Below are 53,789 nucleotides of genomic sequence, written 5' to 3'. Positions count from 1 at the left end.
GTCCAGGCCAGCCCGCGCCAGACACCGCTCTCCATCGGCGGGCCGAAACGGCATCGGCATGTTGTCAAGGTCACGGGCGCACCGATCAACTTTAATCCGCCCGACCGCGTGGAGATCGAGAATCCCGCCTTCTCCTATTCTTTCGCCGGGCGCGCGCCAGAGGACGGTCAGCTTGAGATGGAGTGGGTGTTTGAAACCCGCGACCGTCTCATCGCGCCCGGAGCCGTGGCGGAGGTGATCCGCGATGCCGCCCGGATCCGCGACTCTGTAGGCTTCAGCTGGGATCTGGCGCCGGAGTAAGACGCGGACAGGACAAAGGACCAGCCGACTCGGTTGAAGAGGGTCAGCGTGACACTCCGACAGCGATGGAGTGACATTTTACTCGCCGTCGTCGCGCGTGTCGCCACACACGGCGCAACGCCATCAGCCCCCATTTGAGAAGCCGTCTCTTGCGCCGGACCCGTCTGAAGACGTCAATCCGACGCATGATGATCTCGCGTTCGCTGAGTGGACGCACCGAGAATTCCTCATCCAACGCGCCTGAGCGAGGGCGTAGTACACAGGGGGTAGTTATAAGCTGACATTTCATGATCGAAACGGTGTTCTATAATTTAGCCTCAGCTATCCATTTTCCTTGAGGACGTTTTCGAGATGCGATCTTCGATAATCGAACGAAAACTCTCCCTCGACGACTATGCTCTCTTCATCTCCATCGCCGATGCCGGGGGCTGGCGGGGGCTGCTCGCGCGACCGGGGTCAGCGTGCCGACGCTGAGCCGGCGCATGACGGATTTTGAACGCCGCCTCGGACAGAGACTTATCGCCCGGAGCGCGCGCGGCTACGCGTTGACGTCCCAAGGTCGCGCGCTTCTGGAACAGGCGGAGGGCCTGCGCGCCATCTCGGCGCGGCTTGCCGCATTTGCAAGGACCGGGGAGCGGGTGCGCTTGACCGCCTGCATTGGACCTCACAGTTTCTGGCGCGTCACGTGACTCGTTTCTGGTCGGTGGATATGGGCTGGATTCCGGAGTTTCTGGCCTCCAACTCGCCAGTCGGCATCGCCCGCCGCGAGGCCGATATCGGCATTCGCAACAGGCGCCCAGAGCAGAGCTGGCTGAGGGGGCGGTGCACCGGCCATATCGATTACGCGCCATTTGCAGTGTCACCGGATGTGACAGGCACGTTGCCATGCCCGAGGGCGCCGCGAACACCCCGTCCGAACGGTGGCTGAGAGAGAGACATGGCGATGAGATCGTCACAACGGCAAGCAATCCGAGGCTCGCGTTCGATCTGGCGCTTGCGGGCGTGGCGCGCATCGTCTTGCCTGCATGCGCTGCGGCGCATTATCCGCAGCTTCGTCGCGTCGGGCCATCCATCGAAGTGCTCGCGCACGATGAATGGCTCGTCTGCCATCACGAAGCCCGGCACGATAGTCCCACTCGCGAGGCCATCGAAGGCATCGGGCGACTCCTGTCAGATCGGGACCTGCGCGCAGCCGCGCGCTGACCGGAGCATGTGTGCAGCTTCACATGTCAGTCAGCGCCGGCCCTCTCGCAACCAGGCCGTAAGAACCAGAGCGGTGGCAAGAAGCACGAAAAGCCAGGCCGGCATCAGCGGCACGATGCGGATGTCGAGCGTCTTGTAGGCGTTGCGTGGCGTGATCCCGATCCATCCGCGCCCGATGGCGGGGCGCCCTTCGCGCACCGCGCGAATGTCCGGCAAGCCGTCTTCGAGGCGCAGCGCGCCGCCGCCGGTCGGCTCGGCGACCGCGCCGACAGCGTCGCTCGAGGCGATGGCGTTCTCGAATTCGCGCGGCGCGGCGGGGCCGAGAGCCATCACGCGGTCGAGCTCGCCGTCGGTCATCCGGTAAAGCCCGATATCGGGCGCCGCGATCCGCGCCTCGTAGCGCCCCGGCGCCGCCTCGGTCAGCTGCACGACGCTCTCCGTGCCGTCCGGCGCGGTCACCGTCACCTCGCGCGCGCCTTCCGAGAGCGAGCGACGGGTGATCGTCAGCTCGCCGCCGTTGGCGACCGCGGTCAGCGCCTCCTCCTCCAGTTCTGGCTCCTTCATCAGCCAGTGCGCCAGGCGTCTGAGAAGCTCGAGCTGCGGCCCGCCGCCCTCGAAGCCGCGGCTCCAGAGCCACGCCTGGTCGGAACCCACGAGCGCGACGCGCCCCTCGCCCACGCGCTTCAGCACCACGAGCGGCTGGTTGCCCGGCGCCTCCATGACGACCTCGCCATCGGGATCGGTCAGTTCCACGAAGCGCATCCAGCGGCCCCATTCCGGCGCGCCGATCCTGCCCGCGACGCCGCCTTCCGGGGCGAAGGTTTCCAGCCCCTCGGTCACCGGATGGCGCTGGCCAAGTTCCGAGACGAGCGGCTGGAAGCCGCCGTCGACGATGCGCGCGGTGGGCCGGGCGGGAAGGATGTCACCCAAGGGCGAGTGGTAGAGGCTTTCGACCGACGCGAAATCCGGCCCCGCCGAGACGAGAACCGCGCCCCCGCCCTCGACATAGTTGCGGATGTTCTCGAGATAGGCCGCGGGGAGAATGCCCCTCAGCCTGTAGCGGTCGAACACGATCAGGTCGAATTCCTCGATCTTCTCGACGAAGAGTTCCCGGGTCGGGAACGCGATCAGAGACAGTTCCGAAACCGGCACGCCGTCCTGTTTGTCGGGCGGGCGCAGGATCGTGAAATGCACGAGATCCACGGCGCTGTCCGACTTCAAGAGATTGCGCCAGGTGCGCTCGCCCGCATAGGGCTCGCCGGACACCAGAAGCACCCGCAGCCGGTCGCGCACGCCGTTGATCTGCAGGACCGCGACGTTGTTGCGGTCGGTCAGCTCGCCCTCCGCGGTCTCCAGCATCAGCTGGACCACGTTCTGCCCGCCGTGATCGAGCACCAGCGAGATGTCGAGATCGCGCCCGACCGGGACCGTGTGCGTCTCCGCCGGGCCGCCGTCTACGGCGATCGACAGCGTGACCGGCCGTCCGGCCTCGCGCGCGGGCAGCGCGCCCTGCTCCTCGACGTTGAGCGTGAGCTCGAGCGGCTCGCCGATAATGCCGAAGGCGGGCGCGGTGCGGACCAGAAGGCGGCGGTCCCAGTCGGCCGCGCGGCCCGTGAGCAGCAGGTTCAGCGGCGCCGGCAGGTCGGGCGTCAGCTCCAGATCGTGCACCTGTCCGTCGCTCACGAGGATCGCGCCCGCGACCCGCGCGCGTGGCTCTTCCGCCAGCGCCTGGGCGAGCGCCGTCATGGCGAGCGTGCCCGCGTCCTCCTCCCCGTCGCCGACCGTGACCGTGCGCAGTTCGGTCGCCGGCAGCGCCGCGACCTCCGCCTCGACGCGCGCCACGGCGTCAGCGGTCTGATCGGGACGTCCGGCGATCCCCTGGCTCGCGCTTTCGTCGACGACGAGGATCACGATGTCGCTCAGCGCGCGCCGCTCCTCGCGCTGGAGCGAGGGCTGGGCGATCGCGCCGAGGATCGCCAGGGCGGCGAGCGCGCGCAGCCACCAGCCCGACAGGCCCCGCCAGGCGGCGAAGGCGATCATGACCGCCGCAATCGCCGCACCCGCCCAGATCAGCGGCCAAGAGAGGAGCGGATCGAAGACGATCTGGCCGGTCATTGGCCGAGCCTTTCAAGCAGCGTCGGCACGTGGACCTGGTCGGATTTGTAGTTTCCGGTCAGCACATGCATGATCAGGTTCACGCCGAAGCGGTAGGCGATCTCGCGCTGGCGCTCACCCCCCAGACCACGTCCGACAGGCAGAAGGGCGCTGCCGTTCTCGTCGATGGCCCATGCGCCTGCCCAATCATTGCCGCCGATCACCACGGGCGTCACGCCGTCGTTGAGGTTGCGGAACGGCATCCCCTCCGCTTGCTCCGCGCCCGGCGGGGCTGCCTCGACCCAGATCGCCCGGCCGGCGTAGCGCCCGGGAAAGTCCTGCAGCAGGTAGAAGCTGCGCGTGAGCACATGGTCCGGCGGCATCGGCTCCAAGGGCGGAATGTCGAGCGGCGCGGCAAGCGCCTGCAACCGGCGCCCCTCGGTCGAGGCGGCGCCGTAGCCCGCGACGTCGGCATCGCGCGTGTCGAAGAGAATCATGCCGCCGGTGCGCAGATAGCGGTTGAGCTTGGCATAGGCGGCGGGCGACGGCGCGGCCTGCGTCGCGGTGACGGGCCAATAGAGGAAGGTGTAGACCGCGAGGTCCTCGGCCTCGAGATCGACGCCGCGCGGCTCCACCGGCTCGACCGAGGTGCGGGCAAAGAGGATCTCGGACAGGCCCCAGAGCCCCGCCTCGGCGACGCGGTCGACATCTGCATCGCCCGTCAGGACATGGGCGAGGACGACATTGCCTGCCGCCCGGATCAGGGCGGCTTCGTCCGGCTCCTGCGCGAACGACGGTCCCGGCATGCCCACGGCGAAACCCATCGCCAGCATGGTCGCGAGCGCGGTGCCCCGGCGCAGACCGCCCGTCGGCATCCGGCCCGACAGGGCGAGCGCGGCGATAAGATCGAGCAGCAGCAAGAGAAGCGCCGCGCCGAGGAAGGCGCCCTTGAGGCGCAGCTCACTCGCCACGACCAGACCCTCGACCGCGGCTCCGACGGGCCACTCGGCCGGGGCCAGAACCCGGTCGGGCGCAACCGTGTTGACCGCGAGCCGGCGCGATCCGGAGACGTAGAGCCCCGGCGGCAGGTCCGGGCCGATCACCGGCTCGGCCAGCGCCTCGCCGGGCACGCCGGGCAGGTCTTCGGCCGCCTCGAGCGCGCCGAACGCATCGAGCACGCGCTCGGCGACCCACGTCGTGCCCGCAAGGTCGCCCGCCTCGGGCCGCTGGGCGCGGCTCGACACCGCCAGGCGTTCGAGCATCTGCACGAAGAGCCCCGAGAGGGGCAGGCTCGACCATTCCGCGTTTGCCGAGACGTGGAACAGCACGACCTGGCCGTCGCCGATCGCCCTGCGCGTCACGAGCGGTGTGCCGTCGGCCAGCGTCGCGATCGTCGCCTGGGCAAGCTCGGGTCCCGGCTGCGCGAGGATCTGGGCGCTGACCGCCACGTCCTCGGGCGGCACGAGCCCGGCAAAGGGCGAACCCTCGGGAAACGGCGCGAGCGCCTTCGGCTCGCCCCAGCTCATCGAGCCGCCGACCGCGCGCCCGCCGAGCCGCAGCCGGACCGGCAGCAGCGGGTCGAGCGTGTCGCGGCCGATGTCGGACGCGGCGAGATGGGGCCCCGCGAAGCGCACGAGAAGCCCGCCCTGCTCGATCCACTCGACCAGTGCGTCGCTTTCCGCGATGCGGGCCACATCGGCCAGGATGATCACGTCGGGATTGGCCAAGAGCACGTCGCCGACCGTCCCCTCGATCAGGTCGGCGGTGGGCGCCAGCGCCTGGCGCAGGTAATGGTCCGGGGCGAGAAGCTCCAGCCCCTCGCGGTCCGCGGTGCCCGAGATGATGCCGACCTTGCGGCGCTTGAACGCGTCGTCGGTCAGCGCGACGGCGCCAGCCGTCGCCTCGCCGGCGATCTCGAATCTGGTGACGCGATTCCTGAGTTCCGGCGGCAGGTCGAAGCTGGCCTCCGCCTCCGCCTCACCCGATGCGAAATCCAGTGGCGCGCGCGCAAGCTCGCGCTCGATCCCTGCCGGATCGAGGCCATGCGCGACGACGTCGGCCAACGCCGCCGCATCGCTTCGGGCGCGCAGCACCGTGACGGCCAATCCACCCTCCGAGAGCCCCGCCCCGCTCAGCGCGCGCACGTCGCGCGGGCTTTCGACCGCCGTGACCGCGCCTTCCCCGAGCAGCGTTTCGGCGAGCGCCGCGCGACCTTCGCGTGACAACCCGTCCGAGAGCCACAGCGTGTCGAACCCGCCATCCGGCAAAGCCGCCGCAAAGGCCTCCATCGCCTCCGCCGCGGGCTCCCACGGGCGCGGCACGATCGAGGGCAGCCGCGTGGCGACGGCGTCGGCGGCGGCGAAGACCGGCCCGTCGGGCGGCGGATCGGTCAGCGAGACCAGTGCCACGGGGCGGCCCGCTCGGCCCGCCTCGGACAGGGCGGCCGCGATTCTCTCCTGCCGGCGCGGCCAGTCGCGGGCGTCGGCCCAGCTGCCGTCGACGAGGATCAGGAGCGGCCCGTCGCCCTCCGCCTCGACCTGCGGGTTCAGGACCGGTCCGGCGAAGCCCGCGATGATCAGCGCCACCGCGATCATGCGGATCAGCAGCAGCCACCACGGCGTCCGGTCGGCCTCCTGCTCCTCGTCCATGAGGCCCAGAAGCAGCGCCACGCCCGGAAACCGCCGCCGGATGGGGGCGGGCGGGATCGCGCGCAGGAGAAGCCAGAGAACCGGCAGAGCCACGAGACCCCAGAGAATCCAGGGCACCGTGAAACCGATCGGTCCCAGCACCAGCATCAATGATCCTTCCTCAGCGCGGCGTAGAGCCACAGGAGCGCGGCCTGCGCCGGATCGCCGGTATGATGCGTCGAGAAGAGCCAGCCCGCCTTGCGCGCAAGATCGGCGAGCCGCGCCTTCCGCTCGGCCAGCCGCGCCTGGTAGCGCGTCCTCAAATCGCCAGCCTTCCGCGTTTCATGGGTCAGCGTACCGGCCATGCTCTCGAAGATCGTCCTCCCATCGAAGGGAAAGGCCTCCTCCACCGGATCGAGAATTTGCAGAAGCACGCCAGTCACGCCCTTGTCCGCCGCGAGTCCGAGCGCGCGCTCGACCTCCTCGGGATCGCCCATGAAATCGGAAATGAAGATTGCGCGGGACCCGGCAAGGATCGCGCGGGCATCCGGCGCGCCGAAATCCGCGGCCCCCGCCTCCTGCGTGAACGCGTGGGCCAAGCGCAAGAGCTGCACCTCGCCCGACCGCGGCGGTGCGATCGGATCGGCAAGGCCCACGCGCTCGCCCGCGCGAATGAGAAGCACGCCGAGCGCCAGTGCCAGCAGCCGGGCGCGGTCCGCCTTGGACTGCCGTTTGCGATCGCCTGAGAATTCCATCGACCGGGCATCGTCGACCCAGAGATGGATCGACTGCGCCGCCTGCCATTCCTTCTCGCGCACGAACTGAGCGTCAGCCCTCGCGGACCGTCGCCAGTCGATCAGCCGCGCCTCGTCTCCCGCATGCGCCGGCCGGTACTGCCAGAACTCGTCCCCCATGCCGGAAAGTCGCCGCCCGTGCTCGCCAAGCTGAACCGTCGAGGCCAGATGCAGCGCATCGGCCATAAGCGGCGGTAGCGCCGAGGCCAGCCCCTCGGCGGCGCGGCGGAGACCGGCGGGTCGAGCGGAATGGGGAACGACCTCGCTCATGCGGCCTCGGCCCGCGTCACTTCGCGCGCGACACCGTCGATGATCTCGGCGAGGCTTTCTCCCCGCGCCCGCGCGGCGAAGGATAGTGCCATCCGGTGCGACAGGACCGGGCGCGCCAACGCCATCACATCATCCGCCGACGGCGCGAGCCGCCCGTTGAGCAGCGCGCGCGCACGAACGGTCAGCATCAGCGCCTGCGCCGCTCGCGGCCCCGGCCCCCAACTTACGCTTTCGCTCACCGCCTGTCCGGCTTCGGCCTCGCCCGGTCGGCAGGCGCGCACGAGATCAAGGATCAGTTCGACGATCTTCTCACCGACCGGCATCCGCCGAACGGTCGTCTGCGCGCTGGTCAATTCCTCGGCCGAGAAGATGCGTGGCGACTGCGCCGTCTCGACGCCGGTCGTCGCCAAGAGTATGTCGCGCTCAGTCCCGCGATCGGGATAATCGACATCGATCTGGACGAGGAACCGGTCGAGCTGCGCCTCGGGCAGCGGGTAGGTCCCCTCCTGCTCGATCGGGTTCTGCGTGGCGAGCACGTGGAACGGCGCCGGCAACGCGCGGTGCTGGCCCGCGATCGTGACCTCATGCTCCTGCATCGCCTGCAGAAGCGCCGACTGGGTCCGGGGCGAGGCGCGGTTGATCTCGTCGGCCATCAGAAGCTGGCAGAAGACCGGCCCCTCGATGAAGCGGAAAGACCGCGTGCCGTCCTTCGCGGTCTCAAGAACCTCGGAGCCGAGGATGTCCGCCGGCATGAGGTCCGGCGTGAACTGCACCCTGCCCGAAGAAAGCCCCATCACCTTGCCGAGTGTATCGACGAGCATCGTCTTGCCCATCCCAGGCAGGCCGACGAGCAGCCCGTGCCCGCCGCACAAAAGCGCGGCGAGCGACAGTTCGACGACCCGCTCCTGGCCGATAAAGCGCCGTCCGACCGCCTGCCGCGCCTCGGCGATCTTTTCGCCCAGGGCTTCGATTTCGGCCAGAAGTTCGCGCTGCTCGACCATGACAAGTGCTCCTTGGTTAGTATAGTTGGGAGCATAAACGCAGAAAATCGACCCGGCACCAATGGCGAAATCGGAAAACGAACAATTGATCGTGAAGCCCTCGGCGGAAAACCTCGCAGCCGCCGCCAAGGCGGCAGGCAAGAAAGGGCCCCCGCCGGTGCATCTGTGGAATCCGCCGTTTTGCGGCGACCTCGACATGGAGATCCGCCGCGACGGCACTTGGTTCTATCTCGGAACGCCAATCGGCCGGCATGGGCTCGTCAAACTCTTCTCCTCGATCATCCGCAAGGACGGCGACGACTATTTCCTCGTCACCCCGGTCGAGAAGGTCGGCATCAGGGTCATCGACGCGCCCTTCGTCGCGGTGGACGCGAACGCGACCGGAACCGGTGACGGCCAACAGATAACCTTCCTCACGAATGTCGAGGACGAGGTGACAGCCGGCCCCGATCACCCGGTCCGCGTCGCCCGCGACCCGGAGACGGGCGAACCGTCGCCCTATATCCTCGTCCGCGCCAATCTCGAGGCGCTCATCGACCGCAAGACCTTCTACCGCCTGATCGACCTTGGCACGCACGAGGAGCGCGACGGGGAAAACTGGTTCGGCCTCTGGTCGGCGGGCGAGTTCTTCCCAATCATCCCCTCGGCGGAGCTGGCCTGATTGCCGAAGTTCTGCGCCAATCTCAGCTGTCTGTTCACCGAGCTTCCCTTCATGGAGCGGTTCAGCGCCGCAAAAGAGGCAGGCTTCGACGCGGTCGAGGTGCTTTCGCCCTATGACTGCCCGGCCCAAGACATGCGAGACCAACTCGTCTGGAACGCACTCGCCTTCGCCCTGATGAATTGCCCGCCCCCGAACGCCACCGGCGGACTACAGGGCTTCGCCGCTATCCCCGGCCTTGAGGACCGATTCCGCCGCGACTTCGACCGCACCTTGCGTTTCGCCCAGGTGCTGAAGCCGTTGCACATCCACGTCATGGCCGGCGCTGCAGAGGGGCCGGAGGCCGAGGCGACCTTCATTCGAAATCTCCGTTGGGCCGCCGAACGCGCCCCGACGCAGAGCCTCACAATCGAGCCGATCAATCGCTACGACAAGCCGGGCTACTTCCTTGCCGATTACGACACAGCCGCCCACGTGCTCGATGCCGTGGCAGCCCATAACCTCGCGCTCCAGTTCGACAGCTACCACGCCCACCGGATCACCGGCGACGTCATGGCCGCATGGTCGGTCCACGGCCACCGCTCCGCCCATGTCCAGATCGCGGGCTTCCCCGGCCGGAACGAGCCCCTGAGTGGCGAGATCGACTATGCGGCCTTCTTCTCCCGCCTCGACGCGGACGGATACCAGGGCTGGGTCAGCGCCGAATACGCCCCCGCCGCCGCGACCGACGCCGGGCTGTCCTGGATGCGCTGACCTGCCCTTCCAATGTTCGGAAATGCTCCGGGAGAGTGAATGCTCCGGCCCCGCGCCGGGGCAGGGGGGGCGCCGCCCCCTAGCGCCGCTCGGATCTGCGTCGCGGCTGGCGGCCTTCCAGAACGCCCGATTCCAGGATGATCTCCGACACTTGGTGTTCGCGCCGGTAGGCCATCACATGCACTCCCGCGACACCCTTGATCTCGCGGATCTGCTGGATAAGCTCGATGCAGATCTTCTTGCCCTCGGCGCCCGGCTTCTCGGCCTTCTCCATCCGCTCGATCAGAGCATCCGGTACATGGATTCCCGGAACGTTCGAGCGCATCCACCGCGCCGCCTTGGCGGAGGCCAGCGGTCCGACGCCCGCCAGAATGTAGACATTCTTGTCCAGCCCGAGATCCCGGACCCGGACCATGAACTTCTCGAAAAGCGGGATATCGTAGATGTAGTTCGTCTGGATAAACTCAGCCCCTGCCTCGACCTTCTTGGCGAGCCGTTCGGGCCGCCACTCGTAGGGCGGAATACAGGGATTCTCGGCCGCGCCAAGGAACATCTGCGGGGGCCGCGTGATCTTCCGGCCCGACAGGAACATGCCCTGATCGCGCATCGTGCGGATCGTCCGCAGAAGCGTCAGTGAGTCGAAGTCGAAGACCGGCTTTGCACCCGGCTGGTCGCCCACACCCACGCCGTCGCCGGTCAGGCAGAGGCAATTCGCCACTCCCATCGCGGCGGCGCCGAGGACGTCGCCCTGGATGGCGATCCGGTTCCGGTCGCGGCAGGAGATCTGGTAGACAGTCGAATAGCCCGCGCGCGTCAGAAGCGCGCTAATCCCAATCGAGGACATGTGGCAGTTCGCTCCCGAGGCATCGGTCGCATTGATCGCATCCGCGACCTCTCCGAGGGGCTGCGCCGCCTCGAACACATCCGCCGGGTCGGCGCTGTCGGGCGGGTTGAGTTCCGCCGTCACCGCGAACCGCCCGGCCCGCAGGACACGCTCCAGCCGCGAATGCGAAACATGGCCCTCGGGCGGCGGCGCATAGACCGGGACCGGATCGGAATAGTCGGCGGACACACTCATTTCTTCAGCACCCCCCGGTTCACCGCGCTCGCCGGCTCTTCGGCCAGCGGCGCGACGGCGGGTTCGATCGCCCGCGCCTCGGGGAATGCCTGCGCCACCGCCGTCCGGGCCGCCTCGCGCGACTCGCGCAGCTTCGCCGCCTTCTCCCGGCTGACCCTGAGCCACGAGGAGGACCCTTCCAAGCTTCGGTCCACTGGAGGCAGCACCTCACGAATCTTCGCACCGCCTTTCATCCGGGTCGAGCCTTCCCACGCCAGCGCCCAGACGCATCTCATCGCGGGCTTCACCTCGCAGTAACCTCCGGGCCGGACGCCTCCGCACGGTCCGTTCCGCAGCTGTTTCGGACAGTTCATCGGGCAGGACATGCCGGTCGAGGACAATACGCATTGCCCGCACATCTTGCAGTCGAAGAGCACCGTCTTCACGCCCCGCTCGATCAGCGCCACGGGCCGCTCCATCCGGTTGTAGCCGATCTTGGCGAAGACCGGATCGAGTGCGATCATCACGCCCTCGACGCGCGCATAGATCCATTCGAAGGTTCGGGAGTGGCGAATGGCGAACAGACGGGCACGATACATGTCGAAGCACTCCGTGCGACGCGCCGATGCGGCGCCGTGTCTCCACGATCATTTCGGCGGAGCGCGATTGCAAGCGCAATCGCGCCGCGATCCGTCGCGACGTCCTATCGGCCGGTGGAGCCCGAGCGCGCCGCGTCGGCACACCCCGCCGTGCGGCATTCGGGTTCCAGCGTGGAATGACTGACTCCGAACCGGTCGGTGAGTACACGCTTCACCCTGTGCACCACCTCCGCGAAATCCGCGCCGTCCGCCAGTACCAGATGCGCCTCGACCGATGTCCGCCTCTCGTCCATCTGCCACAGATGCAGGTGATGCACCTCCTCGACGCCCGCCTCGCCCTCCATCGCGCGGCGCAGCTCGTCTGCCTCCATCTCCGGCGGAGCGCCGAGCATCAGGATGCGGATTACCGGACCCGCCTCGACCAGAGCCTGCCACAGGATCCAGCCCGCAATGCCGAGCGTGATCAGCGGGTCGGCAAGCCGCCAGTCCCAAACCCAAATGAGAACGCCGCCGATGATCACCGCGACCGATGTCGCCGCGTCGGCGAGGTTGTGCAGAAACGCTGCGCGGATGTTGGCGCTCTCCTTCGAAAGCCGCCATGTCAGCGCCGCGGTGACGAGATCGATGGCAAGCGCGAGCGCGGCGAGCACGATCACAATTCCGCCCGCGACTTCCGGGGGGTCGAGAAGCCGCACGGTGCCCTCATAGCCGAGCCAGACGGAGATCACGACAAGCGTCGTGTAGTTCACCAGCGCCGCAACAAGCTCTGCCCGGCCGTAGCCGAAGGACATGCCGCCATCTGCCGGCCGCCGCGCGATCCGACGCGCGACGAATGCGATGATCAGCGACACCGCGTCGGACAGATTGTGAACCGCATCCGCGATCAGAGCGACCGAGCCCGAGATGAGTCCGCCCACGATCTGCGCGACCGTCAGCAAGAGGTTCACCGCAATGGCCAGGGCCACCTTGCGGTCGCCGGCCTCGGGGACGACATGGTGGTGGCGATGCGATCCGTGGCCGTGGTCATGCGGCATGTTCGGTCTCCTTGGCTCCCGGCATGCGCGCGCGCATCGCCTGCGTCAATCCTCGACGACGCCTTGGTTGCTACGCCCGACCGCCGCGCGGCCCGTACTTCGGCGTCCTGCCAGCCATCTCGGCCATGACGGCCTCGATCTGGTTCGCGCCTCCGATGATCCCCGCCTGCAGCCGCGCTTCCAGCGCCAGTCCCTCGCCCGGCGGCAGCGTCCAACCCTCCTCGACGAGCCGCTTGGCCGCGATGAGCGCATCCGGCGACCGGGCCGACAGCTCCGCCGCCATTCCACGTGCCGCCGCGACGGGATCAGTGGCGATTCGCGTCACGAGACCGAGGGTCTGCGCCTCCTCTGCTCCCATCACCCGCGCCGTCATGATCAGCTCTTTCGCGAGGTCGGCGCGCATCAGCCGCGGCAGCGACTGGCTGATCCCCATATCCGGGATCAGCCCCCATTTCGCCTCCATTACTGACAGCCGCGCCTCGGGCGACGCGATGCGGAAATCCGCCGCGAGCGCAAGCTGCATGCCCGCGCCAAAGGCCACGCCCTCGATCGCCGCGATCACCGGCACCGGCAGCGCCTGCCACGCGACGACCGGCTTCTGGAACCGGTTCGCTGCCTCACCCACGGGCGGCGTGGCGATCTTGCGTCTCAGGCTATCGATATCCCGGGCGAAAGATTGCATGACCGACAGGTCGAGGCCCGAGGAAAAGCACCCACCCTCGCCCCGCAGGATCACGACGCGCAGTCCCGCCTCGGCGCGAAGCCGATCCGCCGCCTTGGCAAGCGCCTCGAACATCTCCATCGTCCAGGCGTTCTTCTTATCGGGCCGGTTCAGGCAGACCTCCGCCACTCCGTCGTCACCCACGTCCACGCGCACCACGTCGTTCATCGCCACCTCCGTCTGTCGCGCGCATCATCGCCCGTTGAGCGGACACGCGAAAGCCCGCGTCGCACGCGCGACGCGGGGTCACGAAATCGCGACGGCCCAAGCCTCCTGACAGAATGCTGTCAGGAGGCCCATGCGATAACTCCAGAACTAACTTTGAATGAAGGAGCGATCCCATGCAGACCCAACCCGTTGTCGTCTGGAGCGAAATCCCGGTTTCCGATATGAAGAAGGCGGTGGCGTTCTACAACGCGACTTTCGACTGGCAGATGACAATCGACGAAAGCGGACCCAATCCAATGGCGACCCTCGGCAGCAACATGGAGACCACGAGCGGCCATCTCTATCCCGGCAAGCCCGCCGCCGGAAACGGCCCCACCGTGCATATCGCGGTGCCCGATCGTCTGGAAGACGCGGCGATCCGCTGCCGCAAGGCAGGCGGCACGATCCTCGGCGACATCGTCACCATCCCGCCCGGCCGTTTCGTCTATGCCAAGGACCCCGACGGCAATTCGATCGGGCTGTTCGAGCCTAAAGCCGCCTGATGCGCAGGGCCGACCGCCTCTTCCAGATCGTCCAGTATCTGAGGGGCGGTCGGCTTCTGACCGCGCGCAAGCTCGCCGGCCGGCTCGAAGTCAGCGAGCGCACGGTCTATCGCGACATCGCCGACCTCATCGGTTCGGGCGTGCCGATCGACGGCGAGGCGGGGATCGGCTACCTCATGCGGTCGGGCTATGACCTGCCGCCGCTGATGTTCAGCCGCGAAGAGATAACCGCGCTTGTCGCCGGCGCCCGCATGGTGCGCAGCTTCGGCGGCGCGGCGATGGCGCTCGCCGCCGAGGAGGCGCTGGCGAAGATCGAGGCGGTGCTGCCCGCCGACCTAAAGGACCGCCCCGCCGGCGTCGCGATCCACGCCCACGACGCGGGCGCCCTTTCCGACGCCGACCGCGCCATGGTCGACCGCCTCGACGCCGCAACCGACGCGCGCAGCCGCCTCACGCTCGACTACCGGGACGCCGAGGGCGCGCTCACGCACCGCACGGTCCGGCCGCTCGGCCTGTGGTTCTGGGGCAAGGTCTGGACCCTCATCGCCTGGTGCGAGCTCAGGACCGATTTCCGCATGTTCCGCATCGACCGCATCGAAGCGGTCGAAGATGCCGGCCCCTTCCGTCCCGAACGCGACAAGAGCCTCACGGCCTTCTTCCAGCAGGAAATCTGCCGCGATCGGCCAGAGTGAAGAGGCGCGGGCTACGGGCTGGGTCAGTGGGCTTAATGGCGGCTTCGAGCCCGGCGCGAAAACTTGCTCAGGTGAACCAACCGATCCGCAGTCTCCGCATTGGGCGTGGCCTTAGAGAGATTGGGCCGTTGTGCTATCTTTAGCGCGATGCGGGTCCAAACCGCATCCTGAGGTTCGACCGAGCAGCGGCACAAAGCAGCAGCGAGGATCACCATATGACACGATCATCCGTTCGTACTTCTGCCCTCGAGGACATTGCCGGCGGAGGGCTCTTGAACAGACGCGCACTTCTGCGCGGCGCCGCAATTGGAGGTGGGGCCGCAGTGGCCGGAATAGCGGCGCCACGCATGGCGCATTCCGAGCCCGTTATCCCCGACTGGGTGACCGTCGCCGGAGAACGTGCCCGCGGCTACGGAATGCCTGCCGGACAGGAAGCGCACGTCCAGCGCGCGATCATCGAGCCCTTCAAGGACATCGCGCCGAGCTTCAGTTTCTCTGGAACACCGCACCAGCGGCTGCGCGGCACGATCACGCCCAGCGGCCTGCATTTCGAGGTGCATCACGGCGGCCGCCCCAATGTCGATCCGGAGCAGCATAGGTTGATGATACATGGGCTCGTCGAGCGGCCATTGAAGTTCGATCTCGACTCCCTCGGCCGATATCCCATGGTCACGGCCACGCATTTCCTTGAATGTTCGGGCAACAGCTTGTTCAACGCCATCATGCCGGAGCCGATGCAGGCCGGGTGCGACGTGCTGCACGGGCTTCTTTCGAACACGGAATGGACCGGCATTCCGATGAGCATCCTTCTGGAAGAAGCAGGCGTGAAGCCGGAGGGGCTCTGGGTGGTTGCGGTAGGCAATGACGGACCCAGCCTCGCCCGCTCGATCCCGATCGAGAAGCTTATGGACGACGCCATGCTCGCGCTCTATCAGAACGGCGAACGCGTCAGGCCGGAACAGGGATATCCGATGCGCTTGTTGTTGCCGGGGTACGAGGGCAACATGAACGTCAAGTGGCTGACAAGCCTCTGGGTGACGGACGCGCCGGCGCATACGAAGGACGAGTCCGGCGAGTATACCGAACTTCTCGCCGATGGTTCCGCGGTCAAGTTCACCTTCGGCATGGGCGTGAAGTCCATCATCACACATCCTTCCGCGACAATGACCATGAGCGGTCAAGGCTACTATGAGATATCCGGTCTGGCCTGGTCGGGGTCCGGTCCCATCCGCAGGGTCGAGATCTCTGCCGACGGCGGTCAAAGCTGGGCGGAAGCCGAGCTTGTCGAACCGGTCTTGTCGAGGGCGTTGACGCGGTTCCGGTTGCCGTGGCGGTGGGAGGGAGCGCCGACCCTTCTGATGAGCCGGGCAGAAGATTCGACTGGCGCCGTGCAGCCCACCCGATCCGAGTGGAAGGCACGCTACGATCCCTCGAATTTCCTGCACAACAACGCCATTCAAGCGTGGCAGATCACGTCGGAAGGGATGGTGCAAAATGTCTATGCCTAAGTTTCTCCCTGCCGCGGCAGTCATGATCGCTGCCAACGGAGCCGCCGCTCAAGGCCCGGATCTTGGACAGCCGCTCTCAGAAGACGAAATTCCAAGCTACGCGCGCTATGTGATGCCCGATGGCCGGGGTCTTCCGGCGGGCGGCGGAACCGCGTCGGAAGGCGCGGCGGTCTACGCGGAGAAGTGCGCCGCCTGTCATGGCGAAACCGGCATCGAAGGGCCGGTCATGCCGCCGGTCGGCCCCAATGATGTCTGGGCGAAGCCGGCAGGACGACATTGGCCCTACGCGACGACGCTTTTCGACTACATTCGCCGCGCCATGCCCATCGACGCGCCCAAATCGCTGTCCGATGACGAGTCCTATGCGCTTGCCGCGTTCATCCTTTCTCGCAACGGTCTGATCGGGGATGGCGATGCGATGAACGCCGAGACTCTGCCCGCCGTGGAAATGCCGAACCGCGACAACTTCACCGATGTCTGGGCCAAGCAGGGTGCAGAGCCATGGTGAGCTAACCGCGCATCGAACACTGGCCTCGCCAATGCGCGGGCGTTTGACTGGCAGAACACGCCAGAAGTGAATGAGAGTTTGCCTTGGATATCGACCTGTCCCGAACGTCGGCATTGTCCCGCCATACGGACACCGCTCCCGCCTGCAGCCCGCTTGCCATACGTATTGCCGACGCTTGGCGTACGCACGGCAGACCAGTTCTTCATTGCAAAATCAGGGTGCCGGTCTCGCATCGCCCCGAGACGCCGCTCAATGCGCCTCGGCCCAATTCGCCCCCTGCCCGGCATCGACCACGAGCGGTACGTTAAGATGCACCGCAGGATGCGCCGCACCCTCCATGACCTCGCGCGCCGTTGCGATCAGCTTGTCCACCGCCCCCTCCTCAACCTCGAAGAGAAGCTCGTCATGGACCTGCAGCAGCATCTTCGCGGGCAGGCCGCGGGTCGCCGCCGGCATCCGGATCATCGCCCGCCGGATCACATCCGCCGCCGCACCCTGGATTGGCGCGTTGATCGCCGCGCGGCGGGCGAAACCGGCATGGGGACCCTTCGCATTGATCTCGGGCGTGTGGATCTTGCGGCCAAAGAGCGTCCGGACGAAGCCGTTCTCCTTCGCGAAAGCCACCGTCGTGTCCATGTAGTCCTTGATCCCCGGGAAGCGCTCGAAATAGCGGTCGATGAAGCCCTGCGCCTCGGCCCGCGGGATGCGCAGATTGCGCGCGAGACCAAAGCCCGAGATGCCGTAGATCACGCCGAAATTGATCGCCTTCGCCTGTCGCCGCACCATCGGGTCCATGCCCTCGACCGGCACGTTGAACATCTCCGACGCGGTCAGTGCGTGAATGTCGATGCCCTCGCGGAACGCCTCTTTCAGCTCGGGGATGTCGGCGACGTGCGCCAGGATGCGAAGCTCGATCTGGCTGTAGTCGAGGCTGACAAGCCGCATTCCCGGCCCGGCAACGAAGGCTTCCCGGATTCGACGGCCTTCCTCGCTGCGCACGGGTATGTTCTGCAGATTCGGATCGGTCGAGGCGAGCCTGCCCGTCGCCGCCCCGGCGATGGAATAGGAGGTGTGCACGCGCCCCGTCTCGGGATGGACATGGTTCTGAAGCGCGTCCGTGTAGGTCGACTTCAGCTTCGACAACAGCCGCCAGTCCAGCACCCGCGCCGGCAGGTCATGCCCTTCGGCCGCGAGGTCTTCCAGAACGTCCGCGCCGGTGGCATAAGCCCCGGTCTTGCCCTTCTGCCCGCCCTGAATTCCCATCTTTTCGAACAGGATCTCGCCCAGCTGCTTCGGGCTGCCGACGTTGAAAGGCGCGCCCGCAAGCTCCTGAATTTCCGCCTCCAGCCCCGCCATCTTCTGCGCGAAGGCATTCGACATGCGGCTGAGCGTCTGCGCGTCGACGAGGATGCCCGTCATCTCCATCCCCGCCAGTACCTCGACCATCGGCCGTTCCAGCGTTTCGTAGACGGTCGTCACCTGCGCCCGGTGCAGGTTCGGCTTGAAGGCCTGCCAGAGCCTTAGCGTGATGTCCGCATCCTCAGCCGCGTACTTCACCGCCTCGTCGATCGGAACGCGATCGAATGTGATCTGTGACTTGCCAGTGCCGAGAAGCGATTTGATCTCGATCGGCCGGTGGCCGAGATAGCGGTCCGATAGCCCGTCCATCCCGTGATTGTGGAGGCCCGAATACATAGCGTAGGACATCAGCATCGTGTCGTCGATGGGCGCGATGCGGACACCGTGGCGGGCGAATATCTTCCAGTCGTACTTCATGTTCTGACCGATCTTCAGGATCGCGTCGTCCTCGAGAACGGGCTTCAGCAGCGCCAGCGCCTCATCGAGCGCCATCTGCCCCTCGGCGGGCTCGCTCGCGCCGAAGAGGTCTCCGTCACCCCGCCTGTGACCGAGCGGGATGTAACACGCCTCGCCCGGGATCACGGATAGCGAGATACCGACCAGTTCGGCGAGCATCTCGTCAAGGCTCGTGGTCTCGGTGTCGACGGCGACGTACCCGCGCTCGCGGATCAGATCGATCCAGCGACCAAGAGCTTCGGCGGCCCGGATGCACTCATACTTGCCGTGATCGAAGGGCGGCACATCCACCTCCACCGGCGCCTCGTCCTTCTCATGCGAGACTGGCACCGCCGGCGCGTCGGGGGTCACGGGCGGCTCGACTTTCAGCGCATCGGCTACCCGCTTCGTCAGCGTGCGGAACTCCATCCGGGCAAGAAACTCCATCAGAGATTCCGCCTCGGGCTCCTTCACCTCCAGTTCGTCGAGCGACCATTCGACCGGCGTGTGGTCGTCAAGCGTCACGAGCCGCTTCGATACCCGGATCAGCTCGGCATTGTCGATCAGCGCCTGTCGCCTCTTCGGCTGCTTGATCTCTTCGGCGCGTTCGAGCAACGTTTCCAGATCGCCGAATTCGTTGATCAGCAGCGCCGCCGTCTTGACGCCTATCCCGGGCGCGCCCGGCACATTGTCAACGCTGTCGCCGGCAAGGGCCTGCACATCGATCACGCGGTCGGGCTTCACGCCGAACTTTTCCTCGACTTCGTCGATGCCGATACGCTTGTTCTTCATCGCGTCGAACATCTCGACCCCGCCACCCACGAGCTGCATCAGGTCCTTGTCCGACGAGATAATGGTGACGTCTCCGCCCGCCTCGCGCGCCTGCCGGGCGAGCGTCGCGATGATGTCGTCGGCTTCGTAATTCTCCATCTCCAGGCAGGCGACGCTGAACGCCTTCGTCGCCTCGCGCGTCAGCGGGAACTGCGGGCGCAGGTCCTCGGGCAACTCGGGCCGGTTGGCCTTGTACTTGTCGTAGATGTCGTCGCGGAATGTCTTGGACGAGTAGTCGAATACGCAGGCGATATGGGTCGGCCCGTCCTTGCCCTTGTTGTTCGCAAGCTGAGACCAGAGCATGTTGCAGAACCCGGCCACCGCCCCAATCGGCAGACCGTCTGATTTCCGCGTGAGCGGCGGCAGCGCATGGTAGGCGCGGAAGATGTAGGCTGAGCCATCGATCAGATGCAGATGGCAACCTTTGCCGAAGCTCATGATCGCGCTCCCCTGTTCATTCGTTGGGACGAGTATTGTCACGATCCGACATGGCCTTCCAGCCTGACCGGCGGGAACGGACGGATTCCGCGACCAATCGTAAGGTCAGGTCATACTCGCCCTACGCGAGGGATCGGCGTGGCCACCTCAGTGATCGTCGCGTGCGTGCTCAAGGTCGATCACGTACTTCTTATCGCAGTAGCCGCATTCAACGAAGCCTGCATCGCGCGGGATCGTCAGCCACACGCGGGGATGGCCCAGCGCGCCCTCGCCACCATCGCAGGCCACTTTCCAGGCGGAGACGACCTCGGTCTCGGGGGCGGGGATCGGCATGTTCACTGGCTCCATCGGCAGGTATTCCGGCACACCGCCGGGTTGCTCGCATGATACCGATCCGTGGCCTGCGGACAAGACGCCCGGCGCATCCGCGCGCGATCGAACCCCGGACGCCGCGGCGCGAGTGGCTGAAGGTTACGGCGCGCGCGCCGGCTTCACCGGATTGCCGGGGGAACCATTCCCGCTCGACCGCGTTTCGTCAGCGGCCAGGCGGGAAATGGAATGGACCAGATCACGGCCGATACCGGCAACGTTCTCGAAAAGATCGACAGCTGGGTAGACGGCTTTTTCCGGTTGCTGCCGAATATCGCGGTCGCCTTCGTGCTGCTGTTGATCTTCTGGTTCCTCGCCATCGGAGCCTCTGCTCTCGTCCGGCGGATGGCGAGCCGGCGCGGCCGCGAAAATCTCGGAGACGTGGCCGCATCGCTCGCGCGCTGGATGATCGTCATTCTTGGCGTCATGCTCGCCGTGACCATCATCGCGCCATCGGTGACGCCAGCGGATCTCTTCGCCGGTCTCGGCATCAGTTCGGTCGCGATCGGCTTTGCGTTCAAGGACATTCTGCAGAACATGCTCGCCGGAATCCTCATCCTGCTTCGCCAGCCGTTCGAGGTCGGAGATCAGATCGTCTCGGGCGGGCATGAAGGAACTGTGGAGCGGATCGAGACCCGCGCAACGTTGATCAAGACCTATGATGGCCGCCGCGTCGTCATCCCGAACGCCGACATCTATACCGATGCGGTCGTCGTCAATACGGCATTCGATCAGCGCCGGTCGGAATATGACATCCAGATCGGCTGCAATGACGATTGGGACGAGGCCTGCCGGCTCATGGTCAAAGCCACGAAAGGTTGCGAGGGCGTGCTGAGCGAACCCGCGCCCGAGGCACTGCCCTGGGCCATCGCCGAAAGCGGCAACAACGTTCGCCTGCGCTGGTGGACCGATCCGGACCGCGCGTCCGTCGTCCAGGCCTTCTCGCGCGTCATCGAGGCGAGCTACAAGGCGCTCGACGCAGCCGGCATCGACATGCCGTATCCGACGCAGGTCATGCTCTTCCACGACCAGACCGAGGAGACGGACGGCGACCGCGCGAGACGGCGCGACGGCTGGCCGAAGCGTCCGGACGGCAACAACCCGAAGCCGCACAGAATAGCGGATGCGCTGGCGGAATTGCGGAAAGCCGGTAAATCCTCGGAGCGCGCCTCCGAGACGTAGGTTGAGCGATCTGGCCGCCTCAACCCGTGCGCTGTAGCATCCGCCCCAGAACGCGTCCGCCCAGAATGTGCATGTGGTAGTGTGGAACTTCCTGCACGCCGTGGGTCCCGGCATTCGAGATGGTACGGTAACCCGCGCCGCCCGCGCCCGGCTGCACGCCCAGCATCCGGCAAACCTCACCAGCCACGCGGGTGAAATCGGTGATCTCCCCCGGTGTCGCCTCGGCGGCGAAATGGTCGAAGTTCACGTACTTGCCCTTCGGGATCACGAGCACATGGACCGGTGCCTGCGGACCTATGTCGTGGAAAGCCAGCGTATGCTCGGTCTCCAGCACCGTCTTGTTCGGGATCTCGCCTCTCAGGATGCGGGCGAAGACGTTCTCGTCGTCATAGGCGTAGGGCATGGGTCTCCCTCAGTCGGCGTAAAGGTGCTCGGCCGCGGCGATCTCTTCGGCCGCAGGTTCTGGAATAGACAGAAACGCCGCCAGAGGCACGGTGTTTTCGGACGGCGTGGCCCACTCTCTTATGCGGTGGAGGTTGGCGAAATTCGCATCCCGGATCATGTCTCCCTCGTGGCGAAGGTCGTAGCGGATGGTCGGCAGAAGGCGCGCCAGTGTCTCAGCGCCGGTCTGCTCACCGGCCAGTCCCACGCGTTTCGCATGGCCAGTGAGATAGTCGTCCGAATATGTACACTCGACCAGCAACAATCGCGTCGTCGCCCGGTCCGAGCAGAAATCGCGCATCAGGTCGACATTCGCCGGGTCCATGCAGATCAAGAGTCGGTCAGTCTTGTGGTAGTCGAACAGCATCCGCATGAGCGCCCGCCGGTGGCGCGCACGCTTCTCGAGCGTGGACTGAATACCGCCCAAGTCCGGCAGCTCCGTCGCCTCCTCGTCGAAGAGGTATTCGACAACCGGCACGTTGGTCGCCCGCCGCGCGTGCTCTGCCAGCCGCTTGGCCACGTGCCATTTCTTGCAGACCACGATCAGCAGCTCGCGCTCGCGCCCGAGGCTCGCCTCCGTTTCCCAGAACCGGGGCGCGAAGCGGCGTCCTTGGCGGCCCTTGCCGGTCAGGAACTTGTATAGCCCGCGCCCCTCGTTCGAAATCTCGAACCGGACGCCCTTGGAGGCGTAAAGATCGCCGAGCCGCGCCTTGAGCCGCCGGGCCTCGGGGCTGATCTTGCGGGCGAAGAGGAAATCCTGGCTCAGAAGCAGGTCGTAGTGGTCGTTATAGAACGTGACCGGCATCCCGTAGTCGGAGAACATCAGGAACGTCAGCGTCCGCGACCGGATCTCGGGTTCGGGCACGAGATGCCGCACGAGTGTCTGAAAGAAGGTCTCGTCCGGAATCCAGGTCGTGCGGAAGAAACGCATCACGTCGCGCCGCTCGCGCGAGAATTCCATGATCGCCTCGATCGTACGGCGTCTCAGGCACCACCACTGCGATCCGATCATCATTTGGAGGTCGGCGGGAATGTCCCGCGTCCAGCCCAGCCGTTTCTGAAGGTTGAACCAGCCGTAGAAGAGCCGCTTCTGGCTGCGTTCGTTGAAGGGATGGCGGTAGATCAGTCGTTCTTCCTTCATACCGGTCTTGATCCAGTCCGAGTCGAAGAAATCGAAGCTCTCGACAAAGTCGCAATCCTGGGCATCGAGGAAACCGTGCGCGTACTCGGCCGACTTCACCGCCATGCAGTCGCCCGAAAGCATGTAGAAATGCGTTGCGTCGGGAAAGGCCTCCAGCACCCGTTCGACCGCGTTCAGCGTGGCCTGAACCAGACTCCACTCTCCCCAGCCGCACTTGACGCGCCGGCGGGCGAACGCGACGTTGGGGTTGGCGTCGAGGGCTGCCCGGATGCGCTGATAGTCCTTGGGCCTGGCGCGGGCGTCGAAATGGATCGCCATGCAATCGCCCGCTGCCGTCAGGCGCTCCGCCTGGCGGATGATCCCCTCCGGGTCCTTGTGGCACAGCAATATGAAGGCAATCTTCGCCATGGCACAAACCAACTACACAACATTTAGTGGATTGTTTAGAGAAATAGCGATAACGGCCGTTGAAATGACGGGATTTCCTTGCACTGTTGTTCCGAAATCATGTGTGAAGTGCAGCAAGTAGCGTACCTGTGGAGTTGAGCAGATGGGTTTCCCCGGAACCTGGATGACCGAAAGCCAAAGCGTGGTCTACCGCGTCGTGCCGAAATGCGCGTGTTCGACGATCGGGCAGGTCATGTTCTATTCCGATCACGGCCGCTTCTTCGACGGTGACATCCACGACGCGACCGAGGGCCTGCACAAATGGTCGCAAGAGCGCAGCCAACCGCTGATCGAGGCGAACGTGAAGGGCCACAAGAGCTATTCCTTCACCTGCGTGCGCAATCCCTACACGCGGATCCTGTCCTCGTTCTTCGACAAGATCTGCGGCATCCAGCGGAACGGCAAACGCTACCGCGGAAACCTCGTTCCGCTGTTGATCCAGAAATACGGGATCGAGGTCGGCGACCCCGAGAACGGCTTCGAATTCGACCAGATCAAATCCTTCCGCCGGTTCCTCCTTTTCGCCCGCGACACGATCCGCTGGCGCCGTCCGATGGAGCCCGACATCCACTGGTCCGCGATGTCCGGCCACATCTCGACCTTCATCGTGAACGGCGGGCGCTACGACCACATCTTCTTCACCGAGAAGTTCAACGAAGGCATTCAGGTCGTCCTCGACGCGATTGAGACGCCGAAGAAGGTGAATCTGAAGAAGATCCCGCGCTTCAACGAAAGCGAAGGCCACGGGCCGAAGCGCGCCCATCCGGTCGAGGACTATTTCGACGATCTCTCGATGCACCTCGTCTACGAGATCTACAAGCGCGACTTCCAGCTCTTCCACTACGATTTCGAGAATCCGGCCAACAAGATGCCCCTGGGCGAGATCGATCTCGACGAGGTTCACGCCAAGCTCGGAGAGTAGAATGGCCGGCTATTCCGGCACACCGCTTGCTAAGAAGCTCGGGCTGAAGCAGGGGATGCGCACGGCGGTACTCAACCCACCTTGGCCCTATGCCAAGACACTCGGCCTCGACGAGGTCCCGGCCGTGATCGCGGCAGAGACCGCCCTGCCCGAGGAGCTAGATTTCGTTCATCTCTTCACGCCCCGCCATGCCGAACTCGACCGGCGTCTCGCTGAGGCGCGGCGCACCCTCGCGCCGGCGGGCATGGTCTGGGTCAGCTGGCCCAAGAAGGCGTCCGGCCTCCCGTCCGAGATCACCGAGGACACGGTGCGCGACATCGCCTTGCCCCTCGGCCTCGTCGACGTGAAGGTCTGCGCGGTCGACGAGGTCTGGTCGGGCCTGAAGCTCGTGATCCGCAAGGAACTGCGCTGACCCGCCGCAGCGTCTGCCAGGGGCCCTGCAAGTGTCGCCCAAGCCGGATGGCGGTCAGATCAGGCCGTGCGCGCGGAACAGCGCCTTGACGTCGGTATCGGGCCGCGCACCGAAATGGCTGATGACCTCGGCCGCCGCGACGCAGCCCATCCGGCCCGCTGTCGCGAGCGTCTGCCCGGTGGCAAGCCCGTAGAGGAAGCCCGCCGCGAACTGGTCGCCCGCGCCGGTCGCATCGACAGGCACGACACGATGCACCGGCACGTCGGCGCGCTCGCCGCCCCGCAGAATGATGACATCAGCGCCCGACCGGGTGCAGACGACTGTCGGACATTCGGACCGCGCCTGTGCCAGCGCCTCGTTTAGGTCCTCGGTCTGGTAAAGCGCCTCCCACTCGTGCTGATTGCCGATGACATAGTCCATCTCGTCCTTCACCAGACGGCGGAAATCGTCGCGGTGGCGGTCCACGCAGAACGGGTCGGACAGCGCGACACCCGCCTTGCCGCCGCCCTTGTGGCAAGCCGCAGCGGCCTTGTGGAACGCCTCCTTTCCCTTGTCCTTGTCGAAGAGATAGCCTTCGAGAAAGAGATAGTCGGTCTTACCCGCAATGCCGTCGGACACGTCCTCGGGCCCCAGATCGGCCGAGATGCCGAGATAGGTATTCATCGACCGCTCGCCGTCGGGCGTGACGAAGATCATCGACCGCGAGGTCGGAAGATCGTCCCCATTCACCGGCGGGTTCGGGAAGTCCGTACCCTCAGCCGTCAGCGACTTCTGGAAGAAGCGCCCCAAGGCGTCGTCCCGGACCCGTCCGATGAAGGCCGACTTCAGACCGAGGTTCCCGAGTCCGGCAACCGTGTTGCCGACCGATCCGCCGGGCGCCTGCGTCCTGTCCTTCATCGCGGCATAGAGCATCTCGCCCCGCTCACGCTCGACGAGCTGCATGATCCCCTTCTGAATCCCCATGAGATCGAGGAAGCTCTCGTCGGTCTGGCTCAGCACGTCGACAATCGCGTTGCCGATGCCCACCACCTGATAGCGGTCGGTCAAAACGTCTTCTCCTCGTAGGGGCACAGGTCACGGATGAGGCACGCGCCGCATTTCGGCTTGCGCGCCACGCAGATGTAGCGGCCGTGCAGGATCAGCCAGTGATGGGCGTGCAGCTGGAACTCGACGGGCACGTTGTCCTCGATCGCGCGCTCGACGACCTCGACGGTCTTGCCGGCGGCGATGCCGGTCCGGTTCCCGACCCGGAATATATGCGTGTCGACAGCTTGGGCGGGATGACGGAACCACATGTTCAGGACGACATTGGCCGTCTTGCGCCCCACACCCGGCAGCGTCACCAGCGCGGCGCGCGACGACGGTACCTTGCCGCCGTACTGCTCGTGCAGGATGCGGCTGAGCTTCAGGACGTTCTTCGCCTTCTGCCGGAAAAGCCCGATGGTCTTGATGTAGTCCGTCAGACCTTCCTCGCCGAGCGCCAGCATCTTTTCCGGCGTGTCGGCAATCTTGAAGAGCGTCCGCGTCGCCTTGTTGACGCCGGCATCGGTGGCCTGCGCCGACAGCGCGACGGCGACGAGCAGGGTGAAAGCGTTGAGATGTTCGAGCTCACCCTTCGGCTCCGGCTCGGACTCGCGGAACCGGGCGAAGATCTGCCACATCGTGTGATAGTCGAGTTGGCGCGCCATGCCCGCCGGTATGCCCCGCCGTGCACGCACGCGCAAGCGCCCACGCTTTAGGGAAAATTCGACACAACCGGCGCGCCAACATTAACCAAGCATTCGGCACTTGCGGCAAACCTGTACCGGATACCCGGAGGCAGCATGGCGACCTATCACTCCTTTGGATGCACCGCAAAGATGCTCGTCCCCAGACCGATGGCTGACTCCTTCGCGCTGTCGCCCGACCATGTTCCGTCAACCGGCAGGACCCTCGTCACCCGTGCGGATGGCGCCATTCTTCACGGCGAAGGGAACCGTGACGGGCGCGGCGCCGCCACGAACCGAACAGCCGGCAACGAGGCCCGGACAGCCTCCGGCTTCGCCGCCGGAACCCTGATCGCGACGGCCCGCGGCGAGATTGCGGCCGATAGATTGCGGGTGGGGGATCGGGTCTTCACGCTTGACGGCGGCTACCAGCCGGTGCTGTGGGCAGACGGCTTCGAGTTGAACGGATCGTGCGAGGAGATCGAGTTTCCACCGGGCAGCCTCGGCGAAGGTCCGTCCTCCCGACCGCTCACGGTCACTTTGGGCCACCGGGTGCTTCTGAGAGGCGCGCGCCTCTCCCTTCTCTTCGGCGAAAGCGAGGGGCTGGCGGAGGCCGGCGATTTCACGCCGCGGACCGGCGTCTTCCGCCGTCCGACGGCGGCCGACGTGCGCTTTCACCAGATCCTCCTGCCGAGACACGAAATCATCCTCGCCAACGGAGTTCTCAGCGAAAGTCTCTTTGCCGGGGCCGCGAGCATGGCGGCCCAGCCCGACCCGGTTCGCCGCCAGATCCTGGCACTTGCCGGCGACGGCCACCGCGAATCCGCGCGGCTCTGTTTGACACGCTGTGAAACCGCGCTGGCGCTCGACGACACCTCCGCCGATGACCTCGCCGCCGCCTGACCGCTGAAAAGCGCAGCTTCCGGGTCGCGGGTGAGCGCGGCCTGTCCTATCTTCTGATCAAGGAGACAGGACATGATGAACGAATCCATCGGACACGGCTACCACTACGGTGTTATCGCCCGCGCCCTGAAACTTATCGAAGACGAAGGCGGCCCCGGCCTCGCGCTTGAGGATCTTGCTGCCAAGCTCTCGATGAGTCCCGCGCATTTCCAGCGCGTCTTCTCGCGCTGGGTAGGGGTCTCGCCGAAGCGTTATCAGCAGTATCTCACCATCGACCTCGCCAAGCGGCTGCTGTCCGAACGGCACACGCTTCTCGATGCGGCCGCCGAGGCGGGCCTTTCGGGCACCGGACGGCTCCACGATCTTTTCCTCAGATGGGAAGCGATGAGCCCTGGTGAGTACGCCCGCGCGGGCGAGGGGCTGAAGATCCACTACGGCTGGTTCGATACGCCCTTCGGCGAGGCGCTCGCCATGGGCACCGACCGCGGCCTCTGCGGGCTGGCCTTCGCCGAGGACTGCGGACGCGACCATGCCTTCGCCGACCTGGCCGGGCGCTGGCCGCTGGCGGCCTTCGAACAAGCGCCGGACCAGATCGCGCCCTGGGTCGAGGCTGCGCTTGCCCAGAAGGGCGAGACGCGGCTCCACATGATCGGTGCCCCGTTCCAGATCAAGGTCTGGGAGGCCCTGCTCGCCATCCCATCGGGTCATGTCACGACCTATTCCGACATTGCCCGCGCGATTGGAAATCCGCGCGCCGTCCGCGCCGTTGGCACCGCCGTGGGCCGCAACCCGGTCAGCTGGCTTATCCCCTGCCACCGGGCGCTTCGGAAGTCCGGCGGGCTTGGCGGCTATCACTGGGGCCTGCCGGTCAAACGCGCGCTCCTCGCATGGGAGGCCGCGCGTGCGGACGCCGGTTGAGACTCGGGCCGATGGGCTGCCTTAGATGCGCAAAATATCGCCGGAACTAAAAAAGGGATCGGGTGTTATTGCCTAACAGGGGATAATCTCCGACCAACGCATCTGGATCACAAATCGGAGCAGCATTTATGCGCATCACGAACCTCCTTCTGGCCGGTTCCGCCTCGGCCCTGCTACTCGCGGCCTGTACGCCCGTCGACGCCCCCACCACCACGCCGAACCAGCGCACCAAGGAAGGCGCGCTGACCGGCGCTGGGATCGGCGCGCTCGCCGGCGTTCTGACCGGCGAGGGCGGCAAGGACAAGCTTGACCGCGCCGTTGTGGGCGCCGTCGCCGGCGGACTCATCGGTGGGGCGGTCGGCGCCAACCTTGACCGCCAGGCAGCCGACCTGCAGGCTCGAATCAGCGACAGCCGCATCCGTATCATCAACGAAGGCAACCAGCTGCGCGTGGTGATGCCCGAGGGCATACTCTTCGCCACCGACAGCGCCGCCGTGCAGCCTTCGATCCAGAACGACCTCTTTGCGGTCGCCGACAACCTCAACCGCTACCCGAACACCCGGGTGGAGATCGTAGGCCACACCGATAATACCGGCTCGGCGTCCTACAACCAGGACCTGTCGGAGCGCCGCGCAGCGGCCGTCGCCGCACTTCTGCGGAATGCCGGCGTTTCGGGAGCGCGCATCGTCTCTTACGGGCGCGGCGAGTCGATGCCGACCGCGTCCAACCTGACGCCCGAAGGCCGTCAGCAGAATCGCCGCGTCGAGATTCTGATCATCCCCACGGGCTGATCGCCCACAGATCGCGGTATGGGAGGGCCGGGCCACTTCGCCCGGCCTTTTTACGTTGTCAACGTGGACAAGTGGTCATACATCTTGACCAATTCGACGAGGATGAGGATGCCGTTCCGCAAGATCGTCCCGGAAAAGCTGTCGCACAGCGTGCGTCGGCAGATCGAGTCGCTGATACTGCAGGGCATCCTGCGTCCCGGTGAGCGACTGCCATCTGAACGCGAACTTTCCGAACGTCTCGGCGTCTCGCGTCCCTCGCTCAGGGACGCGGTGTCGGAACTCGAGGAGGCGGGGCTTCTGACCGCACGAGCGGGCGCAGGCATATTCGTCGCCGAGGTCTTGGGTTCGGCCTTCTCTCCCGCGCTTGTCCAGCTTTTCGCGAGCCACGAAGAGGCGGTCTTCGACTATCTCGACTTCCGCCGCGACCTCGAAGGGCTCGCCGCCGAGCGCGCAGCCCAGCTCGGATCGGATACCGATCTGCAGGTAATCGACGCGATCTTTGCAAAGATGGAAGCCGCGCATCTGAAGCGCAACCCCGAGGACGAGGCACGGCTCGACGCCGAGTTTCACATGGCGATCATCGAGGCGAGCCACAACGTGGTCATGCTGCACATGATGCGGTCGATGTTCGACCTCCTGCGCCGGGGCGTGTTCTACAACCGCCAGGTCATGTTCCGCCAGAAGATGACGCGCGGCGCGCTGCTCGACCAGCACCGGGCGATCAACACCGCCCTGCAGGCGCGCGACCCGGCGGGCGCCCGCGCCGCGGTGGAGGCGCATCTCAGCTTCGTGCGCCACGCACTCGAGGCCGAGATGAAGGCGGGCCGAAATGAAGACGTAGCGCGCCTGCGCTTCGAAAGCGAGATGCGGCGCTGATCGTGCTCGCAGCGGTGCGTGAAAGCCGGAAGAACGGATCGCAACCGGTGCAGCACGGCGGTCGACCGAATGCGGCCCCTGAGAAAGAAAAGCCCGGCGCGGGGGCCGGGCTCTCAATTCGCTTCCGTACGAGAGGTCAGTGCAGTTTCGCCCCGACCTCACTGATCGCAGCGTCGGTCAACTTGCCGCGCTCGGCCGCCGTCATCTTGGCGGCGATCAGTTCGCCCGCCGCGGCCACCGCGATGCTGACCGCACGATCGCGGACCTCGCGCACCGCCGCCGCCTCCGCCGAGGCGATCTGGTCCTCGGCCGCGGCAAGCCGCCGGGTGATCGAGGCCTGAAGGTCTTCCTTGGCCTGCTCGGCGGCCGCCAGCGCCTCGCGCTTGGCGGTCTCGACGATGCGGTCGGCCTGCTCCTTCACTTCCTTGTGCTTGCGCTCGTAGGACGCGAGGATCGAGCGTGCCTCGTCATGCAGCGCGCGGGCCTCGTCGAGATCGGCCTTGATCCCGGCCGCGCGCTTGTCGAGCAGTCCGGCCAGAAGCGTCGGCACCTTCAGGTAGACAAGTACGCCGACGAATAGCAGGAAGGAGATCGTCACCACGAAATCGGTGTTCCTGAGCGAGAAGAACGGCCCGGTCGCCGCCATGGCCGGCGTCGCGGCAAGGCCGAGAAGGAATGCGATACGCTTCATGTCCCTACCCTTTCAGCCGCGCGTTGATGGCCGAGGTGATCGCCTTTGCGTCGGCCTTGCCGCCGAACGCGGCGAGGATCTCGGCAGTCGTGGCCTTGGCGACCTCGGTCACGTTCTCGGCCGCATGCGCCCGAATCTCCTCAACACGCTTCGTGGATTCCGCAGCCCTCGCGGCGATTTCTGCATCCGCCTTCGCGGTCGCCTTGTCGAGATCCGCCTGAATCTCGAGACGCGCCTCGGCGACGATCCTGTTCGCCTCGCTCCGCGCGTCGATCAGCGCCTGATTGTAGGTCTTCTCGGCCTCACCGGCCTTCACCTTCAGCTCTTCGGCCGCGGCGATGTCGTTGGTGATCGTCGATTGGCGGTCGGCGATAATGCCTCCGATCCTCGGCAGCGCGATGCGCGAGAGGATGAAATAGATCACGAACAGCGCGACCACGAGCCAGAAGATCTGGTTCGGAAACGACGCGAAGTCGAGCTGCGGCATGCCCACGGCTTCGGTCGCGTGCCCTGCAGCTTCGGTGGCCGTCCCGGCCGCCTCTTCTGTGGTGTTTGCCATCTCGGCCCCCTCGATACCGGTTATACAACCCGGATGGGCGCATGGGCACCCATCCGGCCGTAAGGATGGTCAGTCGAGGCTCAGAGGGCGAACATCAACAGAAGCGCGACGAGGAACGAGAAGATCCCCAGGGCTTCCGCGAACGCGATACCGATGAACATCGTGGCGGTCTGGCCGGCAGCCGCCGACGGATTGCGCAGCGCGCCCGACAGGAAGTTTCCGACGACGTGGCCCACGCCGACGGCGGCGCCGCCCATGCCGGTACAGGCCATGCCCGCACCGATGAGTTTGCCGAGAGCGGTTGCTGCTTCGATTTCCATATTGATCTCCTTACGGTTTGAACTTTTTGAAGCTGGGGACGCGTCCCGTCCTCAGTGATGCGGATGAAGCGCATCCTTGAGGTAGACGCAGGTCAGGATGGTGAAGACATAGGCCTGGATGAAGGCCACCAGCACTTCGAGCGCATAGATCGCCGTGATGGCCAGGATTGATAGCGGCGTCACGGCAAGCCCGATGCCCGAGATCAGGATCAGGGGCGCGAAGGCGGCGAACACCTTGATCACCGCGTGGCCGGCCATCATGTTGCCGGCAAGTCGGATCGAGTGGCTGACCGGGCGCACGAAGTAGGAAATCACCTCGATCAGCGCCAGGATCGGGCGCAGCGGCAAGGGCGCGCTCGAGATCCAGAAGAGGCTGAGAAAGCCCATGCCATGCTTCACGAAGCCGAGAATCGTAACGGTCAGGAAGACCGCCATCGCGAGAATCGCGGTGACTGCGATGTGGCTCGTCGTCGTGAAGGCCGCCGGCAGGAGGCCGAGGAAGTTTGAGAACACGATGAAGACGAAGACGGTGAAGATGTAGGGGAAGTACTTCAGCGCGTCCTTGCCGGCCACGTCCTCCACCATCTTGTGAATGAAGCCGTAGGCGAGTTCGGCGATCGACTGGATCCGGCTCGGCACTATCGCGCGGCCGCGCGTCCCGAGGACGAAGAGCGCGGCGATGCAGAGCACCGTGATCGCCATCCAGAGCGTCACGTTTGTAGGTGTGACCATGCCGACCGTGTCGCCGCCGAAGAGCGGCTTGACGATGAACTGATCCATCGGGTGGAACGCCAGACCTTCGCTTTGCTCTTCCGTCGCCACGTCTATTCCCCTTCGTCCCGGGCGGAGCGATCCGCCTGCGTGTCGCCCTGGATCTCCTTGGCGGTGCGAAGCATCGTCTTCACTCCGGCCGCGAAGCCCAGCAATATGAACAGCACCAGAAATACGGGCAGGGTTCCGAAGAACCAGTCGAGCCCGTACCCGATGCCGAAGCCGATGGCCAGACCGGACACCAACTCGATCACCATCCGCCAGCCTTGGCTCGCGGCGGAGTAATGCTCCTCCTTGGGGGGCTTCGGCGCGCTCGCCCGCTTCGCTTCGGCGAGCCGGTCCTCAAGCGCCTTCAGGCGGTCGGGATCGGGCTCGTCTGACATGGCGGATGCCCCCTCGGACAGTCGTGCGATTGCTAGAGCGATGGGCGCTTCGTGTCAATCCGCGTGCGGCACGAGTTGATGCACGCCAAACCATTGAGCAAGAACGGATTTTCAGATTCCGCTTTCCACAGCGACTGTGCGCAGCACCCCGTATCTGGCGATTTCGCGGCCTACGGGCATATTCAACCGCATGGTTGACAATCAGCGCGCCGCCGCCTTTCCGGCCCACCGCAAGAGCCGCGCGTCGATCAGGACCAGGCCAAGAAGTATGAGCGCCATCCCCGTGAGATGGGCAGCGAGCATGCGCTCGCCGAGGACCCAGGCGCCGAGCATCACCGCCGAGACCGGCGCAATGAACGTCGCCGTCGATGTCGTCGTTGCCCCCGCCCTTGGCAGGAGCCAGTAGAAGGTGATGAACGCCGCAGAGGTAAGCACGAAGCCGATCATGGCGAGCGAGGCCCAGGTCTCCGCCCGGGTCACGACCGGCAAGCCTTCGAGGCCAAGCGCGACCGGCGCCACCGCGAGCGTCGCACCGGTCAGCGACCAGGTCGCGATGACGGCCGGCGCGACCGCGCCGAACCGGCGGGCGAAATTCGCGGCCACGCCGTAGCAAAGCGGCGCCGCCAGGGCGGTCAGGATCGCCCAGAACTCGGCCCCCGCGCCCGCGCCGAGCACCGGCGAGGTCAGGACCGCGATGCCCGCAAAGCCCGAGACGACCCCGGCCGATTTGGCCCAGCTTGCGCGTTCGCCTCCCTGCCAGAAATGGGACACGATGACGACCATGACCGGGGTCATCGCGTTGATGATGCCCGCGACGCCGCTCGGAATGTGCTGCTGGCTCAGGGGATAGAGCGAGAAGGGCATCGCGAAGAACACCGTGCCGAGCAGGAAGAGGCCGAAGACCGTCCGCACTGGAAGCCGTGCGCTTGTGCCCGACAGGACAAGCCAGGCCCAGCAGCCGGCCGCGCCGAAGCCCACCCGGCCAAGCCCGACGGTGAAAGGCCCGAGTTCCGCCAGCAGGATCTCGTTGAAGAGGAACGACGACCCCCAACCGATCCCGATCAGAAAGATCAGCGCCCAGTAACCGAGCGGCATGGCTTCTCCTTTCTACCGCGCGCATTGGACGTTGCCGGGTGGCGCGCGTCCACCCGAATCCTGCGCTCTTTCACGGTTCTTCGTGGGATCCGTCATCACGGAGCGTGATGACTGGCACAGCTTCCGCATCGGACCGCATCGGGATAATGTCGGGCGTATGAACCTCGACACGATCTTCGCCGCCCTCGCGGACCCGACGCGGCGGGCGATCCTGACCATGCTTCTCGAAGACGACATGGCGGTGACCGACGTGGCCGAGCCGTTCGACATGTCCCTCGCCGCAATCTCCAAGCATCTCGTCGTCCTGGCCGAAGCCGGACTGATCAGCCAGGAGAAGCGCGGTAGGGTCAAGTGGTGCAAGCTCGAGCCGGACGCGATGCGCGCGGCGACCGTCTGGATCCAGGGCTTCGGGCAGTTCGAACCGGTCGACTTCGACGCGTTCGAACGCTTCCTCGCGACGGAGCTTCCGGCCCCTGAATGATCACCCCTGCAATTTCATCGCTGAAATACCTCCGCCGGAGACAAACCGCACGAAGTGCAGGAAGGCTTGCGCCATAGGCGCTCAATCGGATTGCGTCGACGGGTCCGCCGCGGGCTCCTCGTCCTTCAAAAGCATCAGCAGCGCTAGGGCGGTCAACCCGACCCCCACCACGATCAATAAGGGCGGCGGCGGCTCGTTCAGCGCGATCTGCCATAGGATCACCCAGGACGGCGTCAGGTAGGTGTAGGCCATAACCTTGGCCGACGGCAGCCTGAGCGTGGCGTATTGCAGAAGGACGAAGGTCGTCGCGCTCGCGAAGATGGCGGTGTATGCGAGGGTGAGCCACACGATCGACGGCAGCGCCGTCCAGTCGGTCGCCCGGATCGCGCCCCAGCCATAGGCCGTGAGCACCACTGAGCCTGCGACCAGCACGCCGAAGCTGAAGACCGTGGCGCTTTCGCCCCGGTTCAGCCGCCGCACGAGCGGCGTGTAAACGGCATGGGCCACGCAGCCGAGAAAGTAGATGGCCTCGCCCCGCCCGATCTCGAGTCTCAGAAACGCGCCGAGATCGGCGCGGAAGATCACCCAGAGCGCGCCCGCCGCCCCAATGGCAAGCGCCGCCGCGATGCGCGGCGTCGTGATCTGGCGCAAGAGCACCCAGCCGAAGGCGGCAGACAGGACCGGGGTCAGCGTGAACACGGCGGCGGCCGAAACCGGCGGCGCGGTCTTCAGCCCCTCGAACATCAGGACGAAATAGGCCCCAAAGATCGCGCCCAGAACCGCATAGCGCCACGGCGCGGCCAGCGCCGTCCGCGGCACGCCGCCCGTCGCCGCGGCCATCGCGCCGACGATCACCCCCGCCAACACGAAGCGCAGCGCCGTGAACGCCACCGGCGAGACGAAGTTCGCCATCTGCGCCCCGAGCGAGAAGGACCCCGCGACGAGCGCCGAGAAGATAAGCATCGCGACATGCCCGCGCGCGGCCTGGCTCATCGCCTCAGCACATGCCGCAATCGCGCATGTCGTCCTTCAGCGCCTTGAGGAAGAGCTGGATCCGCGGCGTGCGGTGCAGATCGACATGGGTGACGAGCCACAGCGCGCTGTCCCATTCGCTCCGCCGCGGCAGCGCCTCGACGAGCGTCGGCTCGCGCGCCGCCAGGTGGAGCGCCACGAAGCCCAGCCCCGCCCCCTCGAGAACGGCGTGCCGCAGCGCCTCGCCTTCGTTGCTGCGGTAGATGATGGCTTCGGCCGGCACGCGCTGCGTGAGCCAGCGATAGAACGGCGCGCGGCTTTCCGGATCGGCGGGGCCGACGAAGCGATGGCGGGCGACGTCCTCCTCGCTCTCGGGCAGGCCGTTCCGGTCGACATAGCCCTGCGAGGCGTAAAGCCCGAACTTCTGCGTGCAGAAGGACTGGACGACGTTGTCGGGCTCCTGCGGCCGTCCGCCCGCGCGGATCGCGACATGCGCCTCGCCGTATTCCAGCCGGAAGAGCCGCGCGTCCGAGACGTAGCGGACCCTGAGTTCGGGATAGGCCGCGGCGAGGCGGACGAGCGTCGGCGTCAGAAGGTCGGCAAGCCCAGGCAGCGAGGTCACGACCAGCTCACCCGACACCTCGGTCGCCGCCCCGGTAATGCGCGCGGCGAGATGGGCGAACTGGTCCTCGGTCGCCTGCGCGACTTTCAGAAGCTCCTGCCCCGCCTCGGTCGCCGTGTAGCCCCGCGCGTGGCGCTGGAAGAGCTTGGCGCCGAGCCGCCCCTCGAGCGCGTCGATATGGCGGATCACCGTGGCGTGGTGGACGCCGAGCACCTCTGCGGCGCCGGATACGGTGCCGATCCGCGCAACTTGATACGCTGTCCGAATCTCGTCCCAGTTCTCCATACCGAATATCCTTGATCGCGCGCACGCCACTGTCCAGACACCTGTCGTCGAGCCTGTGCGCAAATGAACAGGAGCCTGTGCAGACAAGCCGCTTTGCAGGCAATGGTGATTCGATATACCTTGGCGCGTCGATTTTGCTGGGCCCACGCATTTACCGGGGCACCGCCAAAATAGACGAGTTGTATTCGTATCAATTGTATTTCGCGCGGGTTCGTCCCGCATCACACTACATTTTTACTTGAGGATAAACCAATGATTGCGAAGCAAGCATTCTCCATACTGTTCATTGCAATTGCCGCGCCAGCTTTCGCTGATGGCAGAACCCAGCTTGAGCGTTCGGCCGGCGTCGAGGCGGGCATGTACAGTCTCAGTGAGCTTGGCGAAATCGCGTCGGCCGAAGAGGCCAACGACGCGGCTCGTCTGAAGAGCTTCCTCGGTGGGTCTGGGCACACCGTGTCCCGCACCCAGTTCGCACCGCATGTCGACACGATCGAGGATCGTGGAAGCAAGGGTTCGGATCGCTGAGCGGCGTCCGATAAGGCCGGTCGCTTTCGCGCCGGTTTGAAGACTGGGGCGCGCAACATTCGTTGCGCGCCCATCTCGTTCCCTCTGCGGCCGCGTCGTAGGCACGGCGCGCGGACGATGTTCCTACGGCTGTCATATAAGCCTTTGGTAAGAAACGCCTTCCCAGCTGATGACCAAAATTGGCCATGCCAGAAACGACGTGTCGGCAATCAAGAACGCTCACGCATTTGTAATGTGCAGAGATGAACACAGGCCAGTCAATTTCGCCCGTTTTCAGGGATACCTCCGCTCCCCATCTCTCACTCCATGGACGCCAAGGACCACCCAGCCCAAAGGCGCCAGGCCGGACATTCGGCCGCAACCCCGCGGGAGCTCCCCCCGCACCACAATAGGAAGACAACGATGATTAAGAACCTGACTATTTCAACGCTCGCCCTCTTCATCGCCGCCCCGGCTTTCGCCGCTACCCAGGCCGAACGTTCGGTGGGTGTTGAATCGGGCGTTTACACGCTCAGCCAGATCGCCGACATCGCCGGCGCAGAAAGGGCGAACGAAGCGGCCCGCCTGAAGAGCTTCTACACCAGCTCTGGCAGCGACGTTTCGCGTGCCGCTTTCTCCGCCACGGCGACGCCTGTCACAGATCGCGGCAATCAGAGCTCGGACCGCTGAGACGTTCACGCCGGTCGAACCGGCGCTCCATGACCAAATGCGCGCAGCTCCGGCTGCGCGCGTTTTTTTTGTAGGTCCGAAGCGGCCCCGGTTTGCTCTGACGAACCGGGATAGCGGCGCATCGCGCAGTGCGCGCACCTTGACTCGCGCAAGCAGCCGGGAACTCGCCTAGGGCTCAGATCGGTCAGGCATCTTGCAACCCAGCAATACCCACGATCCGAGGCATGATCCAAGACCACGAAGCGCAGGCTCCACGCAGAAGCCGCTCGGGTTTCAGGTGATTTCCTCCGCATGTTCGCTGCTGACTCGGTGGCGGCTCCGATTTGGAATTCGCAATGCCCAATTCTCATGTCGTTCCTCTCGCGAATAAGTGTGCGATGGCGCGCAGAAGATACAATATTCTAGCATATTTTACTTCTGTACGCACAGACTACATTCCCTGCATCATCGCACGCAGGAGCCACCAAATGACCCACATCCTCCGCATCGAGACCTCCATCAAGGGCGAGGCCTCAGTTTCCCGCAAGCTCACCGACCGCGTCGTCTCGCGCCTTACTGCATCTCATGCCGGTGCCACCGTCACGACCCGCGACCTCGCGCCCGGCGTGCCCCAAATCGACGGAAGCTGGATGAGCGCCGTCTACACCCCTGCCGGATCCCGCACGCCCGACCAGGCGAAGATCGCCGGCTATTCGGACGCGCTTCTCGACGAAGTGAAGGCTGCCGATGTCCTCGTCATCGCCCTGCCGGTCTACAATTTCGGCCTGCCCGCGCAGCTGAAAAGCTGGATCGACCACCTCGCGCGGAAGGGCGAGACCTTCAACTACACCGAAACCGGCCCCGTCGGTCTCCTGAAGAACAAGCGCGCCATCGTCGCCTTGTCCTCGGACGGCACCAAGATGGGCTCCGAGATCGACTTCGCCTCGGGCTACCTGCGCCATATGCTCGGCTTCTTCGGCATCACCGATGTCGAATTCGTCGCCGCCGACCAGATGGTCTTCGACCCCGAAGCCACGCTGACCCGCGCCGAGGCCGAGATCGACCGGCTCGCCGCTTGATCATGTGCGCCGCTTCCGCCTACCGGCGGAAGCGGCCCGTCACGGCTGCACGACAGTCAGCCCGAGTAGCCGCCAACTCTGCATTCCGCCGCGGTAATAGCGGATGCGCTCGGGCGGGTAGCCGAGCGAGATCATTACGCGGATCGCCGAAGGCGACTGCCCGCACCACAGCCCATTGCAAAACAGCGCGACCTCCTTCGCTCCGGCGCAGTCCCAGCCCTCGAAATCCGGTTCGCAGCCGAGATCGCCCAGCTGGTCGCCGATCTCGTTGTAGGGAATGTTGACCGCGCCGGGGATCGTGCCGCCCTCGAACCAGTCGCGCGTGCGGCTGTCGATCACCACCGCTTCGCCGCCTTCCAGGAGGTCGAGCAGTTCCAACTCCCCTATCGTGGTCACGCCCTCGGCAGGCGTCATCGGCTGGATGCAGAACGGCGGGCATTCGCGCGAGGTCAGCGCCCAGTCGCCTTCCAGCTTCGCCTCCGGGTTCTGATCGCGGCTGATCTCCACCGGCCCGTCCGGGGTTGCGACCGTCACGGTGGGCCGGTCGGACGCTATGCCGACCTTGATCTCCTCCGCCGCCGCCGCCCCCGCCGCGAGAAGCGACGCGATCACCGTGAGGGTCCGTCCAAACGCCATGCCTACCTCCCGCACTGCCCGTCCAAGTCGCTCCATCCTTGCCCGCCCCGCCCGGGCGAGACAACCCGCCTTTGCCTTGACTCGCCTGCTGCGACCGCGTAGAGCGCCCGCGATCCGGTAGCCGTCAGTGCTTCCGGTCCCCGACTGTCAGGGGATCGCCATCCGTCAGCGCGTTGCGCCCACGGATGCGTTTTGCGTTTGGGCGGTCCCGTGCCTATCTCGGGGGCGCAAGGTGAAATGGCCAAGGAGGGCCGCATATGTTCGAGAACCTGTCAGAACGCCTCGGCGGCGTCTTCGACCGGCTGACGAAACAGGGCGCCCTCAGTGCGGAGGACGTCAAGACCGCACTCCGCGAAGTCCGAGTGGCGCTTCTCGAGGCCGACGTCTCGCTCGCCGTCGCGCGCGACTTCGTCAAGGCGGTCGAGGCGAAGGCCACCGGCCAGGCGGTCACCAAGTCCGTCACGCCCGGCCAGCAGGTCGTCAAGATCGTCCACGATGCACTCGTGGATGTCCTTCGCGGCGCCGAAGATCCCGGCACGCTCAAGATCGACAACCCGCCCGCGCCGATCCTGATGGTTGGCCTTCAGGGCGGCGGCAAGACGACAACCACCGCCAAGATCGCCAAACGGCTGAAGGAGCGCGAGAAGAAGCGCGTCCTCATGGCCTCGCTCGACACCAACCGCCCGGCGGCGATGGAGCAACTCGCCATCCTCGGCGCGCAGGTCGGCGTCGACACTCTGCCGATCGTGAAGGGCGAGAGCGCGGTGCAGATCGCCAAGCGCGCAAAGCAGCAGGCGACCTTGGGCGGCTACGACGTCTACATGCTCGACACAGCGGGCCGGCTTCATATCGACGAAGTGCTGATGAACGAGGTTCAGGCCGTCCGCGACGTGGCGACCCCCCGCGAAACGCTTCTCGTCGTAGACGGCCTCACCGGTCAGGTCGCCGTCGAAGTGGCCGAGGAATTCGACGCCAAGGTCGGCATCACCGGCGTTGTTCTCACCCGGATGGACGGTGACGGCCGCGGCGGTGCCGCGCTTTCCATGCGCGCCGTGACCGGCAAGCCGATCCGCTTCGTCGGCGTCGGCGAAAAGATGGACGCGCTCGAAACCTTCGAGGCAGAGCGCATCGCGGGCCGCATCCTCGGCATGGGCGACATCGTGGCGCTCGTCGAGAAGGCGCAGGAAACGCTCGAGGCCGAACAGGCCGAGCGCATGATGAAGCGGTTCCAGAAGGGACTCTTCAATATGAACGACCTCAAGGGCCAGCTTGAACAGATGCTCAAGATGGGCGGGATGCAGGGCCTCATGGGGATGATGCCCGGCATGGGCAAGCTGTCGAAGCAGATCGACGAGGCCGGGTTCGACGATTCCGTCCTGCGCCGCCAGATCGCGCTCATCAACTCGATGACCAAGAAGGAACGCGCCAACCCCGCGCTCCTCCAAGCCTCGCGCAAGAAGCGGATCGCCGCCGGGTCCGGCCTCGAGGTCTCCGATCTCAATCAGCTTATCAAGATGCACCGCCAGATGGCGGACATGATGAAGAAGATGGGCAAGATGGGCAAAGGCGGAGCACTCAAGCAGGCGATGAAACAGATGATGGGCAAGGGCGGCATGCCCGATCCCTCGAAGATGAACCCCGCCGAGATGGAAGCAATGGCCAAGGGCATGCGCGAAGGCATGGGCGGCGGCCTGCCGGGCGGTCTCGGCGGCATGAAGCTGCCAGCCGGGCTGTCGGGCCTTGGCGGGATGGGTAAGAAGAAGTGACGGGCGCAGACGTCCATATACCCAGCCTGACGACCGAAAGGCTTATCCTTCGCTGCCCCGTGCGTGAGGATTTCGAGCCGTTCGCGGCGATCCTCGCCTCCCCTCGCGCGCGCTTGATGGGGGGACCCTTCGATCGGTCTGGCGCCTGGTCATTCTTCGCCAGCGACCTCGCCTCGTGGCATCTCGACGGCTACGGCGGCTGGAGCGTCACAGACCGCGCGTCGGGGCACTTTCTCGGGCAGGTGGCGATCGCGAAGCCCGCGCGCTTCCCCGAGACCGAGCTTGGCTGGTGCGTGACCGAAGAGGCGGAGGGCAAGGGGATTGCTTTCGAAGCGGCCGAGACCGCGCGGCGCTGGGGGTTCGCGGTTCGCGGGCTCGAGACGCTCGTCAGCTACATCGATCCCGCCAACGCCCGCTCCATTGCGCTTGCCGAACGACTCGGGGCGGTCCGCGACGACGCCGCCGAACGCGCCGACCCCGATGATCTGGTGTACCGCCATCCTGTTTCGAGGGCCGCATGAAACCCGCGCTCGTCAACACGCCGGTCCTGAACACCGAACGGCTGGTCCTGCGCGCGCCGCTTCCGCAGGACTGGCACGCCTTCGCGGATTTCCTCGCTTCGGACCGGTCGCGCTTCATCGGCGGCCCGAAGGACCGCACCGATGCCTGGCGCGCCTTCGGCCATGTAATCGGTATGTGGGTACTGCGCGGCTTTGGCTCTTTCGTCTTCACCTCCAAAGGCGACGACACGGCGCTTGGCATGACTGGCCCTTGGTATCCCGAAGGCTGGCCGGAACGTGAACTCGGTTGGACTGTCTGGACGCCGGCGGCGGAGGGCAAAGGCTACGCTTTCGAGGCTGCGAAGGCGGCTCGCGACCATGCCTTCCGCGATCTCGGCTGGGACACGGCGGTCAGCTACATCGACGGCGGCAACACCCGCTCGATCGCCCTCGCCGAGCGCCTCGGCGCGGTCTGCGACCCCGCCGCCGCGACGCCCGACCACGATGATGACGACGTGCCCTGCCTCGTCTACCGCCATCCGAAGCCGGAGGGGCAGGGATGATCCGCCCCTGGGAACAGCCCCCGACCGGTGCCGCCGCCGATGTCGCCGCGACGCTCGCGGCCGCGATCCCGGTCATCGAGACGGAACGCCTGACGCTTCGCGCGCCGAGGATCGGGGATTTCGGCGCCTATGCCGAGATCTACATGTCCGACCGCTGGCCGGGTCATCACGCGGCGACGCGCGAGGAAGTCTGGCTCGACTATTGCCAGATGATCGCCGGCTGGCTCTTGCGCGGCACGGGCGTGATGGCGATCGAGCGTCGGGAGGGCGGCGCGCTGCTCGGCTTCGTCATCCTCAACCACGAATACGGCGACCCGGAGCTTGAGCTCGGCTGGGTCCTGACGGCCGAGGCCGAGGGCCGGGGTTATGCCACCGAAGCGGCCCGGGCGCTTCGCGACGACGCCGCGGCAATGGGTCTAACGGAGCTCGTCAGCTATATCGACCCGGAAAACGCCCGCTCGGTCCGCGTAGCCGAGCGTCTCGGCGCGCGGCGTGACAAGGCCGCCGAAGCGGGTATCGCTCACCCGGTCCTCGCCTACCGCCACCCGAGGGAGAGCCGCGCATGAGCCCGAGCGCCCTCATCTCCGCGGCGGCCCGTCACGCCCGGTGTCGGGACAAATGCCCGACGGATGCCCGACGTAAACCCAACGCCTGCCAGCCCCTCATCCGGAGGCCCGAATGAACGACCCGACCACCCTCGCCGCGGGCCTTCTGAAAGGCCACCGCGAGTCGATCGACCGGCTCGACGCAATTCTCGTCTACACGCTGGCGGAACGGTTCAAGCACACCCAGGCGGTGGGCCGGCTGAAGGTCGAACACGACCTTCCGCCGTCTGACCCGGCGCGCGAGGCGATCCAGATTGCACGTCTCGAACGGCTCTCGAAAGAGGCCGATCTCGATCCAGAATTCGCCAAGAAGCTACTCAATTTCGTGATCAGCGAAGTCATCCGGCATCACGAGAGACTGCAAAAATAACCAAGAAATAGCAGGCACTTGCCTGCTTCAGAGCCAAGCATAGGAGAAACTGACATGGCTATGAAAATCCGCCTCGCCCGTGGGGGCTCCAAGAAGCGGCCGTTCTACTCGATCGTCGCCGCCGACTCCCGGATGCCCCGCGACGGCCGCTTCATCGAGAAGCTCGGTACCTACAGCCCGCTGCTGCCGAAGGATTCGGAAGACAGGGTGAAGATGAACATGGAGCGCGTGCAGTACTGGCTCGACCAGGGCGCCCAGCCGACCGACCGGATCGCGCGCATGCTGGAAGCTGCCGGCGTGAAGGAAAAGGCCGAACGCGCCAACATGAAGAAGGCCGAGCCCGGCGAGAAGGCCAAGAAGCGCGCCGAAGAGAAGGTCGCGAAAGCCGCCGCCGCCGCCGAAGCCGCCGCCGCGCCGAAGGAAGAGCCGGTTGAGGCTGCAGCAGAAGAGCCGGCTGAAACCGCCACCGAGGCGCCTGCTGAGGCGCCGGCGGAAGAGACTGCCGAAGCCCCTGCGGAAGAGGCCGCGGCCGAAGAAGCGAAGTCCGAATAAGGTCTTGAAAAGATATGCTGTTCGGCTTCTTCATTCGCCGGATCGTGACCGTGACTGTCTGCGCGGCCTCGTTCTGGCTGGGCATGAAGACCGAACGGCTGATCGAGCCGAAACCGGCCGCCGCCAAAGTGGCGGCCGATTGCCCGGAGGCGCCGAATGGCAACTGACAGGATCTGCGTCGGCGCCATCTCTGGCGCCTTCGGCGTCAGGGGCGAAGTGCGGCTGAAAAGCTTCTGCGCTCAACCCGAGGCGATCACGGACTATGCCCCGCTCTATACCGAAGACGGCAGCCGCAGCTTCACCTTAAAGATCACCCGCACGATCAATGGCGGTCTGGCGGCGCGGCTGTCGGGCGTTTCGACGAAGGAGGCAGCCGACGCGCTGCGCGGGATCTCACTTTTTGCCGACCGTTCGAAGCTTCCGAGCCTGCCGGACGACGAGTTCTACCACGCCGACCTGATCGACCTTGAAGTCTTCGACACCGGCGGCGTCAAACTCGGCAATGTCCGGGCGATCTATGACCATGGCGCGGGCGACATCCTCGAAGTTCACGCGCCGGGCCGCAAGACGACGCTCCTTCTGCCTTTCACGAAGGCCGTTGTCCCAACCGTCGACCTGACCGCCGGCCGGATCATCGCCGACCCGCCGCAGGAGAGCGAGGCATGAGCGACGACAAGCCCAGATCCCACGGGCGGCTCTCGATTTCCGCCTCGATCAAGCCGCGCGAGCTGATGACCGCGACGGCGCGCGTCAAGGGCGCGTGGTGCGCGAAGGTCATCACGCTCTTCCCCGACGCGTTTCCGGGCACGCTGGGGCATTCGCTGACCGGAAAGGCCCTTCAGGAGCGGCTTTGGGCGCTGGAGACGATCGACCTGCGCCTCTTCGGCATCGGCAAGCACCGCAACGTGGACGACACGCCGGCAGGCGGCGGCGCGGGCATGGTGCTACGCGCCGACGTGGTGGCCAAGGCATTCGACGCGGCTGCCATCGGAACGCATGAAGACCGCGCTCGCTGGCCGGTGATCTACTTATCTCCCCGGGGCAAGACCTTCAATCAGGCCATGGCCCGCAGGCTCGCCGCGACCGACGGTGTGACGATGCTGTGCGGCCGGTTCGAGGGCGTTGATCAGCGCGTTCTCGACCATTACGCAGTCGAAGAGGTGAGCCTTGGAGACTTCGTTCTGACCGGCGGAGAGATCGCCGCCCAGGCGATAATCGATGCAGTCGTACGGCTCTTGCCCGGCGTCCTTGGTAATGCGAGTTCCACCGAAGAGGAAAGTCATTCGCGCGGGCTGCTGGAGCATCCGCACTATACCCGACCGGCCGTCTGGGAAGGCCGGGAGATACCGGCGGTCCTGACCTCGGGCCATCACGGCGAGATTGAGAAATGGCGGCGCGCACGGGCCGAGGAGCTGACGCGCGAAAGGCGTCCGGACCTGTGGGCGGCCCATCAGCGCCGACAAGAGAATATCTGACGCGGATTGACTTGCTTTCGCGCGACAATATCCCTTGATCGCAGCGCCCTTCACCCCTATACCCCGCCCGTCCGGGGCTCAATCGAGTCGTCCGGGCGTGTCGTTTATTGGCTCATGCCCTTCGCTTTCTTCGGCAAGGCACGGCCAAGGATGGCAGCAGGCTGGAAATGACGACCTGACCTCCGGCGGGCGCTCTAGGCGGACCCGATGAAGACCAGGAGCTCTCAAGGCGCACTAGACCATCGCGGGACTACCGCGAGCATAGGAAAGGATCTCGCGATGAACCTGATCGCGCAATTGGAGGCCGAGCAAATCGCTTCTCTGGCCAAGTCCGTCCCTGACTTCAAGGCGGGCGATACGGTTCGTGTCGGATACAAGGTGACGGAAGGCACGCGCAGCCGCGTGCAGAACTACGAAGGCGTCTGTATCGCCCGCAAGGGCGGAAACGGCATCGCCGCTTCGTTCACCGTCCGCAAGATATCCTTCGGCGAAGGCGTGGAGCGCGTCTTCCCGCTCTATTCGACCAACATCGAGTCGATCGAAGTCGTGCGCCGCGGAAAAGTCCGTCGCGCGAAGCTCTACTATCTGCGCGACCGTCGCGGCAAATCTGCCCGGATCGCCGAAGTCACCAACTACAAGCCCAAGAACGCGGCTGAGGCTTAAGGAACGGGGCCATGAAAAAAGACATCCATCCCGGTTACCACATGGTCGAGGTCAAGCTGACCGATGGTACCACCTTCCAAACCCGGTCGACCTGGGGCAAGGAAGGCGACACACTGACACTCGACATCGATCCTTCGGCCCATCCGGCCTGGACCGGCGGCTCGGCCAAGCTTATGGATACGGGCGGCCGCGTGTCGAAATTCAAGAACAAGTACGCGGGTCTCGGATTCTGAGGCCGTTGCGCTTCCCAACAGGAAGCGCACAACATATAGTGGGGGCGCGCTGGAAACGGCGCGCCTTTTGAGTCTCGAGAACGGGGACAGGGACGTGGCGCATATCATCGTTGTTGGCAACGAAAAGGGCGGGTCTGGCAAATCGACAACCTGCATGCATGTGGCGACCGCACTCGTCCGGATGGGCCACAAGGTGGGCGCCCTCGATCTGGACCTGCGCCAGCGCAGTTTCGGGCGCTATGTCGAAAATCGCCGTGCCTATGCGCGCAAGGAAGGGCTTGAACTGCCGATCCCCGATTACCGCGATCTGCCCGAGATCGACCAGTCGAGCCTTGCGGCCGGCGAAAACGTCTATGACAGGCGGCTTTCTGCGGCGGTGGCCGGGCTCGAACGCGATGCGGAATTCATCCTGATCGACTGCCCCGGATCACACACGCGGCTGAGCCAGGTCGCCCATTCGCTGGCCGACACGCTCATCACGCCCTTGAACGACAGCTTCATCGACTTCGACCTTCTGGCGCGAGTCGATCCGGATACGAGCCGCGTAATCGGCCCGTCGATCTATTCGGAGATGGTGTGGCACGCGCGTCAGTTGCGGGCGCGTGCGGGGCTGAAGCCTATCGACTGGGTGGTGGTGCGGAACCGCCTCGGCGCTCAGGCGATGCACAACAAGAGGAAGGTTGGCGCGGCGCTGGAACAGCTCTCCAAGCGTATCGGGTTCCGTGTCGCGCCGGGTTTTTCGGAGCGCGTGATTTTCCGCGAGCTGTTTCCGCGCGGCTTGACGCTTCTCGACCTGCGCGACGTGGGTGTCGGCAATCTCAATATCTCGAACGTGGCGGCGCGTCAGGAGGTGCGGGACCTCATGCGCGAACTGCAACTGCCCGGGGTCGAGATCGCGTTCTGACCCGGTCAGGCAGCCTGGCGAGCTGAGCGGTGGAACAGCATCGGAAGCGCGGTACGGCTGCGATGCTTCTTCTCGGCACCCATGTTCGCGAGGCGCGTGTCGAACACGTCGGGCGTCTCGGACTTGCCCCGGATCAGCTGGCTCAGGATAGCGGCGGCGAGTTTCATCTTGTGGTCCTGTCGTTTCGGTTCCGTGCCCCTCGATACTGAGCATCATTCCGACCGGTGTCCGAATGATGGCACGGCTTGGGTCTTTCGGGGGATTTCTCGCGGCCAGGTTGTACCGAAATGAGTCAATTCCTGTTTGCGTCCCGGCTTTGTTTCGTCTGCGCGGAAGAACGGTTCGCCTCGCTCTCCGGCTGCGATATAAGCGGTCCATGCAGGTTGCCGCCCCGCCCCATTTTCCGCCGCGCGCCGGCCGTGCCCACGAGGTGTGTGGCGCGGGGGCTTTGTTCTTCGCCTTCGTCGCGGTCGGACTTTCCGGCGGACCGGTGCTCTGGGTCCGCGAAGGCTGGCAGGCCGATCGCATCAATCCACTCGGCTACGCTTCCTATTGCGATCCCGACCGGCTGCTTCTGGCCTCCGGCAAGGACCAGACCGAAGTGCTGGCGGTCACGGAGGAAGCCTTGAGGTCGGGCGCGGTATCGTTTGTCGTGGCCGAGATCGGCAAGCCTCTGAGCCTCGTCGCCGGGCGGCGGCTGCAGCTTGCTGCCGAGGCGGGGAAGGCCGCAGGGCTCTGCATCATTCCCGAAGGCATGGGCAGCAACGCGGCCGAGACGCGCTGGCATTGCCAGCCCGCCTTCGACCCTCGGGACTCGACTCTGCAACGCTGGAAGCTTATTAAGAACAAATCAGGAACATTAGGCGCCTGGGATGTGCGATGGGATGCTGAGGCGCGTCGTGTCATTGTGGTTTCCGAGACTGCCCAGCGACCGGGTTCTGAGGGCGCGCCCGGTTGAGGGCCCCTTCGCGCTGACCCGGAAGGAGAAAAGCGCCGACCGCCTCTCCTGCCTGAACCTCGCCGCCGAACGGCAGGGGCTGTCCCGCGGCATGACCTATTCGGACGCCCGCGCCTTCTGCCCCGATCTGCAAAGCCGGCCAGCCGACGAGACCGCCGACCAGCGCTTCCTGCACGTGCTCCGCCGCTGGGCCACGCGCTACTGTCCCTGGGTCGGGCTCGAGGGCCGCGACGGGCTGGTCCTCGACATCACCGGCTCGGCCCATCTCTGGGGCGGGGAGTCCGCGCTGCTCGAGGACATGCGCCGGGGGCTCGTCCGCGCAGGCCTGACCGTGCAGATCGGGCTCGCCGATACGCGCGGCGCGGCTTGGGCGCTTGCGCGTCATGGCGAAGGCGTAGCCCAGCCGGACGAGGGGCTTGCCCGGATCGCCCCCCTGCCTGTCGCGGCGCTCAGGCTCGACGACGAAACCTGCACCGCGCTCCAGCGGCTCGGCCTCCGCCGCATCGCCGATCTGGCCGGGACGCCGCGCGCCACGCTGACCCGCCGCTTCGGCCCCGGCGTTGTCCTGCGCCTCGACCAGGCGCTCGGCGCGCAGCCCGAGGAGATATCGCCGCTGGCCGAGCCGCCCCATTTCGGCGTGCGCATGACGCTGCCAGAGCCCATCGGGCTCGCCGCCGACGTCATGGCTGGGGCCGCGCGGTTGCTCGACCAGCTCTGCGCGAAACTGAAGACTGAGGAGATGGGCGCGCGCACCCTCAGCCTGACGCTGAGGCGGGTCGATCAGGAAAGCCAGCAGGTGGAGTTGCGGCTGGCGCGTGCGCTCCGCGATTCGGGCCGCATCCTTCCCCTCTTCGAACGCGGGCTCGGCGCGGTCGATGCGGGCTACGGCATCGACCAGATGCGGATCGAGGCGGTCCGGGTCGAGCCCCTGCCGGTCGAACAGCTCGGCCATGTCGCGGCGAAGCGCGGCGATGCGCTCGACGATCTCATCACCCGGATCGGCACGCGGATCGGGCTCGAGAACATCCAGCGATTCCTGCCCGCCGACAGCCATATCCCCGAACGCGGCCACATCATCGCGCCTGCCGCCTGGTCTCGGCCCGAAGGCCCGTGGATCAGCCTCCGCCCCCGGCCCTTGCGGCTTTTCCCGCCCGAACCGATCGCGGGGACCGGCCCGCGCCCGCCCGAACGCTTCCGCTGGCGGCGCATGGCGCTGACCGCTGCCCGCGCCACGGGGCCGGAGCGGATCGCGCCGGAATGGTGGCTCGAGGACGAGAACTGGCGCTCGGGCATGCGAGATTACTGGCATGTCGAGACCCGGCAGGGCCGGCGGCTCTGGCTGTTCTACACGCCGCAACGCCCCGGCTGGTTCGTGCAAGGGGAATTCGCATGACCGCCCGGAACGGAGCCCCACAAGCGCCCCACGGCTACGCCGAGCTTTGCGTGACGACCAACTTCACCTTCCTCACCGGCGCCTCGCATCCCGAGGAAATGGTCACCCGCGCCGCGGAACTCGGGCTCGAGGCCATCGCCATCACCGACCGCAACTCGCTCGCCGGCGTCGTGCGCGCCTATTCGGCGCTGAAGGAACTGAGGCGCGAGGCCGAAGAGGCCATCCGCATCCGCTCGCAACATCGCATCGACTCCTGTTCGCGTCAGGAAATCGGCTCTCCGCAGCCGATCGCCCGCCCCGCCGCCCCGAAACTGCCGCGGCTGATCACCGGCTGCCGGCTCGTGTTGCGCGACAGCCCGGTCGACTGGGTGGCGCTGCCGAAGAACCGCGCCGCCTATGCCCGCCTGACCCGGCTCCTGACGCTCGGCAAACGGCGGGCGGAGAAGGGCGACTGCCATCTCGACCTCAGGGACATGCTGGACGGCTGCACGGGCATGATCCTTATCGCGCTGCCTGAGCGGGGTGCGCCCGCGCGCATGGTCGCGGCCCATCTCCGCATGGCGGTGAAACGCTTCCCCGGCCAAGTCTTCATCGGCGCCGCGCCGCGCTACGACGGCGGCGACAGGGAATACTTCCAGCGCTCAGCCCGCCTCGCCCACCGGGCGGCCGCTCCGATGGTCGCCGTGGGCGATGTCATGATGCACCGCGCGCAGCGCCGTCAGCTTGCCGACGTGCTGACCTGCCTGCGCGAGAAGATCACCATCGACGAGATCGGCACCCGCGCGCTGCCGAACGCCGAACGGCGGCTGAAGGACGCCGGGGACATGGCGCGGCTCTTCCGCGACCATCCCGCAGCACTCCGCCGCACGCTGGAGATCGCCGCGAAATGCAGCTTCTGCCTAAGCGAACTCAGCTACGAATATCCCGACGAGATCGCCGAGGGCGAAGCCCCGCAGACCCGGCTCGAACGGCTGACGGAGGCGGGGCTGGAACGTCGCTATCCCAAAGGCGTACCCGACCGCTACCGCGCCATGGCCGACAAGGAGCTGCGGCTCGTCGCCGATCTCGGCTTCGCCGCCTATTTCCTCACCGTCCACGACATCGTCTGCTACGCCCGCACAAAAGGAATCCTCTGCCAGGGCCGCGGCTCGGCCGCCAACTCGATCCTCTGCTATGCGCTCGGCATCACCGATGTCGGCCCCGAACAGATCACGATGGTCTTCGAGCGCTTCGTGTCGAAATATCGCGGCGAGCCGCCCGATATCGACGTCGATTTCGAGCACGAGCGGCGCGAGGAGGTGATCCAGCACATCTACGAGAAATACGGCCGCCACCGCGCCGGGCTCTGCGCCACCGTGATCCACTTCCGTTCCCGCGCCGCGATCCGCGAGGTGGGCAAGGTCATGGGGCTGTCGCAGGACGTTACCGCGAGCCTCTCGGGCCAGATCTGGGGCATGTCGAACGGCGGCGCCGACCCCGAGCGCATCCGCGAACTGGGCCTCGACCTTGGCGACCGCCGGCTGGCCCAGACGATCCGGCTGATCGGCGAGGTCATCGGCTTTCCGCGTCACCTCTCCCAGCATGTCGGCGGCTTCGTCATCACCAAGGGGCGGCTCGACGAGCTCTGCCCGATCGAGAACGCGGCGATGGAGGACCGGACCGTCATCGAATGGGACAAGGACGACATCGACACGCTCGGCATCCTCAAGGTCGACGTGCTCGGCCTCGGGATGCTCACCTGCATCCGCAAGGCCTTTGACCTGATGAAGGAACATGAGCGGCAGGCGCTCACGATCGGGAGCATCCAGCAGGAGGACAAGGCGACCTACGATATGCTCTGCGTCGCCGATGCGATCGGCGTCTTCCAGGTCGAAAGCCGGGCGCAGATGAACTTCCTGCCCCGGATGCGGCCGCGCACCTTCTACGATTTGGTGATCGAGGTCGCCATCGTCCGCCCCGGTCCGATCCAGGGCGGTATGGTCCACCCCTATATCAATCGCCGCCAGGGGCGGGAGACGGTGAACTACCCCTCGAAGGAACTGGAGGACGTCCTTGGCAAGACGCTCGGCGTGCCGCTCTTTCAGGAACAGGCAATGCAGATCGCCGTGGTCGCCGCCGGCTTCACGGCGGAAGAGGCCGACCGGCTTCGCCGCTCGCTCGCCACCTTCCGGAGGATGGGCACGATCGGCACCTTCCGCGACCGCTTCATCAACGGCATGCTGGAACGCGGCTACGAGCCCGACTTCGCCGAGCGCTGCTTTTCCCAGATCGAGGGCTTCGGCGAATACGGCTTCCCCGAAAGCCACGCCGCCGCTTTCGCGATGCTCGCCTATGTCTCGGCCTGGCTGAAATGCCATCACCCGGCGGTCTTCGCCTGCGCGCTTCTCAATTCCCAGCCGATGGGCTTCTACGCGCCGGCCCAGATCGTCCGCGATGTCCGCGAACACCAGGTCGAGGTGCGCCCGATCTGCATCAACGCGAGCGGCTGGGACAACACGCTGGAACGGCGCACCGACGGGGCGCTGGCGCTCAGGCTCGGCTTCCGCCAGATCAAGGGGTTCCGCGAGGAGGACGCGAGCTGGATCGTCGCGGCGCGCGGCAACGGCTACCGCCACCCCGAAAGCCTGTGGCTGCGCGCGGGCGTCGCGCCCGCGGCGCTGGAACGGCTGGCCGAGGCGGATGCCTTTTCCGATATGGGGCTCACGCGGCGCGACGCGCTCTGGGAGGTCAAGGCGATCCGCGGACAGCGGCCGCTGCCGCTTTTCAACGATCCGATCGACGGCGAGGGCATCCGCGAGGCGGAAGTGGAACTGCCTCCGATGCATCTCGGCGAGGAGGTCGTGGAGGACTACGTCGCGATGCGCCTCTCTCTGCGCGCCCATCCGATGGAGCTTCTGCGCCCCGCCCTGCCGGGCCTGACGCCGCATGCGGAACTGGCCACAGCGCCGCCGGACCGGGTCACGGTCTGCGGCCTTGTCATCACCCGCCAGCGTCCGGGCACGGCATCGGGCGTGATCTTCCTGACGCTCGAGGACGAAACCGGGGTCTGCAATGTCGTGGTTTGGCCCAAGGTCTACGAACGGTTCCGCCGCGCCGTCATGGGCGGGCGGCTTCTGCGCGTCACGGGACCCTTGCAGCGCGAGGGGATCGTGGTCCACCTGATCGCCCAGCGGATCGAGGACGTCTCCCATCATTTGGGCGAACTCGGCCATCCGATGGATGACGCAATCGGCGTCACGCAGCCGCAGGCCGACGATGCGCCGCGCCCGCCGAAACCGGCGATCCCCGCACGCCATCCCCGGGAACAGGCCAAGGTACTGTTCCCAAGCCGGGATTTCCACTGAACGCCCCTGCAGCCAGCCATCCGAAAGCGGCCCGCGAGGGGCGAACAGGCGTCAGATGAGATCGCGCAGCACCGGATCGAGCGCCGCTGCCACCTCGGCATGGACGCGCGGGCCAGGCATCGCCGCCGCCGCAGGCTCATCAAGGGGGGCGAAGTGCATCCCGTCCGTCCCTGCAGACAACGCCCCGTCACTCGGGCGCATCCGCAGAAGCGTGCTTGCGAACGGGCGGACGGCCGCCACCATGCTTTCGTCGAGCAGCAGCGGTTCGGAGCCAAGCCCATCCTGCACCGCGGCCGCGATCTCGGGCCCTTCGATCCACAAGAGCACGGTCTTGCTCTCGACCTTCTGCAACAGGAGCCGCATGCGCGCGACCCAGGCGGATTTCAGTTCTTCCTCAACAAGGGCGTATTTGTCCGGCGCCTGCCGCTTCAGCGAAGACAACATGTGGCGCGTGAAGTGGAACTCGGTGAAATCGACCTCGCAAAAGATCGTCTTCATCAGTGTCGAGGCGCGCAGGAACCGGTCGTTGCGCCGCGGATGGACCGCGTAGAACCGGTTCGACATGTTCTGCGCGCCCATGAGTTGGATCACCGTCACGCGGGCCTTCGAGCAGGCGTCAATGATGACCGGCTCGCTCACGAAGACATCGGTGCCGGCGTTCATGTAGCCGAAATTGACCACCGGGATGCCGACCGTCTTCTCCAGAAGCGCGGGATAGGGCTGTTCGACAAACTTCCCGTAGGTCTCGGTCCCGCCGAGCACCGCGGCATAGTCGTCCTCCAGTTTGCGCCGCGGTCCGCGGAACAGCAGCTTCGACTGCCCGTAACGGCACGGAAAATAGTCCAGGGCACACCCGCCCCCGTATTCGTAGGCCATGGTTTCCCACCCTCCTTTCGATTCACCCAGGCAACACTCTGCCCCCCAAGCCTTGCCAAATGCCTAAGCGCCTTGGGACGGGTCGCCGACCGCCGCGCTTATGCCTTGCACCCGGCCGGAAGCGGTGCCTATGGTCTTGCGCGAAAGCGAAGCGAGGTTCGGGCAATGGAAATCAGAACGGTCGGCATCGTCGGGGCGGGCCAAATGGGCAACGGCATCGCTCATGTCTTCGCGCTCGCTGGGTTCGACGTCCTCATGACCGACATCAGCCAGGAAGCGCTCGACGCGGCGATGGCTCTCATCGACCACAACATGGACCGCCAGATCTCGCGTGGAAAGATTTCTGAGACCGACAAGGCCAAGGCGCTTGGTCGAATCAAGACGACGTTGAAACTGGCCGAGTTGGGCAAGACCGACCTTGTGATCGAGGCGGCGACCGAACGCGAAACGGTCAAGCAGGCGATCTTCGAGGATCTGCTGCCGCATCTTAAGCCTGAGACGATCCTGACCTCGAACACTTCGTCGATCTCGATCACCCGGCTTGCCAGCCGCACCGACCGACCCGAGAAGTTCATGGGTTTCCACTTCATGAACCCGGTCCCGGTGATGCAGCTCGTCGAGCTTATCCGCGGCATCGCGACCGACGACCCGACCTATCAGTCGATGGTGAAGGTCGTGGAGAAGCTAGGCAAGACCGCGGCAAGCGCGGAGGATTTCCCCGCCTTCATCGTCAATCGCATCCTCATGCCGATGATCAACGAGGCCGTCTATACGCTCTATGAGGGCGTCGGCTCAGTGAAGTCGATCGACCAGAGCCTTA

Annotated in this window: 60 protein-coding genes and 1 pseudogene (2 of these 61 running past the window's edge); 36 read left to right on the top strand and 25 right to left on the bottom strand. The window is 65.9% G+C overall.

The window, feature by feature from the left end; translation table 11 throughout:
* The 3 genes from DEA8626_RS00930 to DEA8626_RS21270 form a co-directional block, all read left to right on the top strand.
* A protein-coding gene (locus DEA8626_RS00930) for a DUF3857 domain-containing protein (protein ID WP_181366320.1) crosses the window boundary here: on the top strand, window positions 1-300 show its 3' portion. The gene continues 1,632 nt to the left of window position 1, outside the view; only the last 300 of its 1,932 coding nucleotides appear in the window; its start codon lies off the left edge, out of view; its stop codon occupies window positions 298-300.
* Window positions 301-761: 461 nt separating this feature from the next.
* On the top strand, window positions 762-989 hold the full coding sequence (locus tag DEA8626_RS21275; protein WP_245890673.1) for a LysR family transcriptional regulator: 228 nt from the start codon (window positions 762-764) through the stop codon (window positions 987-989).
* A 196-nt stretch (window positions 990-1,185) separates the two neighbouring features.
* Entirely contained in the window at window positions 1,186-1,503 is a 318-nt protein-coding gene (locus tag DEA8626_RS21270) for a hypothetical protein (RefSeq protein ID WP_245890671.1), read from the top strand.
* Between the two features lie 30 nt (window positions 1,504-1,533).
* Here DEA8626_RS21270 and DEA8626_RS00920 read toward each other — a convergent pair whose 3' ends face one another.
* The 4 genes from DEA8626_RS00920 to DEA8626_RS00905 are packed head-to-tail and all read right to left on the bottom strand — an operon-like array spanning window position 1,534 to window position 8,289.
* Window positions 1,534-3,618, bottom strand: a complete 2,085-nt coding sequence (locus DEA8626_RS00920; protein WP_108851202.1) for a hypothetical protein — start codon at window positions 3,616-3,618, stop codon at window positions 1,534-1,536.
* On the bottom strand, window positions 3,615-6,392 hold the full coding sequence (locus DEA8626_RS00915; protein ID WP_108851201.1) for a DUF4159 domain-containing protein: 2,778 nt from the start codon (window positions 6,390-6,392) through the stop codon (window positions 3,615-3,617). The genes DEA8626_RS00920 and DEA8626_RS00915 overlap by 4 nt, the downstream gene beginning before the upstream one ends.
* Window positions 6,392-7,288 (bottom strand): DUF58 domain-containing protein, encoded by an 897-nt coding sequence (locus tag DEA8626_RS00910; RefSeq protein ID WP_108851200.1) that lies wholly within the window; start codon window positions 7,286-7,288, stop codon window positions 6,392-6,394. Before DEA8626_RS00910 ends, DEA8626_RS00915 begins: the two co-directional genes overlap by 1 nt.
* Window positions 7,285-8,289: an AAA family ATPase gene (locus DEA8626_RS00905; protein WP_108851199.1), complete on the bottom strand. Its 1,005-nt coding sequence runs from the start codon at window positions 8,287-8,289 to the stop codon at window positions 7,285-7,287. Before DEA8626_RS00905 ends, DEA8626_RS00910 begins: the two co-directional genes overlap by 4 nt.
* Before the next feature lie 61 nt (window positions 8,290-8,350).
* On the opposite strand from DEA8626_RS00905, the gene DEA8626_RS00900 reads away from it, so the two are divergent.
* Both DEA8626_RS00900 and DEA8626_RS00895 read left to right on the top strand, forming a co-directional pair.
* Window positions 8,351-8,950 (top strand): DUF1285 domain-containing protein, encoded by a 600-nt coding sequence (locus tag DEA8626_RS00900; protein WP_108851198.1) that lies wholly within the window; start codon window positions 8,351-8,353, stop codon window positions 8,948-8,950.
* A complete protein-coding gene (locus DEA8626_RS00895) occupies window positions 8,951-9,700 on the top strand; it encodes a hydroxypyruvate isomerase family protein (RefSeq protein WP_108851197.1) in 750 nt (249 codons plus the stop codon).
* A gap of 79 nt (window positions 9,701-9,779) precedes the next feature.
* Here DEA8626_RS00895 and DEA8626_RS00890 read toward each other — a convergent pair whose 3' ends face one another.
* The 4 genes from DEA8626_RS00890 to DEA8626_RS00875 all read right to left on the bottom strand — a co-directional run bounded on the left by DEA8626_RS00890 (window position 9,780) and on the right by DEA8626_RS00875 (window position 13,279).
* Window positions 9,780-10,778: a methylenetetrahydrofolate reductase gene (locus DEA8626_RS00890; protein ID WP_108851196.1), complete on the bottom strand. Its 999-nt coding sequence runs from the start codon at window positions 10,776-10,778 to the stop codon at window positions 9,780-9,782.
* Entirely contained in the window at window positions 10,775-11,356 is a 582-nt protein-coding gene (locus tag DEA8626_RS00885) for a methylenetetrahydrofolate reductase C-terminal domain-containing protein (RefSeq protein ID WP_108851195.1), read from the bottom strand. The genes DEA8626_RS00890 and DEA8626_RS00885 overlap by 4 nt, the downstream gene beginning before the upstream one ends.
* 104 nt (window positions 11,357-11,460) lie before the next feature.
* Entirely contained in the window at window positions 11,461-12,390 is a 930-nt protein-coding gene (locus tag DEA8626_RS00880; protein WP_108851194.1) for a cation diffusion facilitator family transporter, read from the bottom strand.
* Window positions 12,391-12,460: 70 nt separating this feature from the next.
* The gene (locus tag DEA8626_RS00875; RefSeq protein WP_108851193.1) at window positions 12,461-13,279 is read right to left on the bottom strand and encodes a crotonase/enoyl-CoA hydratase family protein; all 819 of its coding nucleotides are present in this window, start codon (window positions 13,277-13,279) and stop codon (window positions 12,461-12,463) included.
* Window positions 13,280-13,452: 173 nt separating this feature from the next.
* On the opposite strand from DEA8626_RS00875, the gene DEA8626_RS00870 reads away from it, so the two are divergent.
* The 4 genes from DEA8626_RS00870 (at window position 13,453) to DEA8626_RS00855 (ending at window position 16,529) form a co-directional block, all read left to right on the top strand.
* Window positions 13,453-13,821 (top strand): VOC family protein, encoded by a 369-nt coding sequence (locus DEA8626_RS00870; RefSeq protein ID WP_108851192.1) that lies wholly within the window; start codon window positions 13,453-13,455, stop codon window positions 13,819-13,821.
* On the top strand, window positions 13,821-14,513 hold the full coding sequence (locus DEA8626_RS00865; protein WP_108851191.1) for a helix-turn-helix transcriptional regulator: 693 nt from the start codon (window positions 13,821-13,823) through the stop codon (window positions 14,511-14,513). The genes DEA8626_RS00870 and DEA8626_RS00865 overlap by 1 nt, the downstream gene beginning before the upstream one ends.
* Window positions 14,514-14,785: 272 nt before the next feature.
* Window positions 14,786-16,021, top strand: coding sequence for a sulfite dehydrogenase (gene soxC, locus DEA8626_RS00860; RefSeq protein WP_245890668.1), 1,236 nt, complete (start codon window positions 14,786-14,788; stop codon window positions 16,019-16,021).
* 22 nt (window positions 16,022-16,043) lie between these two features.
* Window positions 16,044-16,529, top strand: coding sequence for a c-type cytochrome (locus DEA8626_RS00855; RefSeq protein WP_245890666.1), 486 nt, complete (start codon window positions 16,044-16,046; stop codon window positions 16,527-16,529).
* Window positions 16,530-16,778: 249 nt separating this feature from the next.
* On the opposite strand, the gene polA is transcribed toward DEA8626_RS00855, so the two are convergent.
* The gene (polA, locus tag DEA8626_RS00850) at window positions 16,779-19,592 is read right to left on the bottom strand and encodes a DNA polymerase I (RefSeq protein ID WP_108851188.1); all 2,814 of its coding nucleotides are present in this window, start codon (window positions 19,590-19,592) and stop codon (window positions 16,779-16,781) included.
* Window positions 19,593-19,739: 147 nt separating this feature from the next.
* Window positions 19,740-19,925, bottom strand: coding sequence for a zinc-finger domain-containing protein (locus DEA8626_RS00845; RefSeq protein ID WP_108853255.1), 186 nt, complete (start codon window positions 19,923-19,925; stop codon window positions 19,740-19,742).
* A gap of 225 nt (window positions 19,926-20,150) precedes the next feature.
* Between DEA8626_RS00845 and DEA8626_RS00840 the strand changes: the two genes are divergently transcribed.
* On the top strand, window positions 20,151-21,143 hold the full coding sequence (locus DEA8626_RS00840; RefSeq protein WP_108851187.1) for a mechanosensitive ion channel family protein: 993 nt from the start codon (window positions 20,151-20,153) through the stop codon (window positions 21,141-21,143).
* 19 nt (window positions 21,144-21,162) lie between these two features.
* Here DEA8626_RS00840 and DEA8626_RS00835 read toward each other — a convergent pair whose 3' ends face one another.
* Both DEA8626_RS00835 and DEA8626_RS00830 read right to left on the bottom strand, forming a co-directional pair.
* Entirely contained in the window at window positions 21,163-21,546 is a 384-nt protein-coding gene (locus DEA8626_RS00835; protein WP_108851186.1) for a histidine triad nucleotide-binding protein, read from the bottom strand.
* A 9-nt stretch (window positions 21,547-21,555) separates the two neighbouring features.
* The gene (locus DEA8626_RS00830) at window positions 21,556-23,133 is read right to left on the bottom strand and encodes a DUF5928 domain-containing protein (protein ID WP_108851185.1); all 1,578 of its coding nucleotides are present in this window, start codon (window positions 23,131-23,133) and stop codon (window positions 21,556-21,558) included.
* Window positions 23,134-23,275: 142 nt separating this feature from the next.
* Here DEA8626_RS00830 and DEA8626_RS00825 point away from each other — a divergent pair, with 142 nt between their 5' ends.
* The gene (locus tag DEA8626_RS00825; protein ID WP_108851184.1) at window positions 23,276-24,094 is read left to right on the top strand and encodes a sulfotransferase family protein; all 819 of its coding nucleotides are present in this window, start codon (window positions 23,276-23,278) and stop codon (window positions 24,092-24,094) included.
* A 1-nt stretch (window position 24,095) separates the two neighbouring features.
* Window positions 24,096-24,506, top strand: a complete 411-nt coding sequence (locus DEA8626_RS00820; protein WP_108851183.1) for a DUF3052 family protein — start codon at window positions 24,096-24,098, stop codon at window positions 24,504-24,506.
* 54 nt (window positions 24,507-24,560) lie between these two features.
* Here the strand turns inward: DEA8626_RS00820 and DEA8626_RS00815 are convergent, their stop codons facing one another.
* Both DEA8626_RS00815 and nth read right to left on the bottom strand, forming a co-directional pair.
* Entirely contained in the window at window positions 24,561-25,553 is a 993-nt protein-coding gene (locus tag DEA8626_RS00815; RefSeq protein WP_245890664.1) for an adenosine kinase, read from the bottom strand.
* Complete coding sequence (gene nth, locus DEA8626_RS00810) at window positions 25,550-26,194, bottom strand: endonuclease III (RefSeq protein WP_108851182.1); 645 nt, start codon at window positions 26,192-26,194, stop codon at window positions 25,550-25,552. The genes DEA8626_RS00815 and nth overlap by 4 nt, the downstream gene beginning before the upstream one ends.
* Before the next feature lie 135 nt (window positions 26,195-26,329).
* On the opposite strand from nth, the gene DEA8626_RS00805 reads away from it, so the two are divergent.
* From DEA8626_RS00805 to DEA8626_RS00790, 4 genes are all read left to right on the top strand, one after another.
* Window positions 26,330-27,115 carry a Hint domain-containing protein gene (locus DEA8626_RS00805; RefSeq protein ID WP_108851181.1) on the top strand — a complete coding sequence of 262 codons (786 nt, stop codon included), beginning with the start codon at window positions 26,330-26,332 and terminating at the stop codon, window positions 27,113-27,115.
* 75 nt (window positions 27,116-27,190) lie between these two features.
* Window positions 27,191-28,033, top strand: coding sequence for a methylated-DNA--[protein]-cysteine S-methyltransferase (locus tag DEA8626_RS00800; RefSeq protein WP_108853253.1), 843 nt, complete (start codon window positions 27,191-27,193; stop codon window positions 28,031-28,033).
* A 128-nt stretch (window positions 28,034-28,161) separates the two neighbouring features.
* A complete protein-coding gene (locus tag DEA8626_RS00795; RefSeq protein WP_108851180.1) occupies window positions 28,162-28,824 on the top strand; it encodes a YiaD family glycine zipper/OmpA-like lipoprotein in 663 nt (220 codons plus the stop codon).
* A gap of 108 nt (window positions 28,825-28,932) precedes the next feature.
* Window positions 28,933-29,700, top strand: a complete 768-nt coding sequence (locus tag DEA8626_RS00790) for a FadR/GntR family transcriptional regulator (RefSeq protein ID WP_108851179.1) — start codon at window positions 28,933-28,935, stop codon at window positions 29,698-29,700.
* A gap of 136 nt (window positions 29,701-29,836) precedes the next feature.
* Here the strand turns inward: DEA8626_RS00790 and DEA8626_RS00785 are convergent, their stop codons facing one another.
* From DEA8626_RS00785 to DEA8626_RS00760, 6 genes are all read right to left on the bottom strand, one after another.
* A complete protein-coding gene (locus DEA8626_RS00785; protein WP_108851178.1) occupies window positions 29,837-30,391 on the bottom strand; it encodes a F0F1 ATP synthase subunit B in 555 nt (184 codons plus the stop codon).
* 4 nt (window positions 30,392-30,395) lie between these two features.
* Window positions 30,396-30,950 (bottom strand): F0F1 ATP synthase subunit B', encoded by a 555-nt coding sequence (locus DEA8626_RS00780; protein ID WP_108851177.1) that lies wholly within the window; start codon window positions 30,948-30,950, stop codon window positions 30,396-30,398.
* Window positions 30,951-31,030: 80 nt separating this feature from the next.
* Window positions 31,031-31,270, bottom strand: a complete 240-nt coding sequence (locus DEA8626_RS00775; protein WP_108851176.1) for a F0F1 ATP synthase subunit C — start codon at window positions 31,268-31,270, stop codon at window positions 31,031-31,033.
* A gap of 51 nt (window positions 31,271-31,321) precedes the next feature.
* Window positions 31,322-32,092 (bottom strand): F0F1 ATP synthase subunit A, encoded by a 771-nt coding sequence (locus DEA8626_RS00770; protein ID WP_108851175.1) that lies wholly within the window; start codon window positions 32,090-32,092, stop codon window positions 31,322-31,324.
* Between the two features lie 2 nt (window positions 32,093-32,094).
* Window positions 32,095-32,424, bottom strand: a complete 330-nt coding sequence (locus DEA8626_RS00765; protein ID WP_108851174.1) for an AtpZ/AtpI family protein — start codon at window positions 32,422-32,424, stop codon at window positions 32,095-32,097.
* 201 nt (window positions 32,425-32,625) lie between these two features.
* Window positions 32,626-33,519 (bottom strand): DMT family transporter, encoded by an 894-nt coding sequence (locus tag DEA8626_RS00760; protein WP_108851173.1) that lies wholly within the window; start codon window positions 33,517-33,519, stop codon window positions 32,626-32,628.
* Between the two features lie 157 nt (window positions 33,520-33,676).
* Here DEA8626_RS00760 and DEA8626_RS00755 point away from each other — a divergent pair, with 157 nt between their 5' ends.
* Window positions 33,677-34,000, top strand: a complete 324-nt coding sequence (locus DEA8626_RS00755) for an ArsR/SmtB family transcription factor (protein ID WP_108851172.1) — start codon at window positions 33,677-33,679, stop codon at window positions 33,998-34,000.
* 81 nt (window positions 34,001-34,081) lie between these two features.
* On the opposite strand, the gene DEA8626_RS00750 is transcribed toward DEA8626_RS00755, so the two are convergent.
* Window positions 34,082-34,993, bottom strand: a complete 912-nt coding sequence (locus DEA8626_RS00750; protein ID WP_108851171.1) for a DMT family transporter — start codon at window positions 34,991-34,993, stop codon at window positions 34,082-34,084.
* A gap of 4 nt (window positions 34,994-34,997) precedes the next feature.
* Window positions 34,998-35,879, bottom strand: a complete 882-nt coding sequence (locus DEA8626_RS00745) for a LysR family transcriptional regulator (protein WP_108851170.1) — start codon at window positions 35,877-35,879, stop codon at window positions 34,998-35,000.
* A gap of 252 nt (window positions 35,880-36,131) precedes the next feature.
* On the opposite strand from DEA8626_RS00745, the gene DEA8626_RS00740 reads away from it, so the two are divergent.
* From DEA8626_RS00740 to DEA8626_RS00730, 3 genes are all read left to right on the top strand, one after another.
* The gene (locus DEA8626_RS00740; protein ID WP_108851169.1) at window positions 36,132-36,404 is read left to right on the top strand and encodes a hypothetical protein; all 273 of its coding nucleotides are present in this window, start codon (window positions 36,132-36,134) and stop codon (window positions 36,402-36,404) included.
* Between the two features lie 402 nt (window positions 36,405-36,806).
* On the top strand, window positions 36,807-37,073 hold the full coding sequence (locus DEA8626_RS00735; protein ID WP_108851168.1) for a hypothetical protein: 267 nt from the start codon (window positions 36,807-36,809) through the stop codon (window positions 37,071-37,073).
* Window positions 37,074-37,540: 467 nt separating this feature from the next.
* A complete protein-coding gene (locus DEA8626_RS00730) occupies window positions 37,541-38,131 on the top strand; it encodes an FMN-dependent NADH-azoreductase (RefSeq protein ID WP_108851167.1) in 591 nt (196 codons plus the stop codon).
* A gap of 39 nt (window positions 38,132-38,170) precedes the next feature.
* Here the strand turns inward: DEA8626_RS00730 and DEA8626_RS00725 are convergent, their stop codons facing one another.
* Window positions 38,171-38,767, bottom strand: a complete 597-nt coding sequence (locus DEA8626_RS00725) for a rhodanese-like domain-containing protein (RefSeq protein ID WP_108851166.1) — start codon at window positions 38,765-38,767, stop codon at window positions 38,171-38,173.
* A gap of 257 nt (window positions 38,768-39,024) precedes the next feature.
* Here DEA8626_RS00725 and ffh point away from each other — a divergent pair, with 257 nt between their 5' ends.
* The 12 genes and pseudogenes from ffh to DEA8626_RS00670 all read left to right on the top strand — a co-directional run bounded on the left by ffh (window position 39,025) and on the right by DEA8626_RS00670 (window position 46,398).
* Window positions 39,025-40,533 carry a signal recognition particle protein gene (ffh, locus tag DEA8626_RS00720; protein ID WP_108851165.1) on the top strand — a complete coding sequence of 503 codons (1,509 nt, stop codon included), beginning with the start codon at window positions 39,025-39,027 and terminating at the stop codon, window positions 40,531-40,533.
* A complete protein-coding gene (locus DEA8626_RS00715) occupies window positions 40,530-41,054 on the top strand; it encodes a GNAT family N-acetyltransferase (RefSeq protein ID WP_219929145.1) in 525 nt (174 codons plus the stop codon). The genes ffh and DEA8626_RS00715 overlap by 4 nt, the downstream gene beginning before the upstream one ends.
* Complete coding sequence (locus DEA8626_RS00710; protein WP_108851164.1) at window positions 41,051-41,596, top strand: GNAT family N-acetyltransferase; 546 nt, start codon at window positions 41,051-41,053, stop codon at window positions 41,594-41,596. Before DEA8626_RS00715 ends, DEA8626_RS00710 begins: the two co-directional genes overlap by 4 nt.
* A complete protein-coding gene (locus DEA8626_RS00705; RefSeq protein ID WP_108851163.1) occupies window positions 41,593-42,162 on the top strand; it encodes a GNAT family N-acetyltransferase in 570 nt (189 codons plus the stop codon). Before DEA8626_RS00710 ends, DEA8626_RS00705 begins: the two co-directional genes overlap by 4 nt.
* 112 nt (window positions 42,163-42,274) lie before the next feature.
* Window positions 42,275-42,571, top strand: coding sequence for a chorismate mutase (locus tag DEA8626_RS00700; protein ID WP_108851162.1), 297 nt, complete (start codon window positions 42,275-42,277; stop codon window positions 42,569-42,571).
* 54 nt (window positions 42,572-42,625) lie between these two features.
* A pseudogene (gene rpsP, locus DEA8626_RS00695) lies at window positions 42,626-43,021 on the top strand (30S ribosomal protein S16); the annotation flags it as partial.
* Between the two features lie 116 nt (window positions 43,022-43,137).
* Entirely contained in the window at window positions 43,138-43,290 is a 153-nt protein-coding gene (locus DEA8626_RS20940; RefSeq protein WP_181366319.1) for a hypothetical protein, read from the top strand.
* Complete coding sequence (gene rimM, locus DEA8626_RS00690; RefSeq protein ID WP_108851160.1) at window positions 43,280-43,789, top strand: ribosome maturation factor RimM; 510 nt, start codon at window positions 43,280-43,282, stop codon at window positions 43,787-43,789. The genes DEA8626_RS20940 and rimM overlap by 11 nt, the downstream gene beginning before the upstream one ends.
* Window positions 43,786-44,598 (top strand): tRNA (guanosine(37)-N1)-methyltransferase TrmD, encoded by an 813-nt coding sequence (gene trmD, locus DEA8626_RS00685; protein ID WP_108851159.1) that lies wholly within the window; start codon window positions 43,786-43,788, stop codon window positions 44,596-44,598. The genes rimM and trmD overlap by 4 nt, the downstream gene beginning before the upstream one ends.
* A gap of 279 nt (window positions 44,599-44,877) precedes the next feature.
* Window positions 44,878-45,261: a 50S ribosomal protein L19 gene (gene rplS / locus DEA8626_RS00680; protein ID WP_108851158.1), complete on the top strand. Its 384-nt coding sequence runs from the start codon at window positions 44,878-44,880 to the stop codon at window positions 45,259-45,261.
* Between the two features lie 11 nt (window positions 45,262-45,272).
* Window positions 45,273-45,494, top strand: coding sequence for a 50S ribosomal protein L31 (gene rpmE / locus DEA8626_RS00675; protein ID WP_108851157.1), 222 nt, complete (start codon window positions 45,273-45,275; stop codon window positions 45,492-45,494).
* Between the two features lie 94 nt (window positions 45,495-45,588).
* Window positions 45,589-46,398 carry a division plane positioning ATPase MipZ gene (locus tag DEA8626_RS00670; protein ID WP_108853251.1) on the top strand — a complete coding sequence of 270 codons (810 nt, stop codon included), beginning with the start codon at window positions 45,589-45,591 and terminating at the stop codon, window positions 46,396-46,398.
* A gap of 5 nt (window positions 46,399-46,403) precedes the next feature.
* Here DEA8626_RS00670 and DEA8626_RS20935 read toward each other — a convergent pair whose 3' ends face one another.
* Window positions 46,404-46,565, bottom strand: a complete 162-nt coding sequence (locus DEA8626_RS20935) for a hypothetical protein (RefSeq protein ID WP_181366318.1) — start codon at window positions 46,563-46,565, stop codon at window positions 46,404-46,406.
* A 209-nt stretch (window positions 46,566-46,774) separates the two neighbouring features.
* Between DEA8626_RS20935 and DEA8626_RS00665 the strand changes: the two genes are divergently transcribed.
* Genes DEA8626_RS00665 through DEA8626_RS00655 form a run of 3 tightly spaced genes read left to right on the top strand, consistent with a single transcriptional unit; the run spans window position 46,775 to window position 52,093 of the window.
* Window positions 46,775-47,356, top strand: coding sequence for an ImuA family protein (locus DEA8626_RS00665; protein ID WP_108851156.1), 582 nt, complete (start codon window positions 46,775-46,777; stop codon window positions 47,354-47,356).
* Complete coding sequence (locus tag DEA8626_RS00660) at window positions 47,271-48,749, top strand: Y-family DNA polymerase (protein WP_108851155.1); 1,479 nt, start codon at window positions 47,271-47,273, stop codon at window positions 48,747-48,749. The genes DEA8626_RS00665 and DEA8626_RS00660 overlap by 86 nt, the downstream gene beginning before the upstream one ends.
* The gene (locus DEA8626_RS00655) at window positions 48,746-52,093 is read left to right on the top strand and encodes an error-prone DNA polymerase (RefSeq protein WP_108851154.1); all 3,348 of its coding nucleotides are present in this window, start codon (window positions 48,746-48,748) and stop codon (window positions 52,091-52,093) included. The genes DEA8626_RS00660 and DEA8626_RS00655 overlap by 4 nt, the downstream gene beginning before the upstream one ends.
* A 51-nt stretch (window positions 52,094-52,144) precedes the next feature.
* Here the strand turns inward: DEA8626_RS00655 and DEA8626_RS00650 are convergent, their stop codons facing one another.
* Entirely contained in the window at window positions 52,145-52,969 is an 825-nt protein-coding gene (locus DEA8626_RS00650; RefSeq protein ID WP_108851153.1) for a DUF6473 family protein, read from the bottom strand.
* Between the two features lie 165 nt (window positions 52,970-53,134).
* On the opposite strand from DEA8626_RS00650, the gene DEA8626_RS00645 reads away from it, so the two are divergent.
* Window positions 53,135-53,789 carry the 5' portion of a 3-hydroxybutyryl-CoA dehydrogenase gene (locus DEA8626_RS00645; RefSeq protein ID WP_108851152.1) on the top strand. It continues 221 nt past the right edge of the window, so the window shows 655 of its 876 coding nt (coding positions 1-655); its start codon is at window positions 53,135-53,137; its stop codon lies beyond the right edge, outside the window.

The organism is Defluviimonas aquaemixtae (genome assembly GCF_900302475.1).
GTDB classification, from domain to species: Bacteria; Pseudomonadota; Alphaproteobacteria; order Rhodobacterales; family Rhodobacteraceae; genus Albidovulum; species Albidovulum aquaemixtae.
The sequence above is the reverse complement of the archived record's forward strand: the minus strand, read 5'-3'. Positions and strand labels throughout refer to the sequence as shown.

Excerpts from the sequence above, each read along its gene's own strand:
- rplS (WP_108851158.1), top strand. The coding sequence starts at position 44,878 with ATGAACCTGATCGCGCAATTGGAGGCCGAGCAAATCGCTTCTCTGGCC.
- DEA8626_RS00785 (WP_108851178.1), bottom strand. The coding sequence starts at position 30,391 with ATGAAGCGTATCGCATTCCTTCTCGGCCTTGCCGCGACGCCGGCCATG.
- DEA8626_RS00755 (WP_108851172.1), top strand. The coding sequence starts at position 33,677 with ATGAACCTCGACACGATCTTCGCCGCCCTCGCGGACCCGACGCGGCGG.
- DEA8626_RS00740 (WP_108851169.1), top strand. The coding sequence starts at position 36,132 with ATGATTGCGAAGCAAGCATTCTCCATACTGTTCATTGCAATTGCCGCG.
- DEA8626_RS00855 (WP_245890666.1), top strand. The coding sequence starts at position 16,044 with ATGATCGCTGCCAACGGAGCCGCCGCTCAAGGCCCGGATCTTGGACAG.
- DEA8626_RS00790 (WP_108851179.1), top strand. The coding sequence starts at position 28,933 with ATGCCGTTCCGCAAGATCGTCCCGGAAAAGCTGTCGCACAGCGTGCGT.
- DEA8626_RS00820 (WP_108851183.1), top strand. The coding sequence starts at position 24,096 with ATGGCCGGCTATTCCGGCACACCGCTTGCTAAGAAGCTCGGGCTGAAG.
- DEA8626_RS00885 (WP_108851195.1), bottom strand. The coding sequence starts at position 11,356 with ATGTATCGTGCCCGTCTGTTCGCCATTCGCCACTCCCGAACCTTCGAA.
- DEA8626_RS00735 (WP_108851168.1), top strand. The coding sequence starts at position 36,807 with ATGATTAAGAACCTGACTATTTCAACGCTCGCCCTCTTCATCGCCGCC.
- ffh (WP_108851165.1), top strand. The coding sequence starts at position 39,025 with ATGTTCGAGAACCTGTCAGAACGCCTCGGCGGCGTCTTCGACCGGCTG.
- DEA8626_RS00795 (WP_108851180.1), top strand. The coding sequence starts at position 28,162 with ATGCGCATCACGAACCTCCTTCTGGCCGGTTCCGCCTCGGCCCTGCTA.
- DEA8626_RS00830 (WP_108851185.1), bottom strand. The coding sequence starts at position 23,133 with ATGGCGAAGATTGCCTTCATATTGCTGTGCCACAAGGACCCGGAGGGG.
- DEA8626_RS00805 (WP_108851181.1), top strand. The coding sequence starts at position 26,330 with ATGGCGACCTATCACTCCTTTGGATGCACCGCAAAGATGCTCGTCCCC.
- DEA8626_RS00865 (WP_108851191.1), top strand. The coding sequence starts at position 13,821 with ATGCGCAGGGCCGACCGCCTCTTCCAGATCGTCCAGTATCTGAGGGGC.
- DEA8626_RS00745 (WP_108851170.1), bottom strand. The coding sequence starts at position 35,879 with ATGGAGAACTGGGACGAGATTCGGACAGCGTATCAAGTTGCGCGGATC.
- DEA8626_RS00835 (WP_108851186.1), bottom strand. The coding sequence starts at position 21,546 with ATGCCCTACGCCTATGACGACGAGAACGTCTTCGCCCGCATCCTGAGA.
- DEA8626_RS00780 (WP_108851177.1), bottom strand. The coding sequence starts at position 30,950 with ATGGCAAACACCACAGAAGAGGCGGCCGGGACGGCCACCGAAGCTGCA.
- polA (WP_108851188.1), bottom strand. The coding sequence starts at position 19,592 with ATGAGCTTCGGCAAAGGTTGCCATCTGCATCTGATCGATGGCTCAGCC.
- DEA8626_RS00915 (WP_108851201.1), bottom strand. The coding sequence starts at position 6,392 with ATGCTGGTGCTGGGACCGATCGGTTTCACGGTGCCCTGGATTCTCTGG.
- DEA8626_RS00800 (WP_108853253.1), top strand. The coding sequence starts at position 27,191 with ATGAACGAATCCATCGGACACGGCTACCACTACGGTGTTATCGCCCGC.
- DEA8626_RS00705 (WP_108851163.1), top strand. The coding sequence starts at position 41,593 with ATGATCCGCCCCTGGGAACAGCCCCCGACCGGTGCCGCCGCCGATGTC.
- DEA8626_RS00710 (WP_108851164.1), top strand. The coding sequence starts at position 41,051 with ATGAAACCCGCGCTCGTCAACACGCCGGTCCTGAACACCGAACGGCTG.
- DEA8626_RS00700 (WP_108851162.1), top strand. The coding sequence starts at position 42,275 with ATGAACGACCCGACCACCCTCGCCGCGGGCCTTCTGAAAGGCCACCGC.
- DEA8626_RS21270 (WP_245890671.1), top strand. The coding sequence starts at position 1,186 with ATGCCCGAGGGCGCCGCGAACACCCCGTCCGAACGGTGGCTGAGAGAG.
- DEA8626_RS00730 (WP_108851167.1), top strand. The coding sequence starts at position 37,541 with ATGACCCACATCCTCCGCATCGAGACCTCCATCAAGGGCGAGGCCTCA.
- DEA8626_RS00825 (WP_108851184.1), top strand. The coding sequence starts at position 23,276 with ATGGGTTTCCCCGGAACCTGGATGACCGAAAGCCAAAGCGTGGTCTAC.
- DEA8626_RS00665 (WP_108851156.1), top strand. The coding sequence starts at position 46,775 with ATGCAGGTTGCCGCCCCGCCCCATTTTCCGCCGCGCGCCGGCCGTGCC.
- DEA8626_RS20940 (WP_181366319.1), top strand. The coding sequence starts at position 43,138 with ATGCTGTTCGGCTTCTTCATTCGCCGGATCGTGACCGTGACTGTCTGC.
- DEA8626_RS00880 (WP_108851194.1), bottom strand. The coding sequence starts at position 12,390 with ATGCCGCATGACCACGGCCACGGATCGCATCGCCACCACCATGTCGTC.
- DEA8626_RS00870 (WP_108851192.1), top strand. The coding sequence starts at position 13,453 with ATGCAGACCCAACCCGTTGTCGTCTGGAGCGAAATCCCGGTTTCCGAT.
- DEA8626_RS00905 (WP_108851199.1), bottom strand. The coding sequence starts at position 8,289 with ATGGTCGAGCAGCGCGAACTTCTGGCCGAAATCGAAGCCCTGGGCGAA.
- DEA8626_RS00890 (WP_108851196.1), bottom strand. The coding sequence starts at position 10,778 with ATGAGTGTGTCCGCCGACTATTCCGATCCGGTCCCGGTCTATGCGCCG.
- DEA8626_RS00920 (WP_108851202.1), bottom strand. The coding sequence starts at position 3,618 with ATGACCGGCCAGATCGTCTTCGATCCGCTCCTCTCTTGGCCGCTGATC.
- DEA8626_RS00840 (WP_108851187.1), top strand. The coding sequence starts at position 20,151 with ATGGACCAGATCACGGCCGATACCGGCAACGTTCTCGAAAAGATCGAC.
- DEA8626_RS00725 (WP_108851166.1), bottom strand. The coding sequence starts at position 38,767 with ATGGCGTTTGGACGGACCCTCACGGTGATCGCGTCGCTTCTCGCGGCG.
- rpmE (WP_108851157.1), top strand. The coding sequence starts at position 45,273 with ATGAAAAAAGACATCCATCCCGGTTACCACATGGTCGAGGTCAAGCTG.
- DEA8626_RS00650 (WP_108851153.1), bottom strand. The coding sequence starts at position 52,969 with ATGGCCTACGAATACGGGGGCGGGTGTGCCCTGGACTATTTTCCGTGC.
- DEA8626_RS00775 (WP_108851176.1), bottom strand. The coding sequence starts at position 31,270 with ATGGAAATCGAAGCAGCAACCGCTCTCGGCAAACTCATCGGTGCGGGC.
- DEA8626_RS00910 (WP_108851200.1), bottom strand. The coding sequence starts at position 7,288 with ATGAGCGAGGTCGTTCCCCATTCCGCTCGACCCGCCGGTCTCCGCCGC.
- rimM (WP_108851160.1), top strand. The coding sequence starts at position 43,280 with ATGGCAACTGACAGGATCTGCGTCGGCGCCATCTCTGGCGCCTTCGGC.
- DEA8626_RS00875 (WP_108851193.1), bottom strand. The coding sequence starts at position 13,279 with ATGAACGACGTGGTGCGCGTGGACGTGGGTGACGACGGAGTGGCGGAG.
- DEA8626_RS00760 (WP_108851173.1), bottom strand. The coding sequence starts at position 33,519 with ATGCCGCTCGGTTACTGGGCGCTGATCTTTCTGATCGGGATCGGTTGG.
- DEA8626_RS00845 (WP_108853255.1), bottom strand. The coding sequence starts at position 19,925 with ATGCCGATCCCCGCCCCCGAGACCGAGGTCGTCTCCGCCTGGAAAGTG.
- DEA8626_RS20935 (WP_181366318.1), bottom strand. The coding sequence starts at position 46,565 with ATGAAACTCGCCGCCGCTATCCTGAGCCAGCTGATCCGGGGCAAGTCC.
- DEA8626_RS00655 (WP_108851154.1), top strand. The coding sequence starts at position 48,746 with ATGACCGCCCGGAACGGAGCCCCACAAGCGCCCCACGGCTACGCCGAG.
- DEA8626_RS00750 (WP_108851171.1), bottom strand. The coding sequence starts at position 34,993 with ATGAGCCAGGCCGCGCGCGGGCATGTCGCGATGCTTATCTTCTCGGCG.
- nth (WP_108851182.1), bottom strand. The coding sequence starts at position 26,194 with ATGGCGCGCCAACTCGACTATCACACGATGTGGCAGATCTTCGCCCGG.
- trmD (WP_108851159.1), top strand. The coding sequence starts at position 43,786 with ATGAGCGACGACAAGCCCAGATCCCACGGGCGGCTCTCGATTTCCGCC.
- DEA8626_RS00660 (WP_108851155.1), top strand. The coding sequence starts at position 47,271 with ATGTGCGATGGGATGCTGAGGCGCGTCGTGTCATTGTGGTTTCCGAGA.
- DEA8626_RS00765 (WP_108851174.1), bottom strand. The coding sequence starts at position 32,424 with ATGTCAGACGAGCCCGATCCCGACCGCCTGAAGGCGCTTGAGGACCGG.
- DEA8626_RS00900 (WP_108851198.1), top strand. The coding sequence starts at position 8,351 with ATGGCGAAATCGGAAAACGAACAATTGATCGTGAAGCCCTCGGCGGAA.